Annotated in this window: 54 protein-coding genes and 1 riboswitch (1 of these 55 running past the window's edge); of the genes, 21 read left to right on the top strand and 33 right to left on the bottom strand. The window is 72.0% G+C overall.

The features are described 5' to 3' along the window. Positions 1 to 1,622 carry the 5' portion of a beta-glucosidase gene (locus ACZ499_RS18615; RefSeq protein ID WP_468676210.1) on the bottom strand. It extends 877 nt beyond the left edge of the window, so only the first 1,622 of its 2,499 coding nucleotides appear in the window; it begins with the start codon at positions 1,620 to 1,622; its stop codon lies beyond the left edge, outside the window. 233 nt (positions 1,623 to 1,855) lie between these two features. After that, a complete protein-coding gene (locus ACZ499_RS18610) occupies positions 1,856 to 2,293 on the bottom strand; it encodes a DUF4442 domain-containing protein (protein ID WP_468676468.1) in 438 nt (145 codons plus the stop codon). 110 nt (positions 2,294 to 2,403) lie between these two features. Between ACZ499_RS18610 and ACZ499_RS18605 the strand changes: the two genes are divergently transcribed. Both ACZ499_RS18605 and ACZ499_RS18600 read left to right on the top strand, forming a co-directional pair. Continuing rightward, complete coding sequence (locus ACZ499_RS18605; RefSeq protein WP_468676209.1) at positions 2,404 to 3,489, top strand: DUF8017 domain-containing protein; 1,086 nt, start codon at positions 2,404 to 2,406, stop codon at positions 3,487 to 3,489. A gap of 90 nt (positions 3,490 to 3,579) precedes the next feature. Then, a complete protein-coding gene (locus ACZ499_RS18600) occupies positions 3,580 to 4,899 on the top strand; it encodes an MFS transporter (protein ID WP_468676207.1) in 1,320 nt (439 codons plus the stop codon). Here ACZ499_RS18600 and ACZ499_RS18595 read toward each other — a convergent pair. From ACZ499_RS18595 to tuf, 3 genes are all read right to left on the bottom strand, one after another. Next, positions 4,861 to 5,706: a spermidine synthase gene (locus tag ACZ499_RS18595; protein WP_468676205.1), complete on the bottom strand. Its 846-nt coding sequence runs from the start codon at positions 5,704 to 5,706 to the stop codon at positions 4,861 to 4,863. The two genes, ACZ499_RS18600 and ACZ499_RS18595, sit on opposite strands and share 39 nt — an antisense overlap. Positions 5,707 to 5,851: 145 nt before the next feature. Continuing rightward, positions 5,852 to 6,691: a patatin-like phospholipase family protein gene (locus ACZ499_RS18590; RefSeq protein WP_468676204.1), complete on the bottom strand. Its 840-nt coding sequence runs from the start codon at positions 6,689 to 6,691 to the stop codon at positions 5,852 to 5,854. A 96-nt stretch (positions 6,692 to 6,787) separates the two neighbouring features. Then, positions 6,788 to 7,957, bottom strand: a complete 1,170-nt coding sequence (gene tuf / locus ACZ499_RS18585; protein ID WP_468409587.1) for an elongation factor Tu — start codon at positions 7,955 to 7,957, stop codon at positions 6,788 to 6,790. A 697-nt stretch (positions 7,958 to 8,654) separates the two neighbouring features. Here tuf and ACZ499_RS18580 point away from each other — a divergent pair. Together ACZ499_RS18580 and ACZ499_RS18575 are read left to right on the top strand one after the other, a co-directional pair. Then, a complete protein-coding gene (locus ACZ499_RS18580; protein ID WP_468676202.1) occupies positions 8,655 to 9,473 on the top strand; it encodes a TVP38/TMEM64 family protein in 819 nt (272 codons plus the stop codon). 120 nt (positions 9,474 to 9,593) lie between these two features. Beyond that, positions 9,594 to 10,472, top strand: coding sequence for an undecaprenyl-diphosphate phosphatase (locus ACZ499_RS18575; RefSeq protein ID WP_468676200.1), 879 nt, complete (start codon positions 9,594 to 9,596; stop codon positions 10,470 to 10,472). Positions 10,473 to 10,493: 21 nt separating this feature from the next. Here the strand turns inward: ACZ499_RS18575 and ACZ499_RS18570 are convergent, their stop codons facing one another. After that, the gene (locus ACZ499_RS18570; protein WP_468676198.1) at positions 10,494 to 11,291 is read right to left on the bottom strand and encodes a crotonase/enoyl-CoA hydratase family protein; all 798 of its coding nucleotides are present in this window, start codon (positions 11,289 to 11,291) and stop codon (positions 10,494 to 10,496) included. A gap of 109 nt (positions 11,292 to 11,400) precedes the next feature. Between ACZ499_RS18570 and ACZ499_RS18565 the strand changes: the two genes are divergently transcribed. After that, positions 11,401 to 11,886 carry a nuclear transport factor 2 family protein gene (locus tag ACZ499_RS18565; RefSeq protein WP_468409595.1) on the top strand — a complete coding sequence of 162 codons (486 nt, stop codon included), beginning with the start codon at positions 11,401 to 11,403 and terminating at the stop codon, positions 11,884 to 11,886. Positions 11,887 to 12,036: 150 nt separating this feature from the next. Further along, positions 12,037 to 13,641, top strand: a complete 1,605-nt coding sequence (lnt, locus tag ACZ499_RS18560) for an apolipoprotein N-acyltransferase (RefSeq protein WP_468676196.1) — start codon at positions 12,037 to 12,039, stop codon at positions 13,639 to 13,641. Here lnt and ACZ499_RS18555 read toward each other — a convergent pair. Continuing rightward, positions 13,565 to 14,470, bottom strand: a complete 906-nt coding sequence (locus tag ACZ499_RS18555; RefSeq protein WP_468676194.1) for a Gfo/Idh/MocA family protein — start codon at positions 14,468 to 14,470, stop codon at positions 13,565 to 13,567. The two genes, lnt and ACZ499_RS18555, sit on opposite strands and share 77 nt — an antisense overlap. A 149-nt stretch (positions 14,471 to 14,619) precedes the next feature. Between ACZ499_RS18555 and ACZ499_RS18550 the strand changes: the two genes are divergently transcribed. From ACZ499_RS18550 to ACZ499_RS18540, 3 genes are all read left to right on the top strand, one after another. Continuing rightward, positions 14,620 to 15,141: a DinB family protein gene (locus tag ACZ499_RS18550; RefSeq protein WP_468409601.1), complete on the top strand. Its 522-nt coding sequence runs from the start codon at positions 14,620 to 14,622 to the stop codon at positions 15,139 to 15,141. A 109-nt stretch (positions 15,142 to 15,250) separates the two neighbouring features. Beyond that, on the top strand, positions 15,251 to 15,694 hold the full coding sequence (locus tag ACZ499_RS18545) for a hypothetical protein (protein ID WP_468676191.1): 444 nt from the start codon (positions 15,251 to 15,253) through the stop codon (positions 15,692 to 15,694). A gap of 142 nt (positions 15,695 to 15,836) precedes the next feature. After that, positions 15,837 to 16,310, top strand: coding sequence for a hypothetical protein (locus ACZ499_RS18540; RefSeq protein WP_468676189.1), 474 nt, complete (start codon positions 15,837 to 15,839; stop codon positions 16,308 to 16,310). Between the two features lie 56 nt (positions 16,311 to 16,366). Here ACZ499_RS18540 and ACZ499_RS18535 read toward each other — a convergent pair whose 3' ends face one another. From ACZ499_RS18535 to ACZ499_RS18510, 6 genes are all read right to left on the bottom strand, one after another. Continuing rightward, the gene (locus tag ACZ499_RS18535) at positions 16,367 to 17,050 is read right to left on the bottom strand and encodes a uracil-DNA glycosylase (protein ID WP_468409607.1); all 684 of its coding nucleotides are present in this window, start codon (positions 17,048 to 17,050) and stop codon (positions 16,367 to 16,369) included. Between the two features lie 110 nt (positions 17,051 to 17,160). Then, positions 17,161 to 18,696, bottom strand: a complete 1,536-nt coding sequence (locus ACZ499_RS18530) for an ABC transporter substrate-binding protein (protein WP_468676466.1) — start codon at positions 18,694 to 18,696, stop codon at positions 17,161 to 17,163. A gap of 235 nt (positions 18,697 to 18,931) precedes the next feature. Next, entirely contained in the window at positions 18,932 to 19,699 is a 768-nt protein-coding gene (locus tag ACZ499_RS18525; RefSeq protein ID WP_371650989.1) for an SDR family oxidoreductase, read from the bottom strand. Between the two features lie 17 nt (positions 19,700 to 19,716). Then, on the bottom strand, positions 19,717 to 20,478 hold the full coding sequence (gene fabG, locus ACZ499_RS18520) for a 3-oxoacyl-ACP reductase FabG (protein WP_385534796.1): 762 nt from the start codon (positions 20,476 to 20,478) through the stop codon (positions 19,717 to 19,719). Positions 20,479 to 20,731: 253 nt separating this feature from the next. Then, entirely contained in the window at positions 20,732 to 21,115 is a 384-nt protein-coding gene (locus tag ACZ499_RS18515) for a DUF3037 domain-containing protein (protein ID WP_468676187.1), read from the bottom strand. Next, the gene (locus ACZ499_RS18510) at positions 21,112 to 21,990 is read right to left on the bottom strand and encodes a HipA family kinase (RefSeq protein ID WP_468676186.1); all 879 of its coding nucleotides are present in this window, start codon (positions 21,988 to 21,990) and stop codon (positions 21,112 to 21,114) included. The genes ACZ499_RS18515 and ACZ499_RS18510 overlap by 4 nt, the downstream gene beginning before the upstream one ends. Before the next feature lie 63 nt (positions 21,991 to 22,053). Between ACZ499_RS18510 and ACZ499_RS18505 the strand changes: the two genes are divergently transcribed. Then, positions 22,054 to 24,147 carry a S9 family peptidase gene (locus ACZ499_RS18505; RefSeq protein ID WP_468676185.1) on the top strand — a complete coding sequence of 698 codons (2,094 nt, stop codon included), beginning with the start codon at positions 22,054 to 22,056 and terminating at the stop codon, positions 24,145 to 24,147. A 67-nt stretch (positions 24,148 to 24,214) separates the two neighbouring features. Beyond that, positions 24,215 to 24,703 carry a Rieske (2Fe-2S) protein gene (locus tag ACZ499_RS18500; RefSeq protein WP_468409614.1) on the top strand — a complete coding sequence of 163 codons (489 nt, stop codon included), beginning with the start codon at positions 24,215 to 24,217 and terminating at the stop codon, positions 24,701 to 24,703. A 19-nt stretch (positions 24,704 to 24,722) separates the two neighbouring features. On the opposite strand, the gene ACZ499_RS18495 is transcribed toward ACZ499_RS18500, so the two are convergent. Further along, a complete protein-coding gene (locus ACZ499_RS18495) occupies positions 24,723 to 25,373 on the bottom strand; it encodes a cysteine hydrolase family protein (protein WP_468676183.1) in 651 nt (216 codons plus the stop codon). A 128-nt stretch (positions 25,374 to 25,501) separates the two neighbouring features. Here ACZ499_RS18495 and ACZ499_RS18490 point away from each other — a divergent pair, with 128 nt between their 5' ends. Next, positions 25,502 to 25,963 carry a pyridoxamine 5'-phosphate oxidase family protein gene (locus ACZ499_RS18490; protein ID WP_468676181.1) on the top strand — a complete coding sequence of 154 codons (462 nt, stop codon included), beginning with the start codon at positions 25,502 to 25,504 and terminating at the stop codon, positions 25,961 to 25,963. Positions 25,964 to 26,202: 239 nt separating this feature from the next. On the opposite strand, the gene ACZ499_RS18485 is transcribed toward ACZ499_RS18490, so the two are convergent. Next, positions 26,203 to 27,108 carry a LysR family transcriptional regulator gene (locus tag ACZ499_RS18485; protein WP_468676179.1) on the bottom strand — a complete coding sequence of 302 codons (906 nt, stop codon included), beginning with the start codon at positions 27,106 to 27,108 and terminating at the stop codon, positions 26,203 to 26,205. Between the two features lie 74 nt (positions 27,109 to 27,182). On the opposite strand from ACZ499_RS18485, the gene ACZ499_RS18480 reads away from it, so the two are divergent. Beyond that, entirely contained in the window at positions 27,183 to 28,157 is a 975-nt protein-coding gene (locus ACZ499_RS18480; RefSeq protein ID WP_468676177.1) for a DMT family transporter, read from the top strand. 29 nt (positions 28,158 to 28,186) lie between these two features. Here ACZ499_RS18480 and ACZ499_RS18475 read toward each other — a convergent pair whose 3' ends face one another. Continuing rightward, positions 28,187 to 29,518: an aminotransferase class I/II-fold pyridoxal phosphate-dependent enzyme gene (locus ACZ499_RS18475; RefSeq protein WP_468676175.1), complete on the bottom strand. Its 1,332-nt coding sequence runs from the start codon at positions 29,516 to 29,518 to the stop codon at positions 28,187 to 28,189. Positions 29,519 to 29,554: 36 nt separating this feature from the next. Between ACZ499_RS18475 and ACZ499_RS18470 the strand changes: the two genes are divergently transcribed. Beyond that, positions 29,555 to 30,217, top strand: coding sequence for a pyridoxamine 5'-phosphate oxidase family protein (locus tag ACZ499_RS18470; RefSeq protein WP_468676173.1), 663 nt, complete (start codon positions 29,555 to 29,557; stop codon positions 30,215 to 30,217). A gap of 91 nt (positions 30,218 to 30,308) precedes the next feature. On the opposite strand, the gene ACZ499_RS18465 is transcribed toward ACZ499_RS18470, so the two are convergent. The 3 genes from ACZ499_RS18465 to ACZ499_RS18455 form a co-directional block, all read right to left on the bottom strand. Next, complete coding sequence (locus ACZ499_RS18465) at positions 30,309 to 31,268, bottom strand: DMT family transporter (protein ID WP_468676171.1); 960 nt, start codon at positions 31,266 to 31,268, stop codon at positions 30,309 to 30,311. Between the two features lie 161 nt (positions 31,269 to 31,429). Next, entirely contained in the window at positions 31,430 to 32,512 is a 1,083-nt protein-coding gene (locus ACZ499_RS18460) for an EamA family transporter (protein ID WP_468676169.1), read from the bottom strand. Between the two features lie 31 nt (positions 32,513 to 32,543). Continuing rightward, a complete protein-coding gene (locus ACZ499_RS18455; RefSeq protein WP_468676465.1) occupies positions 32,544 to 33,002 on the bottom strand; it encodes a peptidase in 459 nt (152 codons plus the stop codon). A 315-nt stretch (positions 33,003 to 33,317) separates the two neighbouring features. Here ACZ499_RS18455 and ACZ499_RS18450 point away from each other — a divergent pair, with 315 nt between their 5' ends. Then, the gene (locus ACZ499_RS18450) at positions 33,318 to 33,515 is read left to right on the top strand and encodes a hypothetical protein (protein WP_468676167.1); all 198 of its coding nucleotides are present in this window, start codon (positions 33,318 to 33,320) and stop codon (positions 33,513 to 33,515) included. A 152-nt stretch (positions 33,516 to 33,667) separates the two neighbouring features. Further along, the gene (locus ACZ499_RS18445) at positions 33,668 to 34,096 is read left to right on the top strand and encodes a type II toxin-antitoxin system Rv0910 family toxin (protein WP_468676165.1); all 429 of its coding nucleotides are present in this window, start codon (positions 33,668 to 33,670) and stop codon (positions 34,094 to 34,096) included. 82 nt (positions 34,097 to 34,178) lie between these two features. Here ACZ499_RS18445 and ACZ499_RS18440 read toward each other — a convergent pair whose 3' ends face one another. Then, on the bottom strand, positions 34,179 to 34,775 hold the full coding sequence (locus ACZ499_RS18440; RefSeq protein WP_468676163.1) for a PadR family transcriptional regulator: 597 nt from the start codon (positions 34,773 to 34,775) through the stop codon (positions 34,179 to 34,181). 194 nt (positions 34,776 to 34,969) lie between these two features. On the opposite strand from ACZ499_RS18440, the gene ACZ499_RS18435 reads away from it, so the two are divergent. Beyond that, entirely contained in the window at positions 34,970 to 35,785 is an 816-nt protein-coding gene (locus ACZ499_RS18435) for a PhzF family phenazine biosynthesis protein (protein ID WP_468676162.1), read from the top strand. A gap of 98 nt (positions 35,786 to 35,883) precedes the next feature. Here ACZ499_RS18435 and ACZ499_RS18430 read toward each other — a convergent pair whose 3' ends face one another. After that, positions 35,884 to 36,687, bottom strand: coding sequence for a CPBP family intramembrane glutamic endopeptidase (locus ACZ499_RS18430; protein WP_468409637.1), 804 nt, complete (start codon positions 36,685 to 36,687; stop codon positions 35,884 to 35,886). A gap of 163 nt (positions 36,688 to 36,850) precedes the next feature. Between ACZ499_RS18430 and ACZ499_RS18425 the strand changes: the two genes are divergently transcribed. Continuing rightward, positions 36,851 to 38,635, top strand: a complete 1,785-nt coding sequence (locus ACZ499_RS18425; RefSeq protein ID WP_468676160.1) for a substrate-binding domain-containing protein — start codon at positions 36,851 to 36,853, stop codon at positions 38,633 to 38,635. Positions 38,636 to 38,655: 20 nt separating this feature from the next. Here ACZ499_RS18425 and ACZ499_RS18420 read toward each other — a convergent pair whose 3' ends face one another. After that, a complete protein-coding gene (locus ACZ499_RS18420) occupies positions 38,656 to 40,176 on the bottom strand; it encodes a glutamate-cysteine ligase family protein (protein ID WP_468676158.1) in 1,521 nt (506 codons plus the stop codon). Positions 40,177 to 40,666: 490 nt separating this feature from the next. Between ACZ499_RS18420 and ACZ499_RS18415 the strand changes: the two genes are divergently transcribed. Further along, complete coding sequence (locus tag ACZ499_RS18415) at positions 40,667 to 41,254, top strand: hypothetical protein (RefSeq protein WP_468676156.1); 588 nt, start codon at positions 40,667 to 40,669, stop codon at positions 41,252 to 41,254. A gap of 335 nt (positions 41,255 to 41,589) precedes the next feature. Further along, positions 41,590 to 41,796: a DUF5999 family protein gene (locus tag ACZ499_RS18410; RefSeq protein WP_067155431.1), complete on the top strand. Its 207-nt coding sequence runs from the start codon at positions 41,590 to 41,592 to the stop codon at positions 41,794 to 41,796. 127 nt (positions 41,797 to 41,923) lie between these two features. Here ACZ499_RS18410 and gcvP read toward each other — a convergent pair whose 3' ends face one another. Further along, a complete protein-coding gene (gcvP, locus tag ACZ499_RS18405; protein ID WP_468676154.1) occupies positions 41,924 to 44,809 on the bottom strand; it encodes an aminomethyl-transferring glycine dehydrogenase in 2,886 nt (961 codons plus the stop codon). Between the two features lie 194 nt (positions 44,810 to 45,003). Beyond that, positions 45,004 to 45,101: riboswitch (glycine riboswitch) on the bottom strand. Between the two features lie 112 nt (positions 45,102 to 45,213). Here gcvP and ACZ499_RS18400 point away from each other — a divergent pair. Beyond that, entirely contained in the window at positions 45,214 to 45,594 is a 381-nt protein-coding gene (locus ACZ499_RS18400; RefSeq protein ID WP_385534751.1) for a PRC-barrel domain-containing protein, read from the top strand. On the opposite strand, the gene ACZ499_RS18395 is transcribed toward ACZ499_RS18400, so the two are convergent. The 10 genes from ACZ499_RS18395 to ACZ499_RS18350 all read right to left on the bottom strand — a co-directional run bounded on the left by ACZ499_RS18395 (position 45,507) and on the right by ACZ499_RS18350 (position 55,694). After that, positions 45,507 to 47,009: a DNA polymerase IV gene (locus tag ACZ499_RS18395; protein ID WP_468676152.1), complete on the bottom strand. Its 1,503-nt coding sequence runs from the start codon at positions 47,007 to 47,009 to the stop codon at positions 45,507 to 45,509. The genes ACZ499_RS18400 and ACZ499_RS18395 overlap by 88 nt on opposite strands. Before the next feature lie 56 nt (positions 47,010 to 47,065). Further along, positions 47,066 to 47,698, bottom strand: coding sequence for a MerR family transcriptional regulator (locus ACZ499_RS18390; protein WP_468676150.1), 633 nt, complete (start codon positions 47,696 to 47,698; stop codon positions 47,066 to 47,068). Between the two features lie 184 nt (positions 47,699 to 47,882). Then, complete coding sequence (locus ACZ499_RS18385; RefSeq protein WP_006123076.1) at positions 47,883 to 48,356, bottom strand: bifunctional nuclease family protein; 474 nt, start codon at positions 48,354 to 48,356, stop codon at positions 47,883 to 47,885. Positions 48,357 to 48,409: 53 nt separating this feature from the next. Further along, on the bottom strand, positions 48,410 to 49,153 hold the full coding sequence (gene ftsR / locus ACZ499_RS18380; RefSeq protein ID WP_468676149.1) for a transcriptional regulator FtsR: 744 nt from the start codon (positions 49,151 to 49,153) through the stop codon (positions 48,410 to 48,412). A 57-nt stretch (positions 49,154 to 49,210) separates the two neighbouring features. Then, the gene (locus tag ACZ499_RS18375) at positions 49,211 to 50,152 is read right to left on the bottom strand and encodes an FHA domain-containing protein (protein WP_468409679.1); all 942 of its coding nucleotides are present in this window, start codon (positions 50,150 to 50,152) and stop codon (positions 49,211 to 49,213) included. An 82-nt stretch (positions 50,153 to 50,234) separates the two neighbouring features. Next, positions 50,235 to 51,125: a DUF881 domain-containing protein gene (locus tag ACZ499_RS18370; RefSeq protein ID WP_468676147.1), complete on the bottom strand. Its 891-nt coding sequence runs from the start codon at positions 51,123 to 51,125 to the stop codon at positions 50,235 to 50,237. A gap of 5 nt (positions 51,126 to 51,130) precedes the next feature. After that, positions 51,131 to 51,463 (bottom strand): small basic family protein, encoded by a 333-nt coding sequence (locus ACZ499_RS18365; protein WP_003970459.1) that lies wholly within the window; start codon positions 51,461 to 51,463, stop codon positions 51,131 to 51,133. Continuing rightward, a complete protein-coding gene (locus ACZ499_RS18360) occupies positions 51,460 to 52,383 on the bottom strand; it encodes a DUF881 domain-containing protein (RefSeq protein ID WP_385534741.1) in 924 nt (307 codons plus the stop codon). The genes ACZ499_RS18365 and ACZ499_RS18360 overlap by 4 nt, the downstream gene beginning before the upstream one ends. A 96-nt stretch (positions 52,384 to 52,479) precedes the next feature. Then, positions 52,480 to 54,975, bottom strand: a complete 2,496-nt coding sequence (locus ACZ499_RS18355; protein WP_468676145.1) for a sugar phosphate nucleotidyltransferase — start codon at positions 54,973 to 54,975, stop codon at positions 52,480 to 52,482. A gap of 110 nt (positions 54,976 to 55,085) precedes the next feature. Beyond that, positions 55,086 to 55,694 carry a CDP-alcohol phosphatidyltransferase family protein gene (locus ACZ499_RS18350; protein WP_385534737.1) on the bottom strand — a complete coding sequence of 203 codons (609 nt, stop codon included), beginning with the start codon at positions 55,692 to 55,694 and terminating at the stop codon, positions 55,086 to 55,088. Positions 55,695 to 55,877: the final 183 nt, after the last annotated feature.

Below are 55,877 nucleotides of genomic sequence, written 5' to 3'. Positions count from 1 at the left end.
TCGGCGCCGCCCTTCGCGGTGATCTTCAGCGGGTGCGGACCGGCCGCGAGCCGCACGGTGGCCCGGCGCACGGAGAGCCCGTCGGGGGCGGCGCTGACCAGGCCGCCCGCGAAGTACTCGCCGTTGCCCGGGGCGAACGGGAAGAGCTCGGTGCCGTCGAGGAGGACGACGGGCCGCTCACGTCCGGAGTAGTGGATGACCAGGGTCCACTCGTCGGCCTCGGCGGCGGTGAGGGTGCCGTCGTACGTCCAGGTCGCGCCCGCGGCGACGTGCTGTCCCTCGAGGTCGGCGCCGGGCGAGACGGCTCCGGCGGGCAGGGCCCGGCCGAACAGGTCCTCGCCGAGGGCGTGGCGCACCCACGCGCCCTTGCCCGCCCGCTCCCTGATGGCGTCCAGGGGACTCGCGGCCCGGACCGGCACCACATGGGCGCTGCCGCCGCCGCTGACGAAGGGGAGCGAGCCGGTCGGGCCGATCACGGCGAGGGAGCGGGCGGCGGCGCCCGTGAGCGGCAGGGCGTGGTGCTCGTTGCGCAGCAGTGTGGCCCCGGCCTTGGCCACCTTGAGCGCGGTGCGGGCACCGGCGGCCGGGTCGCGGTCGGGGCGGGCCGGAACGCTGCCGTCGAGCAGCCCGAAGCGCTCCATGACGGTCAGGACGCGGCGCACCGAGCGGTCCACCAGCGCCTGGGGGACGCTTCCGCCCCGGACCGCCTGCTTGAGGGCGGCACCGAAGTGGGTGCCGTCGGGCATCTCCATGTCGAGCCCGGCGCGGATCGAGGCGGCCGTGGAGTGGGCGGCGGACCAGTCCGTCATCACCCACCCGTCGAAGCCCCAGGTGTCCCGCAGCACCCCGGTCAGCAGGTCCGCGTTCTCGCAGGCGAAGGTGGAGTCGACCTTGTTGTACGCGCCCATGACGGCACCGGCGCGGGCGGCCACCGCCGCCTCGAAGCCGCGCAGCTCCGCCTCGTGCATGGTCTGCTCGTCGGCCCGCACGTCGACGGACATGCGGCCCTTCTCCTGGTTGTTCAGGGCGAAGTGCTTGACCGTGGCGATCAGGCCCTGCCCCTGGATGCCGCTCACCTCCTCGGCGACGAGGTCGGCCGAGAGCAGCGGGTCCTCGGAGAAGGTCTCGAAGTTGCGGCCCGCGTACGGGGTGCGGATCAGGTTGACCATGGGTGAGAGCAGCACGTCCTGGCCGAGCGCGCGTCCCTCGCGGCCGATGACCTCCCCGTACTCCCGGGCGAGCGCGGGGTCGAAGGCGGAGGCGAGCAGCACCGGGGCGGGCAGCGCGGTCGCGTGCTTCGTGACGCGGACCCCGGCGGGCCCGTCCGCGAGCCGCAGGGGCGGGATGCCGAGCCGGGGTACGCCGGGGACGTAGCCGGCCTGGCCGAGGCTCTGGGGGTCGTCGGCGCCGTGCAGGAAGGTCAGCTTCTCGTCGAGGGTGAGGCGGCGGATCAGCGACGCGACGCGGGGGCTCGCGGCGGGGGCCGCGGCGGCTGCGGTCCCAGCGGCGCGGGGCCCGGCGGCCCGGGCGGGCAGGGCGCTCCAGCCGGTCGCGGCCGCGGCGACCGTGACGGCGCCGCCGAGCAGCCACAGGGCGGACCTGCGGGAAACGGTGTCGGACATGACCGTCACTCCTTTGTGTGCGGGCACGGCGAGGTGACACGTGCAAACGGCAGGGCGTGCTTCGGCTTCTGAACACACCATGCGCCAGAACCCTGTTGACGCGCCGTCAGGCGCCTCGTGTTGTCCGAGAAAGCCAGGACCGGCCCGGAAAGGAGTCAATAAGTTGAACAAGAAACGGATCCGGCCCCGAGCGCAGGACACTCGGGGCCGGATCCGTTCGGGAACCGCGTGGATCAGCTGTGCGGGCGCAGGGTCCAGACGACGGTCATCTCGCCGGTGACGGCGCCGTCCTCACGGGTGATCGCGATGGCGACCGGGAACTCGGGCCGCTCCCCCGCGTCCAGCTCCGCGACGACGTCCGCGATCGGGCGGCCCAGCGTGGCGGTGGCGGTGACCACGCCCATGGCGAGCTTCTTGTAACCGATCTCCGCCCTGACGGCGAGCGGCACGGCACGGTTCATCTGGTCGCCGAAGGCGGCGATCACGATGGCACCGCTGGCGGACTCGGCGAGCGTGAACATCGCGCCGGCATGCGGTCCGCCCACGTGGTTGTGGTAGTCGGCCTGGTCGGGCAACCGGACCACGGCCCGCTCGGGGGTGGTCTCCAGGAACTCCAGGTTGAGGGTCCTGGCCATGGGAACGGTCGCGGCGAGCATCTCGCCGACGGACATCTGATCAGCGCTCATGGCATCGGATGTTACCCGTGAGTAGTAGACCTTGACCATCCCCTCACAGGGGCGGACGTTGGAGCCGCGACCCGCCCCCTCTATGGTTACTCGCCATGTGGCAAGGACAGCAGCCGCCCGGGGGCGAGCAGAATCCGCAGGACCCGAACCAGAACCCGTACCAGCAGCCGGGGTACCAACAGCCCAACCCGTACCAGCAGCCGACGCAGCCGGGGTACCAGGCACCGCCGCCCCAGGCACCGCCCGGCGGCCACCAGCAGCCGGGATACGGATATCCGCAGCAGCCCAACCCGTACCAGCAGCCGACCGTGCCGCAGTACCCGGTGGGGGCGCCGCCCGGACCGCCGGTGCCGCCGCAGAACGACGGCGGCGGCAAGAAGAAGACGACCCTGATCGCCATCGTCGCGGCGACCGCGGTCGTGGCCGCGGCGGTCGTCACCGGCGTCGTCGTCATGAAGGACGACGGCAAGAAGGACGACAAGGCCGACGGCAAGAAGCCGGCGCAGAGCTCCCCGGCTCCGGCGCAGGCGTCGTCGCCCGCCGCCCAGCCCAATCCGCGCGGCGACTCCATGCAGGAGACGAAGCCGACCATCGAGGGCTGGAAGGTCATCACCAACCCCAAGTGGGGCACGGCCTTCGACGTCCCGTCGGACTGGGAGTTCAAGGGCCCGAGCTGGGCCGGTGGCTTCGAGGACCACGCCAACCCGACCGGGAAGCCGATCATCATGCAGTCGGCGCCCGCGTACTACAAGCCCAAGTGGTGCACCGAGGACTCCAACCACGACGGCAACACCGAGGACACCGAGCTCGCGGGCACCGGCACCAAGGGCGCCGACGGCGCGAAGAACACCGACGAGGTGGCCGAGAACCAGGTGCCGTGGTGGGTGTACGGCGCGTACACCCAGCCGGACAAGGACATCATCAAGATGACCAAACCCGTCCCGTACACCACCAAGTCGGGCATCGTGGGCAGTCTCGCCCGCGCGTCGGCGACCGGGGTCAAGAAGACCAGCAAGTGCGACACCGACGGCAAGGCGGTCACCTTCGGCTTCAAGAACGCCAAGGGCGACTTCGTGGCCTGGAGCCTCTACTCGGTCACCGGGGTCAACGGCGCGGTCACCGACGAGACGATCGACAAGATCCTCAGCACGGTCCGCCTCGCCGGTCAGCCCACCGGCTGACGCCTGTCCGTTCGCGGTGACACCCCCGGCGCCGCGTACGGCACGGCGATCGGTTTGGCACATCGAGACGGCGACGGCGATAGTCCACAGGTGACATCTGCCGCCGCCGTCTCCCGCTTCCGCCGTCCCACCTGGGCGGGCCGCAATTACACGCTGCTGACCGCCGCCGCGATCGTGACCAATCTGGGCAGTCAGGGCGCCCTGATCGCCTCGGCGTTCGCGGTGCTGCAGGCGGGCGGCGACGGCGGTGACGTGGGCCTGGTCGCGGCGGCCCGTACCGTGCCGCTCGTCCTCTTCCTGCTCGTCGGCGGCGCGCTCGCGGACCGAATGCCCCGGCACCGGGTGATGGTCTCCGCCAACAGCCTCAACTTCCTCTCCCAGGGCGCCTTCGCGCTGCTCGTGCTGACCGGCACGCCGCAGCTGTGGCAGATGCTGGCGCTCAGCGCGCTCGGCGGCGTGGGCCAGGCGTTCTTCGGCCCCGCCTCCGAGGGGATGCTGATGTCCAGCGTGGAAGGCGAAGAGGCCGGGCGCGCCTTCGCGCTGTACCGGATGGCGATGCAGGGCGCGGGCATCGGCGGCGCCGCCCTCGGCGGGGCGCTGATCGCCGCCGTCGGACCCGGCTGGGTGCTCGCCGTCGACGCGGCCGCCTTCGCCGTGGCGGGCGGGCTGCGCGCCTTCATCGACGTACGCCACATCCCGCCGCGCGAGCCCGGCGGCGGCATCGTCGCCGATCTGCGCGACGGCTGGCGGGAGTTCATCGGCCGCCCCTGGCTCTGGGCGATCGTGGCGCAGTTCTCGATCGTCAACGCCGTCGTGGTGGCCGCCGACGCGGTGTACGGGCCGCTGGTCGCCCGGGACCAGCTGGGCGGGCCGGGGCCGTGGGGCCTGGCGCTCGCCGCGTTCGGGGCGGGCACGGTCGGCGGCGCCCTGGTGATGATGCGCTGGAAGCCGCGTCGGCTGCTGTTCGTGGGCTCGCTCTGCGTCTTCCCCCTCGCCCTGCCCTCCGCCGCGCTCGCCGTGCCGGTGCCGATCGGGGTGCTGGTCGCGGTGATGTTCCTGACCGGTGTGTCGATCGAGGTGTTCGGCGTCTCCTGGATGACCGCGATGCACCAGGAGATACCCGAGGAGAAGCTGTCGCGGGTCTCCGCGTACGACTGGCTGGGCTCGCTCGCCGTGGTGCCGCTGGCCACCGCGCTCGCGGGTCCGGCCGAGACCGCCTTCGGCCGGGCCTCCGCGCTGTGGGGCTGCGCGGTGGTGATCGTGGTCCTGACGGCGGCGGTGCTCACCGTCCCGGACGTACGGAACCTGACGCGCCGCACCGCGCCGGTCGCCGGGGGACTGCCCGCGCCGGACACGGACGCGGTTCCCGTCTCAGCCGATACCGAACGCCCCCTCGGGGGGCTCGGGTGACGGCTTCGCCTCGCTGTCCGGTACGGGCCTCGCGCCGCCGGTGAACCGCCGCAGCGCGTCGCCGTGCTCGACCCTGGCGGGGAAGGCGTCCCCGGCGGTCAGCCGGGCGAGGGGGGCGATCGGCAGCGGCCCGTGCGAGGCGAGCAGCACCACGTTGCCGAACCGCCGCCCGCGCAGCACCGAGGGCTCGGCGATCAGCGCGACCTGGTCGAACACCGCCCGGAAGGTGGCCAGTTGGGGGCGGAGGAAGTCGAAGGGCGCGCCGTCGGCGAGGTTGGCCGCGTAGAGCCCGCCCGGCCGCAGCACCCGCTCGGCGGTCCGCGCGTACTCGACCGAGGTGAGGTGCGCGGGCACCCGGGAGCCGCCGAACACGTCCGCGAGGAGCAGATCGGCCGAGTCCGCCGGTGCGGCCTCGGCCCAGGCGCGGGCGTCGGCCGCGTGCACCCGGATCCCACAGCCGTCGGGCAGCGGCAGATACCCGGTGACCAGGGCGAGCAGCCCGCGGTCGGCCTCCACGACGTCCTGGCGCGAGCCCGGCCGGGTCGCCGCCAGATAGCGCGGCAGGGTGAGCGCGCCGCCGCCGAGGTGGAGCACGTCGAGCGGTACGCCCGGCTCCCCCGCGCAGTCGACGACATGCGCGAGCCTGCGGACGTACTCGAACTCGATGTACGTCGGGTCGTCGAGGTCGACGTACGACTGGGGCGCACCGTTCACGGTGAGCAGCCAGGCCCGCTCCCGGTCCACGTCGGGCATCAGCTTGGCGGTGCCCCAGTCCACTGTCCGGCTGACCGGTATCGGCTCGTTCACCGTCCCATTGTGCGCCAGGCGCTCCGCTGGAAACGGGGTTCATTGGCCGCGGGTTGTCTGTGGCCGGTCGCGGAGTTCCCCGCGCCCCTGAAGGGGCGCGGTACCGCGGCGGACTTCCACAAGTCCGCTTGGTTGCGCCGCGCCCCTACGCCCAGAGCTCCGCGACGGCGGCCGCGTGGGCGGCTGCCTGGGCGCGGCCGGCGCGGGCGGCCGGGGCGCGGCGGGACGGCTCCAGGGAGTTGCGGCCGAAGGCGCGGCGGGCGGCGGAGTCCGGGGTGATGAGCTCGACGCGCGCGCCCGCGGCGGCCAGCTCGGCCACCTGGGTGCGCGGCGAGTCCAGCGGGCCGCCGCCGAGCGCCAGAGGCGCGAGGACCAGCACCCGGTCGTATCCGGCGGCGAGCTGGGCGTTGGCCGGCGAGTGCACTCCCCCGTCGATCCAGCGGCGGCCCTCGACGGTGACGGCGGGCCACACCCCGGGCACCGCGCAGCTGGCGGCGACCGCGTCCACCAGTTCCACGCCGCTCTCCCGGTCGAAGATCCGCAGTTCGCCGCTGTCCGCCGCGACCGCCGTGATCCGCAGCCGCCGCGCCGGCCACTCGTGCGCGACCAGCCGTCCGGCGATCACCTTGCGCCGGGCCGCCTCCGGGCCCGTGCCACCGGCGAGCGCCACCCGGCCCAGCTTTCTGCCGTATTCCTCGGGGGTACGGGAGGTCAGCGCCGCGCGGGCGAACCGGAACAGCGCGGCCGGCCCCAGATTCGCCGGGATCTCGCCGTCGGGCCGGGCGAGCTGACGCTCATACAGCTGCGGCAGCCCGATCCGCCCCGAGGTGATCTGCGCGGCGACCACCGAGCCCGCCGAGCTGCCGACCACCAGCTCGGCGCCGGTCACGTCGACGCCCGCCTCGGCGAGCCCGTACAGCATGCCGATCTCCCAGCCCACGCCGGTGATTCCGCCCGCGCCGAGCACCAGTGCCGTGTCTCCCATGCCCGAAGCATGGCGGAAGACGTGGGTCCCGCCTCCGCCGGGGGTGCCGGAGGAGGCGGGACCCGCGTCTTCCGCCGGTCGGAGTTCGGCCGCCGGTCAGAGGAGGCCGGTGACCGTCCCGGCGCCGACCGTGCGTCCGCCCTCGCGGATCGCGAAGCCGAGCCCGGGCTCCAGCGGAGTGTCCCGGCCCAGCTCGACGGTCATGGTGACCGTGTCGCCGGGGCGCGCCACCGCCGCCTCGCCGAGGTCCACGTCCCCGACCACGTCCGCGGTACGGATGTAGAACTGCGGCCGGTAGCCGGTGGCGACCGGGGTGGTCCGCCCGCCCTCGCGCGCCGACAGGACGTACACCTGCGCGGTGAAGCGGCGGCTGGGCGTGACGCTGCCGGGCGCCGCGACCACATGGCCACGCCGCACCGCGTCGCGGGGCACCCCCCGCAGCAGCAGCGCCACGTTGTCCCCGGCCTCGGCGGACTCCATCGGCTTGCCGAAGGTCTCCAGACCGGTGACGACCGTGTCCACGTCCGCGCCCGGCACCTCGACGCGATCGCCGACGCGGACCGTGCCGCGCTCGACGGCTCCGGTGACGACCGTTCCGCGGCCGGTGATGGTCAGCACGTTCTCCACCGGCAGCAGGAACGGCGCGTCGGTGTAGCGGACCGGCATCGGCACATAGGTGTCGACCGCGTCGAGCAGCGCCTCGACCGCCGCCGTCCAGCGCGGGTCGCCCTCCAGCGCCTTCAGCCCGGAGACCCGGACGACGGGCACCGAGTCGCCCCCGTACCCGTGCGCCGAGAGCAGGTCGCGGACCTCCAGCTCGACCAGGTCGGTCAGCTCCTCGTCACCCGCGTCTGCCTTGTTGAGCGCGACCACGATGTGGTCGACGCCGACCTGGCGGGCGAGCAGGACGTGCTCGGCGGTCTGCGGCATGATCCCGTCGAGTGCGGAGACGACGAGGATCGCCCCGTCCAGCTGGGCGGCGCCGGTGACCATGTTCTTGACGTAGTCGGCGTGCCCGGGCATGTCGACGTGGGCGTAGTGGCGGGTGTCGGTCTCGTACTCGACGTGCGCGATGTTGATGGTGATGCCCCGCGCGGCCTCCTCCGGCGCCCGGTCGATCCGGTCGAACGGGACGAACGTGCCGGTGCCGCGCGCGGCGAGGACCTTGGTGATGGCGGCGGTCAACGTGGTCTTGCCGTGGTCGACATGACCCATCGTGCCGATGTTGAGATGGGGCTTGGTGCGTACGTATGCCGTCTTGGGCATGGCTGTGTCCCTCGGATGCCGAATGACTCGAAGCTGCGACGGGACCCCTGGATCCGGCCGACCCTCCCCCTGCGGGGTCCGCGGGTCTCTCCGGGAAGGGTCAGCTTCGGGCGCCGCCGAGGGGCGCTGCGTCAGCGGCGATTGCCGCGATGGCGACGATTGCCGCTGCGGCGAGGGCAGCCTTCGGCGCGTCCGCGACTGCGGACGGCGCTGCGGGGAAGGCGTGCCGGAACATGCTGCCGATCATGCCCCGGCGCGGGGCGGGCGTCGAATGGTTTTCGGCGGCGGGGAGTTGGGGGCCGGGGGCTTGGCGGGGCGGCGCCGCTGTCGGCACCCGCGTCTGCCGACGGAGGCACGGCCGGGCCGCCCGCGGCGCGGCGCCAAGGCGTGCCCGGCGAGAGGGCGGAGCTCGGCGCGGGCGTCCACAGCGCGGCGCCAAGGCGTGCCCGGCCAGACGGCGGAGCTCGGCACGGGCGTCCACAGCGCGGCGCCAAGGCGTGCCCGGCCAGACGGCGGAGCTCGGCACGGGCGTCCACGGCGCGGCGCCAAGGCGTGCCCGGCCAGACGGCGGAGCTCGGCACGGGTGTCCACGGCGGGGGCTCGTCCGTCTCGGATGTGGGCGCTGTTCGCCCCGCGTACGGCCACAAGGCGACGCCCGTTACGGCGATCACATGCCCCGGTCGGTTACTCTCCCCGGATGCTCGACGACCTAGTCGCCCGACCGTCCGCCGGGCTCGCCGTGCGCTGCACCAGGGCCCTGCTCTCGCCCTGGTCGCGGCTGGCCCTCCTGGTGCTGGTGCTCGCGGCGGCCGCCACGACCGTGCTGCTCCTCGAACCGCAGCGGCTGCTCGCCGACGGCTGGCCGCACCGGCTGAGCGGCGGCGCGGCGGTGGTCCTGTTCGGTGTGGCGTACGGCCTGTGCACCGCGGCGTTCGTCCCGCGCCCCCTGCTCAACCTGGCCGCGGGCGCGATCTTCGGGTCGCAGGCGGGCCTGCCGTCCGCGCTCGCCGGGACGGTGCTCGGCGCCGGGATCTCGTTCGGCCTCGGCCGGGCGCTCGGCCAGGACGCGCTCCGGCCGCTGCTGCGGGGCCGCTGGCTCAAGGCTGCGGACGGCCAGCTCAGCCGGCACGGATTCCGGTCGATGATGGCTATCCGGCTCTTCCCCGGCGTGCCGTTCGCGGCGGCCAACTACTGCGCGGCGGTCTCCCGGATGGGCTGGCTGCCGTTCCTGCTCGCGACGGGCCTCGGATCGGTGCCGAACACGGCGGCGTACGTGGTCGCGGGCAGCCGCGCCGCGTCCCCGACCTCGCCGGTGTTCCTGATCGCGATGGGGTTCATCGCGGTGTCGGGCCTGGGCGCGGCCGCGGTGGCGTGGCGGAAGCGGCACCGGTTGAGCGGACGGGCGGAGACGCCGGAGGCACCCGCCGCGTCCGGGGCGCCCGCCGGGCCGGAGGCGCCCACCCCTGCCACCACGCAGGTGCCCGTCGCCCCGCCCGCGCCCGACAGGACCGCATAACTCCCGCTTCATCTCGGGCCTGTACGCTGCCCTCCGACCGGCCGTCGATCACACCATCACACCGGCCGTCGGATCGTCGTGCCCGCAACCGTCTTCAGCACCCGGGATGGCCCACGCCCCATGTCTTGGTTCGAATCGTTCATACTCGGGCTTGTCCAGGGGCTCACGGAGTTCCTGCCGATCTCCTCCAGCGCGCACCTCCGCCTCACCGCGGCCTTCGCCGACTGGCAGGACCCGGGACCGGCGTTCACCGCGATCACGCAGATCGGCACCGAGACCGCCGTCCTCATCTACTTCCGCAAGGACATCGTCCGGATCATCTCGGCGTGGTTCCGCTCGCTCACCGACCGGCAGATGCGCGGCGACCAGGACGCCCGGATGGGCTGGCTGGTCATCGTCGGCTCGATCCCGATCGGCGTGCTCGGCATCGTCCTCAAGGACCAGATCGACACCACCTTCCGCGATCTGCGGGTCATCGCCACCACGCTGGTCGTGATGGGCGTCGTCCTCGGCATCGCCGACCGCCGCGCCGCCCGGGACGAGGCGGGCGGCCGCCACCGCGCGGCCACGCAGCGCAAGTCGCTCCAGGACCTGAGCGTCAAGGACGGCCTGGTCTACGGCCTGTGCCAGGCCATGGCCCTGATCCCGGGCGTCTCCCGCTCGGGCGCCACCATCAGCGGCGGCCTGCTGATGGGCTACACCCGTGAGTCCGCGGCCCGCTACTCCTTCCTGCTCGCCATCCCGGCGGTACTGGCCTCCGGCGTCTTCGAACTGAAGGACGCGGGCGGCGAAGGCCAGGCCCCGATGGCCGAGACGCTCTTCGCCACGGTGATCGCCTTCGGCGTCGGGTACGTGGTCATCGCGTGGTTCATGAAGTTCATCTCCAGCAAGAGCTTCATGCCCTTCGTGATCTACCGCATCCTGCTCGGGGTCGTCCTCTTCTTCCTGGTCGGCGCCGACGTCCTCAGCCCGCATGCGGGGGAGGTCACGGGCGGCTGACAAGGCCCGGGGAGGCGCGTCTCACTCCCCGAACGCCCCATGCCGCCCCGCACCCCCCGCGAACCGGGCCGCCCCCTCCCCCGCCCGCTCCAGCGACCGTACGCCGTGCGCGAGTTCGTTGCGCAGGGCCTCCGGCTCGGGCAGGGGCTCCTGCTCCAGGAGGGAGAGGCGGTCCTCGCGGAGGCAGAGTTGGGGGAACGCCGCGATCTCCGACGCCAGCTTCTCGGCCGCCGCGCGGGCCGTTCCGTTCGGCACCACCCGGTCGGCCAGGCCGATCGCGAGCGCCTCGGCCGCGTCCACCGGGCGGCCGGTCAGGACCAGGTCCATCGCGCGGCCCGCGCCGATCAGCCGGGGCAGCCGTACCGTACCGCCGTCGATCAGCGGCACGCCCCAGCGGCGGCAGAAGACGCCGAAGACCGCGTCCTGTTCGGCCACCCGCAGGTCGCACCAGAGCGCCAGCTCCAGGCCGCCCGCCACGGCGTGTCCGGAGATCGCCGCGATCACCGGCTTGGTCAGGCGCATCCGGGTCGGGCCCATCGGGCCGTCGCCGTCCTCGGTCACCGCGTTGCCGTGCTCGGTGCCGATCGCCTTGAGGTCGGCGCCCGCGCAGAACGTGCCGCCCTCGCCCCAGAGCACCGCGACCGCCGCCTCGTCGTCGGCCTCGAAGGCGCGGAAGGCATCGGCGAGCGCGCGGGCGGTGGGACCGTCCACGGCGTTGCGCGCGTGGGGGCGGGAGAGCACCACGGTCGTGACGGGGCCGCTGCGCTCGCTGCGGACGGAAGCACGGGCGGAGGCGGCGGAATCGCTCGGTACGGTCATGGCGCCCACCGGTAGCACGCGCCGCCCGACGCGCACAAGAACGGGGCCGTCCAGGTTGTCGACCGCCGAGGCCCTTGGCCCCCCGCTCCCGCTGCCGGAGACTGTGGCGATGACCCAGCGTGTGGAACTCTCGACCGTGATGGACCGGCTCGCCATCGATGAACTCGTCACGGGCTACGCGGCCGCCGTCGACGACGCCGACTGGTCCGCGTACGGGGAGCTGTTCACTCCCGACGGGCGCGCCGACTACCGCACGGCGGGCGGTGTGGAGGGGCCGGCGGCCGAGGTCGCGGCCTGGCTCGCGGAGACCATGCGGCTCTTCCCGGTCCGCCAGCACCTGATCGTCAACCGGCTGCTCACCCTCCAGGACCTCGGCGGCTACCCGGGCGACCGGGCCCAGGTGCGTGCCGACTACCTCAATCCCATGCGGTTCGGCGCGCAGGACAACGGCGACGGCGGACCGGTGGAGCCCAACTTCGTCTCCGGCGGCCGGTACGCGTTCTCGGTGCTGCGTACCGACGCGGGCTGGCGGCTGCGCGAGGTGACCGTGCACGAGAAGTGGCGGCATGCCTCGGGGGCGCTCGGCACGGGCTGAACGGGGCGTACGGGCGCGCGACGGGGCGGACTCGCCGGGCGGGCGGGCCATCTGGGCGGCGGCCGCCCCGCTGCCGCAGACTGAGGGCGCACACTGGGGACACGCCCGGGCGGAAACCACTGCTCATGGGCGGGGGCGAGGAGGCGTGGCATGCGGGTTCCGGTCGGGCTGCGGCACGGTCTCACGGGGCTGCGGCACCGTCTGATGGTGTCGCGGTGGTGGCGGGGCACGGCGGCGCTGCTCGCCGGGGCGCTCCCGGCACTGGCGTTCCCGGCGCCGGGCCTGTGGTGGTTCGCGTACGTCGCGCTGGTGCCGTGGCTGCTGCTGATCCGCTCGGCCCGCGACGGGCGGCGGGCCGCGCTCGACGGCTGGCTGGGCGGCACCGGGTTCATGCTCGCGGTGCACCACTGGCTGATGCCGAGCCTGACCGTCTTCATCGTCGTCCTGGCCGCGCTCCTGGGGCTGCTGTGGGCGCCGTGGGGCGTCCTCGTGCGCTCGACGCTCGGCGGGCCCGGCGCGGGCAGGCCCTCGCCGCAGCGCGCGACGGCCGCGCTCGCCGTGCTGCCCTCGGGCTGGCTGATGGTCGAACTGGTCCGCTCCTGGCAGGGGTTGGGCGGCCCGTGGGGGGTGCTCGGCTCCAGCCAGTGGCAGGTGGTCCCGGCGCTGCGGCTCGCCTCGGTCGGCGGGGTCTGGCTGGTGAGCCTGTTCGTGGTGGCCGCCAACGTCGCGGTGACGGTGCTGCTCGTCTCCCGCCCGGCGCGTACGCCCGTGGTGGCCGCGGTGCTCGCCGGGGCCGTCGCCGCCGGGGCGGTGTGGGCGTGGGCGCCGCGTCCCGAACGGGCGGGCCGGGTGCGGGTCGCCGTCGTCCAGCCGGGCATGTACGAGAGCGCCGACGCCCGCTTCGCCCGCAGCGAGGCCCTGACCCGGGAGCTGGCGGGACGGGACGTGGACCTGGTGGTGTGGGGCGAGAGCAGCGTCGGCTCCGACCTGAGGGCCCGGCCGGACCTCGCGGCCAGGATCGCCGCGCTCTCACGGGCGGTGGGCGCTGACATCCTGGTGAACGTGGACGCCCGCCGCGCCGACCGGCCGGGGATCTTCAAGAGCTCGGTGCTGGTCGGGTCGGACGGGCCGACGGGCGACCGCTACGACAAGATGCGGCTGGTGCCGTTCGGCGAGTACATCCCGGCCCGGTCGCTGCTCGGCTGGGCCACCTCGGTCGGCAAGGCCGCGGGCGAGGACCGGCGCCGGGGCTCGACGCCGGTGGTGATGACACTGCCGGACGGGCTGCGGATCGGCCCGGTGATCTGCTTCGAGTCGGCGTTCCCGGACATGAGCCGCCATCTGGTGCGCGAGGGCGCCCGGTTGATCGTCGCCCAGTCGTCGACGTCGTCGTTCCAGCACAGCTGGGCGCCCGCCCAGCACGCCTCGCTCGCCGCGCTGCGCGCCGCCGAGACGGGCCGCCCGGCCGTGCACGCCACACTCACCGGGATCAGCGCGGTGTACGGCCCGGACGGCGAGCGGATCGGCCAATGGCTCGGCACCGGGAGCAGCACGGCCGCGGTGTACGACGTGCCGCTCGCCGACGGCACCACCCTCTACGTCCGGTTCGGCGACTGGGCGGTGTACGCGGCGCTGCTGGTCCTCGCCGCGTACTGCGCCTTCACGGGGCGGCGCTCCCTCAGGAGGCCTGCTCCAAAGCCTCCCGTACCACCCGCTCGCACAGCTCGTGAGTCGCAAGAGCGTCCCGTGCACTGACCGTCTTCCCGGCCCGTACGGCGTCGAGGAAGGAGTGCACGGCCTGCTCGATGCCGCGCTGGCGGGCCACCGGAACCCAGTCGCCGCGCCGGCGCACGGTCGGCTGGCCCTTGTGGTCGACGACGTCGGCCAGGTTGAGCACCTGCCGCTTGGTGTCCTGTCCGGAGACCTCCAGGACCTCCTCGGTGGAGCCGTTCATCCGGTTCATCGTGCCGATGGCGGTGAAGCCGTCGCCGGAGAGCTGGAGGACGACGTGCTCCATCAGTCCCTCGCGCACCCGGGCCCGTACGACCGTGTGCTCGACGGGCCCCGGTGCCAGGAAGCGCAGGGTGTCCACGACGTGGATGAAGTCGTCCAGGACCAGCGTGCGCGGGTCCTCGGGGAGCCCGACGCGGTTCTTCTGCATCAGGATGAGCTCGCGCGGGTGCTCGGCGCACTGCGCGTAGCCGGGCGCGAGCCGCCGGTTGAAGCCGACGGCCAGGCTCACCCCGCGCTCCTCGGCGAGCTCCACGAGCCGCTGGGAGTCGGCGAGTTCGTACGCGAGCGGCTTGTCGACGTAGGTCGCCACGCCCGCTTCGAGCAGCCGGGTCACGATCCTCGGGTGCACGGCGGTCGGCGCGTGCACGAAGGCCGCGTCGAGGCCCTGCGCGAGGAGCGCGTCGAGCTCGGTGTGGCGCTGCGCGAGCGGGACGTGATGCGTGTCGGCGACCCGCGCGAGGGTGGCGGGGGTGCGGGTCTGCAGATGCAGCTCCACCCCCGGCAGGGTCGTCAGGACCGGCAGATACGCCTTCTGCGCGATGTCCCCGAGTCCGATGCAGCCGACCTTCACGAAGTCTCCTGTCGCCGTCCGGCTTCCTGCTTCCGCTTCCTGCTTCCTTGCCTGGTCAGCATACGTGGGGCGGAACGGCTGCCCGACGGCCCGGAACAGCGCCCGATAACCCGTGGCGGGGGCGGGGGCGATCCGTGAGGATGGCCGCCATGACGACGACCGAGACGCCCGAACGCCAGGAACCCGCCCTCGACGCCGACGAGCTGTCGATGCTCGTGGGCTGGCTGGAGTACCACCGCGAGACCCTCGCCCTGAAGTGTGCGGAGCTCACCGACGAGCAGCTCAGGACCGCTTCGATGCCACCCTCCGGGCTCACCCTCATGGGCCTGATGCGGCATATGTCCGAGGTCGAACAGCACTGGTTCAGTAATGTCTTCGGCGGCGAGCAGGGCGCGCCGCACTACTACACCGACGAGGACCCGGACGGCGACTTCCACCCCGGCCCCGAGGACACCTTCGAGGAGACGCTCGCCACCTGGCGCGGCGAGATCGCCAAGGCCCGCGCCCACGCCGAGGGACACGCCCTCGACGACCTGAGCGTCGGCACCTCGCGCGGCGGACAGCACTTCAACCTGCGCTGGGTCTACACCCACATGATCGAGGAGTACGCGCGCCACAACGGCCACGCCGACCTGCTGCGCGAGGGCGTCGACGGCGCGACCGGCGACTGACCCCGGCGTCGGCGGCGCCGCCCGGCGTCACCCTCCGCCGTCACTCGTGCGGGCCAATCCCGGCCCGCACGCGCCCACAACGGGCCCCGCACCCAGCAGAGTTGAGCGGGTGCACCGAACACGAACCACAGCGAGGCTCCTGGCCGGGGTGGCCGCCCTGGCCGTTTCCGGATGTGTCACCGTCCAGCACGGTCCCGCCCCGGGACCGCCCGCGGTGCCCGAGCGCCCGACGAGCGAGCAGGCCGACCGGAACGTCCGGCCCCAGATCGTCCAGGCCCCCGTCCGCGAGGCACTGGAGGCGGCACTGCCGCCCGCCCCGGCCCCCCGGGCCCCGTCCGCGCCCCCTTCCCCCGCCCCGCATCCGCACCCGCGCGCCCACCCGGCGCCGCCGCGCCCACATCCCGCACCGCGCCCGGCCGTGCCGCGTGTGCCGCACGTGCCGACTCCTGCGCCGACCATCGGGGACGACGTCTGCGACCTGGGCAGGTCGCTGGGCGGCTGGCGTCCGGACAGCCCCGAGGCACGCATCTGCGAGAGGACGTACGGGAAGTAGAGGGCGCGTACGGGAGGTAGCGGCGGCCTCCGGCGCGTCCGCGACAGGCCCGGGGGCCGCGCCGGAGCCTGAGCCGGATTGTCAGTGCGGGCGGCTAGCGTCGGGGCGACCGAATGCGTACGCAAGGCTCGCGGAGGCCGCAGTGACGGAGCAGCAGGAGGCGTCGGAGGACGTCGTCATGACCCGGATCGGGCAGGCGCTGATGCTCCTGCACGGCGGCGACCGGGAGGAGGCGCGCAACCGCTTCGGCGTCATCTGGGAGGAGATCGGCGAGCATGGCGACCCGCTGCACCGCTGCACGCTGGCGCATTACATGGCGGACGCGCAAGACGACGCGGGCGACGAACTCGCCTGGGACCTGCGGGCGTTGGCCGCCGCCGACGGGCTCGGCCAGGACCGCCTCGACGCACACCACCCCTCGCTCGCGGTCCGGGCCTTCTACCCCTCGCTGCATCTGAATCTGGCGGCGGACTATGTGAAGCTGCACCGCCCGGACGCCGCCCGTATCCATCTGGACCGGGCACACGCCGCCCTGGACGCGCTCGCGGACGACGCGTACGGGAACGGGATCCGGGCGGCGCTCGACCGGCTGGAGCTGCGGCTCGACGGCGCCTGAGCGCTCGTGCCGACGGACACCTGCGGGTCCTGTCGGCGCGGGCGCCCCGGGGCGGGTCAGCCCAGGTCGGGGATGCGCCAGTCGATCGGCTCGTGGCCCTGTGCCGCGACCGCCTCGTCGATCTGGGTGAAGGGCCGCGAGCCGAAGAACCGCTTGGCCGACAGCGGCGAGGGGTGGGCGCCCTTCACCACGATGTGCCGCTCCTCGTCGATCAGGGGGAGCTTCTTCTGCGCGTAGTTCCCCCACAGCACGAAGACCGCCGGGTCCGGGCGGGTGGCGACCGCGCGGATCACCGCGTCGGTGAACTTCTCCCAGCCCTTGCCCTTGTGGGAGTTGGCCTCGCCCTCGCGGACGGTCAGCACCGCGTTGAGCAGCAGGACGCCCTGCTCGGCCCACGGCATCAGATAGCCGTTGTCCGGCACCGGGTGGCCGAGCTCCTCCTTCATCTCCTTGTAGATGTTCCGCAGCGACGGCGGCGTCTTTACGCCCGGCCGCACCGAGAAGCACAGCCCGTGGCCCTGGCCCGCGCCGTGGTACGGGTCCTGGCCGAGGACCAGGACCTTCACCTTGTCGTACGGAGTCGCCTCCAGGGCGGCGAAGACCTCCTCGCGCGGCGGATAGACGGGACCCTTCGCCCGCTCCTCCTCGATGAAGTCGGTGAGCTCCTTGAAGTACGGCTTCTGGAGCTCCTCGCCGAGGACGCCGCGCCAGGACTCGGGCAGCATGGCGATGTCGGTCACGTCAACAACCTCCGTGGGACGTTCGGTTCCCGCACCCTGCGGTGCGAGGTACCGAAAAACCTACCGGCCGCCACTGACAACGCCTCCCGCGCCCGTCCCCCCCGGGCCTCCTACCAGCTGGTCTTGCGGTGCAGCTCCCACATGCACATGACCGTCTGGGGGTCGATGGCGCGCTCGCCGCCGGCGATCTCGTCGCTGGCCGCGACATAGAGCTTGCCCTGCCACAGCGGCAGCAGCCGCACGTCGTCGGAGAGCACGTCCTGGGCCCGCTCGAACTTCTTGCTGACCGCGCCCCGGTCGGAGACCTCACGGGTCTGCGGGATCAGCTGGTCCTCGATCTCCCTGGGCTCGTACGGGGTGCCGACCGCGTTCTCCTTGCCGACGAAGGGCGCGATGAAGTTGTCCGGGTCCGGGAAGTCGGGGAACCAGCCGCGCCCGAAGACGGGGTAGTCACCGGACTGCATCCCCTGGGTGTACGCCTTCCAGGGGCGGTTCTGCAGCGTCACCTGGAACAGCCCGGAGGCCTCCAGCTGCCGCTTGATCTCGGCGAACTCCAGCGCCGTGGACGAGCCGTACCGGTCGGTCGTGTACCAGAGGGTGAGCGGCACCGGGTCGGTGATCCCGGCCTTGCGCAGGATGTTCCTGGCCTTGGGGACGCTGGGGGCGCCGAAGGTGTCGAAGAAGCTCACCGTGTGCCCGGCCACGCCCTTGGGCACCATCGAGTACAGCGGCTCGGCCGTACCCTTGTAGACCTTGGCCACCAGCGCGTCCCGGTCGACGAGCTGGGCGACGGCCCTGCGTACGGCCGGATTGGCGGCGAGGGGGTCCTTGGGGTTGAAGACCAGGAAGCGGATCTCCGTGCCGACCGTCTCGACCAGCTGGAGCTGCTTGCCTGCGGCCTTCTCGTTCTGGACGTCCACGACCTCGTCGGCGGTCAGGCCCCGGTAGGTGACGTCGATCTGCTTCTTCTTGAGGGAGTCCACCATGGCGGCGGAGTCCTTGAAGTAGCGGATCGAGACGGCGTCGTTCTTGAGCTGCGCGAACCCGGCGTAGTGGGAGTTCTTCTTCAGCTCGGCACGGTCGCCCGCCTGGTACGACTCCAGGGTGTACGGGCCGGAGCCGGTGAGCCCGCCGTCGTCCCGCAGCGCGTTCGCCGGGTAGGACTTGGGGTCCACGAGGGACATGGCGGGCGCGCCGAGCACGAAGGGGAAGGTCGCGTCCGGCTTGTTCAGATGGAAGGTGACCGTCCGCTCGTCATCGGCGGTGACCCGGTCCAGGCTGGTGAGCAGGCCCTTGGGGCCCGCCTTCACATTGATCTTCACAATGCGGTCGATCGAGTACTTCACGGCCGCGGCGTCGATCTTGTCGCCGTTGGAGAACTCCAGGCCCTTGCGGAGCGTGCACTGGTACGTACGGCTGCCGGCGCCCTTGAACTGGCAGCTCTCCGCCGCGTCCGGCTGGGGCGCGTTGCTGCCGGTCGGGAAGGACAGCAACGTCTGGAAGACGTTACGGAACAGTTCCCAGGAGCCGTCCCAGGAAGCGGCCGGATCGAGGGTGCTCGGCTCGCTCACCGTGCCGACCTTGATCGTCTGCTCGGTCTCGGAACCGCTCCCCGAGAGCAGTCCGCAGCCGCTCAGCAGGGACATCGCCGATATGGACGCAAGGGCCGCGGTGGTGCGCAGGCATATGGTCCGGTTGAACACGTGCACGCTCCTCGTTCCGCCATGAGTCGGCAGACCATACCGCAGCGCCCCGCCCGGTCAACTGAACGACCAGACGGGGCACTTGGGGTATTCAGGGGCAAACCGGGCGACTACTCACCGGTACCAAGATCACCCTACGCGACGCACGCGCGCGTACGCGCGTCGGCGCACCCGCGCGTCAGTGCACGCCCGCGCCGAGGAACAGTCCTCCGTCGACCACCAGCGTCTGCCCGGTCACCCAGGCGGACTGCTCGGAGGTGAGGAACGCGACCGCTCCCCCGATGTCGGAGGGCACCCCGAGGCGCTTGAGGGGGTAGGCCGCGGCGGCCTCCTCCTCGCGGCCCTCGTAGAGCGCCTGGGCGAACTTGGTCTTGACCACCGCCGGGGCGATGGCGTTGACCCGCACGTCCGGCGCGAACTCGTGCGCCAGCTGGAGGGTCAGATTGACCATGGCCGCCTTGCTCATCCCGTACGCGCCGATGAAGGGCGAGGGGGCGAGGCCGGCGACGGACGCGATGTTCACGATCGCGCCGCCGTTCTCCTTCTGCCAGGCCTTCCAGGTCTGCTGGGCGAAGCCGAGCGCGGAGATCACGTTGGTCTCGTACACCTTGCGCGCCACGTTCAGGTCGAGCTCCGCCATCGGGGAGTAGACCGGGTTGGTGCCCGCGTTGTTGACCAGGAAGTCGACCCGGCCGAAGGCCTCCATGGCGCGCTCCACCGCGACGGCCTGATGGGCCTCGTCGTGGGCCTTCCCTGCGACGCCGATGACCCGGTCCGCGCCGAGCCGCTCGACGGCCTCCTTGAGGGCGTCCTCGCCCCGGCCGGTGATGCAGACGCGGTCGCCGCGGGCGACCAGCGCCTCGGCGACGCCGTAGCCGATGCCCCGGCTGGCGCCGGTGACCAGGGCGACCCTGCCGGAGAGCTCCGGGAGCTGAATGTCCGTCATGATGCGTTCTCCCGGCTTCAGTTGAGGGGTCCGCCGGCCACGTACAGCACCTGGCCGGAGACGAAGCCCGCGTCGTCGCCGGTGAAGAAGGCGATGGCGTTGGCGATGTCCTCGGGCCTGCCGACGCGCTGCACGGGGATCTGGGTGGCGGCCGCGGCCTGGAAGTCCTCGAAGCCCATGCCGACCCGGGCGGCGGTCTGCGCGGTCATCTCGGTGACGATGAAGCCGGGGGCGACGGCGTTGGCGGTGACGCCGAACTTGCCGAGCTCCTTGGCGAGGGTCTTGGTGAAGCCCTGAAGACCGGCCTTGACCGCGGAGTAGTTGGCCTGGCCGCGGTTGCCGAGCGCGGAGGACGAGGAGAGCGAGACGATACGGCCCCAGGCGGCGTCCACCATGTGCTTCTGGACGGCCTTGGCCATCAGGAACGCGCCCTTGAGGTGCACGTTCATCACGAGGTCCCAGTCGGACTCGCTCATCTTGAACAACAGGTTGTCCCGCAGGACGCCCGCGTTGTTGACGAGGATGGTGGGCGCCCCGAGCTCGGTGGCGACGCGCGCCACGGCGGCCTCCACCTGGGCGCTGTCGGAGACGTCGCAGCCGACGGCGATCGCCCGTCCGCCCGCCGCCGTGATCTTCTCGACGGTGTCCTTGCAGGCCGCCTCGTCGAGGTCGAGTACGGCGACCGCGCGGCCCTCGGCCGCGAGCCGGACGGCGGTGGCGGCGCCAATGCCCCGGGCCGCCCCGGTCACGATGGCTACCCGCTGCTCGGTGGTGGACATGCTGTTCTCCTCGCCCTGGGGATCCGCGGCTCCTCGTCCCTGAGCAACCGCTTAGTAGCTTCAGCAGACGAGACGCTAGAAGCCCTGGCACCCGGTGTCAACGGCCCACGGATCCCCTGGCGAAGGTCACACCCGCGCGGGCCGCCCCTGAGGGCCTGTCCGGCGGATCCGGTCGGCACGCGGGGGTCTGGCATGCCCATCTGCGGCGAGAGCGCACCCCGGACCGAGGCCGACCGAATCCGCCGGGCAGGCCCTAGCGGACCAGCAGGTCGAGCAACCGCTCGGTCTCGGCCGCCGGATCCGCGGTGAGCCCGGTGTGCACCGGCCCGGGCTGCACCACCGTCGAGCGCGGGGCGATCAGCCAGCGGAACCGGCGGCCGGCGTCGTCGCCCGCCGCCTGCCCGGCCGCCTCGCCGCCGCCGCAGACCCCCTCGACGGCCCGCAGCGCCGCCCGCACCCCGACGACGTCCGCGTGCGGGTCGAGCGCCTTCAGCTTGGTCTCGTCCAGATGCGTACGGGCCGCGACGAACGACTTGGCCCGGCAGTAGACCAGCACTCCGGCGTTGAAGCACTCCCCGCGCTCGACGCGCGGCACCACGCGCAGCAGCGCGTACTCGAAGACATCGCGGTCGCTCACTTGCCGTCCTTCTCGCCGGGCGCTGCGGATCCTGCGGGCTCGCTGTCCTTGGTGGGGTGCGGCCAGGGCTTGAGGTGGTCGGTGAGCCAGCCGGGGGCCTGCGACGGACCGGCCTCGGCCGGCGCGTCCAGCGTGATCCGCTCGTGGATGTCGGCGGCGCGGGCGAGCAGCGGCGCCACGTACGCCCGGCGCAGCGCGTCCGTCGTGTCGAATCCGGGCTCGTCCACCAGCCACTCGTCGGGCACCAGCGCGGTGACCTCGGTCAGCAGTTCCTCGGTCACCAGCGGCGCCAACTCGGCGGCGGCGGAGGCCACATCGGGCACGAACGGGGCGAGGGCGTGGTCCGAGGCGTTGTAGGGCTTGGCGGCCGAGGCCTGCGCGCCCGGCCAGTTGTGGTGCCAGATCATCGTGGCGCCGTGGTCGATGAGCCAGAGATCGCCGTGCCAGACGAGCATGTTAGGGTTCCGCCACGAACGGTCGACGTTGTTGATCAACGCGTCGAACCAGACGACCTTGCCCGCCTCAGCCGAGCTCACTTGGTAGGCGAGCGGGTCGAACCCGATCGACCCGGGCAAGTAGTCCATTCCGAGATTCAGCCCGCCGCTCGCCTTCAGCAGCTCCTGCACCTCCTGGTCCGGCTCCGAGAGCCCGATGACGGGGTCGAGCTGAATGGTGACCAGTTCGGGAACGCGCAGAGCGAGCCGTCTGGCGAGCTCCCCGCAGATCACCTCCGCCACCAGGGTCTTGCGGCCCTGCCCGGCGCCGGTGAACTTCATGACGTACGTACCGAGATCGTCGGCCTCGACGATCCCCGGGAGCGAGCCGCCCTCACGCAAAGGCGTGACATAGCGGGTCGCTGTCACTTCATTGAGCATCTGTCCAGGCTACTGGGACAGATGCGACTGTTCGATCACTCCACCCCGAAGGGACGCTTCGCCATGCCCACCGAAGAGAAGACCACACAGGCCCCGGCCACCGAGGAGTTCCCCCTCCAGTTCGCGCGCACCAGGCGCTTCTCGCTCGGCGCGCCCCGGAGCCTCACCGTCTCCCCCGACGGCGACCGGGTGCTGTTCGTGCGCACCGCCGACGGGCGCTCCCCGCTCAGCTCTCTGTGGCTGTTCGAGAACGGCCAGGAGCGCGTCCTCGTCGACCCGCTCGCGCTCGGCGAGGAGGGCGAGGTGCCGCAGGCGGAGCTGATCCGCCGCGAGCGGGCGCAGGAGACGAGCGGCGGCATCGTCGGGTACGCCACCGATGCGGCCGTCCGCACGGTCGTCTTCGCCCTCTCCGGCGCGCTGTGGCTGGCCTGGACGGACGGGAGCGCGCCGCGCCGGCTCCCGACGGCGGGCCCGGCCGTCGACCCGCGCCTCTCCCCCGACGGCACGCTCGTCTCGTACGTGACGGGGCGCGCCCTGCACGTCGTACGCGCCGACGGCACCGGCGACCGGCAACTGGCCGCGCCGGAGGGCCCGGAGGTGTCCTACGGGCTGTCCGACCACGTGTCGGCCGAGTCCATCGGCCGCACGCGCAGCTCCTGGTGGTCCCCGGACAGCTCAGCGCTCCTGGTCGTCCGCGTGGACAACTCGCCGGTCCAGCGGTGGTACCTCAGCGACCCCTCGGACCCGGCGAAGGCCCCGCGCGCGCTGGCGTACCCGGCGGCGGGCACGCCCAACGCGGAGGTGTCGCTGGCCGTCGTCCACGTCGACGGCGAACGGGTCCCGGTGCGGCTGCCCCGGTCGGCGGACCCGGAGACGCACCCGGCCGGCGTCTGGACCGACCCGGCCTTCGAGTACCTGGTGGAGGGCGGCTGGGACGGGGCGGGCGCGTACGCCACCGTCCAGACCCGGGACCAGCGCACCGCTTACCGCCTCGCCATCGACCCGGCGAGCGGCGCGACACAAGTGACGTATCGTCACCATGACAGCCACTGGCTGGAGTTCACGCCGGGAGCGACGGCGCTCGCCCGTTCCGGGGCCGCCCTCGGAGAGGGGCTTCCCGCCGGTCTTGAAGTGCGCGCGATACTCGGCTCGGCCGGCGACACGGTCTACTTCACGGCGAGCGACGAGCCGACCGAGACCCATGTCTGGGCGTACGCGCCCGAGTCCGGCTTCGCCCGTGTCACCGAGGAGCCCGGGGTGCACACCGCGGCCCTCGGCGGCGACACCCTCGTCCTCGACAGCCGCACCCTGCACGAACACACCGTCACGGTCCTGTGCCACGGCAAGCCGGCGGGCCGGATCGGCGTGCTGACCGAGCGGCCGGTGGTGACGCCGGGGCCGGTGTTCCTGTCGCTGGGCGAGCGCGGGCTGCGCACCTCGCTCTATCTGCCCTCCTGGCACCGCGACGGCGCGGCCAGGCTGCCGGTCGTCGTCCACTCGTACGGCGGCCCCGGCACCCAGACCGTCGTACGGGCCAACGGCTGGCACCACGCGGTGAACCAGTGGTTCGCCGAGCAGGGGTTCGCGGTCCTGTCCGTCGACGGGCGCGGCACTCCGGGGCGCGGCGAGGCATGGCGCACGTCCATCCACGGCGACCAGCTCACCCCGGTCCTGGAGGACCAGGCCGACGCGGTGCGGGCGGCCGCCGAGCGGTACCCCGATCTGGACACGGGCCGGGTGGGCATCCGGGGCTGGTCGTTCGGCGGATATCTGGCGGCGGCAGCCGTGCTGCACCGGCCCGATGTGTTCCACGCGGCCGTGGCGGGCGCGGCCCCGACCGATCTCACCCTCTACGACACCCACTGGAAGGAGCGGTATCTCGGCCACCCGGACGTGCAGCCGGAGAACTACGAGCGCTGTTCGCTGGTCGCGCACGCCCACAAGCTGACCCGGCCGCTGATGCTCGTCCAGGGAATGGCGGACGACAATGTGGTGCCCGCACACATGCTGCGGTTCTCACAGGCGCTGGTCGCGGCGGGGAAGCTGCACAGCGTGGTTCCGCTGGCGGGCGAGAGCCACTTGGTCACCAAGGAAGGTGTGGCCGACACCCTGCTGTGGCTCAATCTCGACTTCCTGAAGAAATCATTGAATGTCTGAACAAGCGGCAGCGCCCGGCCGTATCCCTTCACGCAGCCCCGTGTAGCAAGGTGAAGGGAAAGCCAGTATGAGCACCCAAGCTCTTCCGTCCGAGCCGGGCCCGGCCCGCCGTACCGTCGTCGCGGCGGTCGGCGGCGTCGGGCTCGCGGCCGCGCTCGCCGCCTGCGGCGACTCGGACAAGTCCGGCGACGCCGCCAAGTCCTCCGGTGACGGGGGTACGGGAGGAACGGGCGGCAGCGCCGGAGGGGGCGGCGCCGGGTCGGCCGGCGGCGGGGTGCTGGCGAAGACCGCCGACATCCCGAAGGGCGGCGGCAAGGTTTTCCCCGACCAGGGCGTGGTGGTGACCCAGCCGACGGCGGGCACCTTCAAGGCGTTCTCGGCCACCTGCACCCACCAGGGCTGCACGGTGAAGGACGTCGTCGGCGGCACCATCAACTGCCCCTGCCACGGCAGCAAGTTCGACTCGGCGACCGGCAGCGTCATGGGCGGCCCGGCGCCGCGGCCGCTCCCCGCGAAGGCGATCAAGGTGGAGGGGGACTCGATCAAGCTGGCGTGACAGGCCTCCGTTCAGGCGGTCACGCCCGTACGACCCGACGCGGCCCCTTCCAACAGGCCACGATGTCGTCGGTGGTGGCGACGGTGGCGACCAGGGCCAGCGTGTTGCGGATCATCGCGGGGGTGTACTCGGCGGGCACCCCCGCGATGGCGTCCGCGGGCACCACGGCGGTGTAGCCGAGGTTGACGGCATCGAACACGGCGTTCGGAATGGCCACGTTCGCCGAGACACCGCTGACGATCAGGGTGCGGCAGCCGAGGTTGCGCAGCAGCGGGTCGACATCCGTCCCCGCGATCGGCGAGAGGCCGTGCAGCCTGCGGACCACGAGGTCCTCGTCCGCCACGTCGATGCCCTCGACGATCCGTACCGCCGTGGTTCCGGAGTACTGCTGTACGGGCAGGCGTTCGGCGGCCCGGAAGAGTCGGGCGTTGCCGTTCGCGCCGCGCCCGTCCGGCCGCCGCTCGGCCACCGCGTGCAGGACCTGGACGCCGGTCTCGTGCGCGGCGGCGACGAGCCGGGCGACGTTGTGAAGGGCGCCCGACGACCGCGCCACCTTGGCGAGTTCGGGCAGCGCACTGTCGGGCCCGACGACTCCCTGCTGGCACTCCACGGTCATCAGCACCGTGGAGGCGGGGTCCAGTTGCTCGGCCAGTTGTTCGTTCGTCGCCATGGCGCGGCAGGCTAATGGGCATTGCGCGAGGGGGGAAGGGCGCGCCATGATTTCTGACACCCAGTCAGTTCACGGGTGCCAGTTCACGGGTGCCGGCTCGTGGAATCAGCTCGCGGGAGGAACCGCCGATGACCGCAACCCAGCGCCGGGGCCGCCGGATCATGATGACGGACGCCGAACGGGACGCGTTCCTCGCGGAACAGCGCACCTGCCGGGTCGCCACGGTCGCCCCCGACGGCCACCCGCACGTCGGCGCACTCTGGTACGTCTGGGACGGGAGCGCGCTGTGGCTGTACTCGATCACCCGCAGCCTGCGCTGGTCGCAGCTGCTCAAGGACCCCAGGATCGCGGTGGTGGTGGACGCGGGAGAGTCGTACGGGGAGCTGCGCGGCGTGGAGCTGCGGGGCACCGCGGTCCCGGTCGGCGAGACACCCCGCACGGGCGAGCCGTGCGCCGAACTGGACGCCCCGGAGCGGCAGTTCGCGAGCAAGAACTTCGGCCTGAAGGAAATGATCCACGACGGCCGCCACGGGTGGCTGCGCCTGACACCGGAGACGATCGTGTCGTGGGATTTCAGAAAGCTGGGCTAAGTCCAGCGGCGTGGGCCGAGAATCCCGCCTCCGCGGGCCCACATCCCGCCCCGTCGGCGACAAATCCAACTCCACCGACAACAAATCCAGCCCCCTCCGGCGTCTGAGGAGCGGGCGCCCGGGGGCAGAACCCCCGGCAACGGCGCCCAACCCCCACCAGGCCGCCCGCCCAGGGCTTTCGGGAAGGGGCGGGGTGGGGAACCAAGCCCGCCGCAGGCGCCCCCCATCCGCACCCCCCCTCACCCAGCCAAACCAACCCCCGCCGAAACCAACGCCTCCACCGCCGCCCGGATGGATGGCCGCCGATCCGCATCCGCCCGCCACACCGCGTACACATGCCGCCGCATCGCATCCCGCACCGGCACCACCCGTACCCCCTCGGGCACCGGCCCCCGCCCGAGCCGGGGCGCGACGCTCACGCCCAACCCGGCCTCCACGAGGGCGAGCTGCGTGGCGTGCTCACGCGCCACGTGCCCGATGCGCGGCTCGACCCCCTTGCCCCGCAGCGTGAACATCAGCCACTCGTTGCAGAACTCGCCCTCGGGCCAGGTGACCCACTCGTCCGAGGCGAACTCCTCCAGGTCCACGGCCTCGCGCCCGGCGAGCCGGTGCCCCACCGGCATCGCCACATCCGCCAGGTCGTCGAGGAGCGACCGCTTCGCCAGCCCGTCGGGCAGCGGCAGCGGCTTGTTGTACCAGTCGAGGACGACCGCCAGGTCGAGGTCGCCGAGCAGCACGCCCCGCACCGAGTCCTCCGCCTCCAACTCGTCGGAGCGGACGGCCAGTTGGGGGTGGGCGGTGCGCAGTGCGGCGAGCGCCGCCGGGAACAGGCCGCGCGCGGCGGTGGCGAAGCCCGCGATCCGCAGTTCGCCCACGACCCGGCCGCGCTGGGCCTCCAGATCGGCCTGGGCGACCTGGACCTGGGAGAGGATCCGCGCGGCGTGCTCGGCGAGCAGCCGGCCCGCGTCGGTGAGCCGCACGCCGCGCCCGTTCTTGGCGAGCAGCGGCTGCCCGGCCTCCCGTTCCAGCTTCGCGAGCTGCTGGGACACGGCCGAGGTCGTGACGTGCAGATTGTCGGCGGCACCGCCCACCGAGCCGTGGCGGGCCACCGCGTCGAGGGTCCGCAGGCGCTCCAAGTTCAACATGTAAGCAATGCTAACCGAACTACTCCACCTTTTCTCGCTTGTGCTACGAGGTTGAACAAGCGAGGCTTGCCGCCATGAGCACCGTCACCCCGCCCCGGTCCCTGTCGAGACCCTCCTCGTTCCTCTCCACCCGCCGCCCGGCCCTCGACTGGCGGGTCCGGTTCGCGGCGCTCTCGCTGGTCTGGGGGTTCAGCTTTCTCCTGATCAAGGTGGGCACGGACGGCTACGCCCCGTTCCAGGTCACCTTCGGGCGGCTCTTCTTCGGTACGGCGGTGCTCGCCGTCGCGATGGCCGTCAAGCGGGAGCGGCTGCCGCGCGGCGCCCGCACCTGGCTCCATCTGGCGGTGGCCGCACTGCTCCTGAACGCGCTGCCGTTCTCGCTCTTCGCCTACTCCGAGCTGACGATCCCCTCGACCCTCGCCGGGATCTGCAACGCGACCTCGCCGCTGTGGGGCATGGCGCTGTCGCTGGTGGCGCTCTCCGAGGACCGGCCGACCCGGCGCCGCGTGGCGGGCCTCGGCCTCGGCTTCCTCGGGGTGCTCACGGTCCTGGGCGCCTGGCAGGGCTTCCACGGCCTGGATCTGACGGGCACCGCGATGGCCCTGCTCGCCTCGCTCTGCTACCCGGTCGGCTGGATCTACGTCCGCCGTACGCTCGCGGGCAGCGGCCACTCGAACCTGTCGCTGATCGGCTCCCAGCTGGGCCTGGCGACCGTTCAACTCGCCCTGGTCACCCCTGTGTTCGCAGGCTTCCCGACCTCGTTCCCGGTCGTCCCGCTGCTCGCCGTCGCCGCGCTCGGCGCCCTCGGCACCGGCTTCGCGGTGCTCGTCCAGTACGGCCTGGTCAACGAGGTGGGCCCGACGACCGCGCAGATGGTCACGTACTTCATCCCGGTCATCGCCACCGCCGCCGGGGTGCTGGTCCTCGGCGAGAGCCTGAGCTGGAACACCCCGGTCGGCGCGGCGATCGTCCTTGCGGGCGCGGCCCTGACACAGAGCCGCCCGAGGGCGGCCCGGCAGCCCACCCCGGCGCCCGCCGACCAGCCGTAGCGCCCAGCCAGAGCTCCCGGCCGTACCGCCTAGTCGTATCGCCGTCCCGGCGCCGACCCCGTGGCCGCCGCCACCGCGTCGGCGGCGGGGCCGATGTCGGCCGGGGCGAGCGTGGAGACGGTGAGGCGGATGCCCGGCGGAGCCGCCATCCGGAAGCGCGCGCCCGGCGCCACCGCCCATCCGGCATGCAGCAGCCGCGCGACCGCCGCCGTCTCGTCGGGCACCGGCACCCACACGCTGAACCCGCTCCGGCCGTGCGCCGCGACGCCCCGCGAGCGCAGTGCGCGCACCAGGGTGTCGCGGCGCTCCCCGTAGGAGCGGGCCACGGCCACCGGGTCGAGGACGTCCGAGGCCCACAGGTGCACGACGGTCCGCTGGAGCAGCCGGCTGACCCAGCCGGGGCCGAGCCGCTGGCGCCCGCGCACCCGGTCGAGGGTCACCGCGTCCCCGGTGAGCACGGCGAGCCGCAGGTCGGGGCCGTACGCCTTGGCCACCGACCGTACGAACGCCCAGTGTTCGGTGGTCCGCGAGAGCGGGGAGAGCGGGACGTCCACCATGCCGTGGCCGTGGTCGTCCTCGATCAGCAGGACCGAGGGATGCGCGGACAGCACCTCGCGCAGCGCGTGGGCGCGAGGCGCGCTCACGGCCGCGCCGGTCGGGTTCTGCGCGCGGCAGGTGACGACCAGCGCCTTGGCGCCCGCGGCGAGCGCGTTCTCGACCGCCCCGGGCAGCGGCCCCTCGTCGTCGAGCGCCACCGGCACCGGCCGCAGCCCGAGCGCCGGGACGAGGTCGAGCAGTGCGCCCCAGCCCGGGTCCTCGATGGCTACGGCGTCGCCGGGCCGCAGATGCGCGGCGAGCACCCGCTCGATCGCGTCGAGCGAGCCGGAGAAGACACCGACCGGGCCCGGCGGCACCCCGTCGGCATCCAGGGCCGCGCGGGCCAGCCGCGCCAGCTCCGGGTCCACCGGTTCCTGCCCGTAGAGCGTGGGCCGCCCGGCGTGGTCGCGGGCGGCGGCCGCGAGCGCGTCGCCGAGCGGCGGCAGCAGGGCGGGGTCGGGGTTGCCGTCGGAGATGTTGCGCACGCCGACGGGCACGTCGATGCGCTGGGCGTCGCGGGCGGTGCTGGCGGGGCGCGGGCGCACCCGGCTGCCCCTGCGGCCGCCGGTCTCGATGACGCCCCGGTCCCGCAGGATCCGGTAGGCGGCCGCGACCGTATTGGGATTCACTCCGAGCTCGGTCGCCAACTCCCGCAGCGGCGGCAGAAGTTGCCCCGGCTCCAGCTCCCCGGCGCCCACCGCGCGCTCCACGTCGGCGGCGATCTCCGATGCGCGGCGCCCCACGATCCGATACTCTCCTAGCACAAACATAACTATGCACTAGTGCAATGGAGAACGCAAATGCCCGACACCGCCGCCTACGAGCCCACCGAGCGCACTGTGCCGACCCGCTCGCGCGAGCGGGCGGCGTACGCCCGCGAGCTGGTGCACGGGATACTCGACGAGGGATACGTCTGCCACCTCGGCTTCGTCCGCGACGGCGCCCCTGTCGTGCTGCCGACGCTGTACGGCCGGATCGGCGAGCGGCTGTACGTGCACGGCTCGACGGGTTCGCGGCCGCTGCGCATGACCGGCAAGGCAGACCCGGGGCTCGCGGTCTGCCTCACGGTCACACACGTCGACGGCCTGGTGCTGGCCCGCTCGGCCTTCCACCACTCGATCAACTACCGCTCGGTCGTGGTCCACGGCATCGCGTACGAGGTCACCGACCCCGAGGAGCGGCGCACCGCCCTGGACGCGATGGTCGACCAGGTGGTGCCCGGCCGCTCCTACGACTCGCGGCAGGCCAACGCCAAGGAACTCGCCGCGACCGCGGTGATCCGGCTCGACCTCGACGAGGTGTCGGCAAAGGTGCGCACCGGCGGCCCCAACGACGAGCCCGAGGACAGCGCCCTGCCGCACTGGACCGGCGTGCTCCCGGTCATCCGGGGGTACGGGACGCCGGTCCCGGCCGACGACCTGGACCCGTCGGTGCGGCTGCCGGAGTACCTCGCGGCCCTGTGAGCGGCGGCGCGGCGCACCTGGAACGCCGGACGGGCGCGGGGAAATCCAGCCCGTCCGGCGTTTGAGGACGCGTCAGGCCGAAGGCCGACGATCAGGGGGTGACCACTGCGCCCCGGGCCCGCGCGGCGAGCCGCGCCTCGGCCCCGGCAAGCCCGACCACCGCGACCAGCAGCAACAACGTCCCCGCGACCGTGGCCGCGCTCAGCCGCTCACCCAGTACCGCCACCGCGAGCAGCGCCGCGCTCACCGGCTCCAGGAGCATGATCACGGAGACGGTGGTGGACCGGACGACGGCCGCGCCCGCGAAGTAGAGGGCGTACGCCAGCGCCGTGGGCACCGCAGCCACGTACAGCAGCAGCACGCCTACCCGCACCGGCTCGACGGTGTGCGGCACCATTCCCTCCGCGCCCGCCAGCGGCAGCAGCAGGACCGCGGCCACGGCGAACGCCCAGGCCGTGGTGGTGGAGGGGTCGGCGGCCGCGCCGTCCCGGCCGAGCCGGCGGGTGAGCAGCGTGATCCCCGCGTACCCGGCCGCCGAAAGCAGCGCGAGCAGCACCCCGGCGGGGCGGACGGCGCCGCCGCCGTTGCCGAGGACCAGGACCGCGAGCCCGGCGAGCGCCCCGGTCACGGCGGTCAGCCCGGCCCCGCCGATCCGCTCGCCCATGGTGAGCCGGGCGCCGACGGCGATGAGCACGGGGCCTGCGCCGAGGGTGACCACGGTCGCCACGGCCAGGCCGGTCGAGGCGACGGCGGCGAAGTAGGCGCTCTGGAAGACCGCGAGGCCCACGCCGTTGCCGAGGATCCGCAGCAGGCGCGTGCCCAGCGGTTCCGCGGGCCTGCGCACCGGGCGCCGGCGCAGCGCGCGGGCGCCGAGCAGCAGGACGAGCCCGCCGACGCAGCGCCAGAAGGAGAGGGCGAGCGGGCCGAGGTCGCTGGCGTCGAAGACCAGCGCGGCCGCGCCGCCGGCGGTGCCCCAGGCGACACCGGCGAAGACGAGATAGAGCAGGCCGCGCCCGACGGGCAGGCCGGAGGAAGAGGAAGCGTTCGACACGTACGTACTCCGAAGAGGAAGACGGGAAAGGTCGCGTGCCTGGAGTACGCGGGCAGCGACGAGCCGCTCGGGGACTGCCCGAGCCGGGTCTTCGTCCGGGGTGCGGCCGCCCGCGTTACGCGGCGGGAGGCGGCAGAACGGTCGAATGCATGATCGTCACCCTACGGGGCGGCCCGGCCGGCCGACAACCCGCCCTCGGGCGCGGGGGTCTCCTGCGCGGGCGTCTCCTGAACGGGCGTCTCCTGAACGGGCGTCTCCTGAACGGGCAGCTCCTGGACCGGCATCTCCTGGACCGGCAGCGGATGCCCGTCCCCGCCCGCCACGGGCCCGGAGGGCTCCTTCGGCGCCGAGGACTGCGCGATGAAGGCGCCGACCAGGACCACCGCGCCGCCCACGATCTGCGGCGCGGAGAGGTGCTCGCCGAGCAGCACCCAGGCCAGGACGGTCGCGATGACCGCCTCCAGACAGGCGACCACCCCGGCCACCTGCGGCGACAGCTTGCGCACCGAGATCACCCCGGTGACGTACGCGATCACGGTCGCGATCAGCACGATCCAGCCGAGCAGCAGGGCCGCGGGCACATCCGTGCCGTTCATGTCGGCACTGCCGCCGAGCACCGACCAGTCCATCCCCCAGGGGCGGGCGACGAGCGTGAGCAGGACGGAGCCGATGAGCAGACCGTACGCGATGACGCCGATCGGGTCGGGTGCGTCGTCGGCGCCGCCGCCCTGGTCGGACAGGACGAAGTAGCCGACCTGGCAGCAAGCGGCGCCGAGGGCGAGCACCAGACCGACGAGGTCGAAGCCCAGCCCGGACCAGATCTCGACGACGGAGGCGAGGCCGCCGACGGCGAGCACCACGCCGATGGCCGCCGCCCGGGTCACGGGCCTGCGCTGGACGAACCGGACCCAGCCGAGGACGAGCGCGGGCGCCAGATATTCGACGAGCAGGGCGACGCCGACGGGGATGCGGGATATCGCCGCGAAGTAGCAGGCCTGGACACCGGCGACGGCGAGCAGGCCGAACCCGGCGAGCAGCGCGGGCCGGCGCACCAGCAGGCTCCGGTGGCGCCAGGCCACGGGCAGCATGACGAGCGCGGCGCCCGTCACCCGCAGCCACACCACGTGCAGCGGGTCAAGGCCCGCCTCGATCAGCGGCTTGGCCGCGACACCCGATCCACCGAATGAGAACGCCGAGGCCAGGGCCAGTCCCAGACCGACGTTTCTCCCCTGAGACGCCTGCATCGGCACATCATGACAGGAGAAGTCAGGACCGTCACCCCTGTGACACCTGTCGAGATGGCGGGGCCTCGACGAGCCGTGCCGCGAGCCCCCCGGCGTCGACGCCGGCGTGGTCGAGGACCTCCACGGCCCGGCACTCCGGATCGGCCACGAGCGCTGCCAGGAGGTCGGTGCCACCCACCCGTATGTCGCCGCGGGCACCGGACCGGGCCAGGGCGCCCTCCATCGCGGTGACGGCGGCGGGCGACCAGCCGGGCTGGGCGAGCAGCGGCAGCGCCCCCGAGTCCTCCACCGACCCCTGCCATCGCAGCCCGTACCCGATGGACCGCTGGACGAGATAGCCGAGGACCCGCGCCACCTGCGGCGCGCCGTCGAAGGCGGCCCGCACCTCCGGGTCCGTCTCCATCAGCGAGTGCAGCAGATGGGCGGTGTCGATCTGCCGGTCGCCGTCGCGCAGCGCCCTCCTGCGGGCGCCCGCGACCACCGAAGCCATCTCGTCGGTGAGCCGGGCTTCGAAGTCGGGGGCGGCGGGGGCCGGAGCCGGGACGGCCGGGACCTGCGGAATCGGGAGGTGCACTCTCCTACCCCATCAGGCACGCGGCCCGGAGACATCCCCGCCGGGAAGCATTCCGCATCCGACGTTGGGTGGGCACGGATGACCGAGTTCTCCTCCTTGTGGATGAGATTTGCGGTTTACGCCTCAGGGGCGCTCACCGCACGGCCGTACGCCCCCGCCCAACCACACCGCCGCCGGACACGTCCCCTCCCGTACGACACAGCCGCCCCGGCAACCGCGGGAGGGGGCCCGATGTGCTGGATGGTCGCTCTGCTCGCCGAGGACGGGCTGCAGTACGTGTACCGCGTGTGCGCCCCGGGGGACGCCCTGCGCGGCGATCTGTTCTGGGCCGCCTTCCACTGCCACGACGAGTCCTCGCGCCCGCGCGCGTCCGACCTCTTCGACTCGGCGCAGATATGGGCGCTGCCGGTGAGCGACGCCAGGATCTGACGGTTCATCAGTATTGAATGTTCACGACACCCGGGCTACGTTCCGCGACACGTTCCCGACGCGCGTTCCCGACGCGCGTTCCGACGCGCGTTCCGACGCGCGTTCCCGAGTCGCGTTCCCAAGTCGCGTTCCTTAGGTGAAGGGGTGGTCGCATGGCCGAGGTCAGCGCGGAGGCGCGCCTGGAGGCTCCGGCGGAGAAGGTCTGGGCCCAGCTGACGGACTTCACCGCCTACGGCCAGTGGAACGCCACCCACACCGGCTTTCCGCACGGCGGCCCCGAGAAGCTGGAGCTCGGCGCCACCTACGCCGAGAACATGAAGCTCATGGGCTTCCCCGCCGAAGTCACCTGGACCGTGGACGAGTTCGAGGCGGGCCGGCTCCTCGGCATCAAGGGCAACGGCCCGATGGGGGTGAGCGTCGGCAACCGCTACACGCTCACGCCCGACGGGGAGGCGACGGTGGTCCGCATCGAGGGCGAGTTCACCGGCGCCGCCGTCTCCCTGATGGCGGGCAAGCTCAAGGACTCGGCGACGGCCGCGCTGAACGAGTCGCTGCGCAAGCTCGGCGGGCTGGTGGCCTGACCGGCCGGGGCTTCCCCCACCACCCGCGCGCACGGGAGAGCCCCGCGACCGGTGGTCGCGGGGCTCTCGGTGGCCGACGGGGTCAGCCCTCGTCGGCCAGGATCAGATACAGCTTCTTACGGGAGTCGTTGATGACCCCGAGCGCCTTCTGGCGCTGTTCGGCGGTGCCGGTCTTCCAGACCTGGCCGAACGCCTCCATCAGACCGAACCCGGCCTGGCGGATCTCGTTCATGCTCTCCCAGTCGACCCCGCGCCCGGCCTCTTCCCACGGGGCCTCGGCCCCGGATTCGGCTTCGGTGCGGCCGGCGTCGGTGAGCGTGAACAGCTTCTTGCCGCCCTCGCTCTCACTGGTGATCAGGCCCTCGTCCTCCATCATCTGGAGGGTCGGGTAGACCGAGCCGGGGCTGGGCTTCCACGCCCCGCCGCTGCGCTCGACGATCTCCTGGATCATCTCGTAGCCGTGCATCGGCCTGTCCTTCAGCAGAGCCAGGATCGACGCGCGGACATCCCCGCGCCGCGCCCTGCCCCGCGGACCGCCCCGGCCGCCGCGACCGGGCCCGAACGGTCCGCCGCCGAAGCCGGGACCGAAGGGCCCGAAGGCGGCACGCCGCCCCTCGAAGTCACCCCGACCGCGATGGCCGGGTCCGTGCTGTCCGTGCCCATGTCCATGTGAACGCATCGCTACGCTCCTTCCATCGTTGATCCGTCGCGATGCCTCAACGATATATCGGGACTGTTCGGTTAGCAACCCTCACCCCTCTCACGAATGCCGGATGGACGGGGCTGAGGGCCGGCCGGCCGGTCCACCGAAGAGGCCAATGAACCCGGATTGGCCTTGGCCCGCGGCCTGCTGTGGCCCGTACCGTCATGCCCATGCAGATGCGAATCGTCGACGCCTTCACCGACCGCCCGTTCGCCGGAAACCCGGCCGGAGTCCTGCTCCTCGACGCGTTCCCGGAGGATGCCTGGTTGCAGGACGTCGCCCGGGAGATCAACCTCTCCGAGACCGCCTTCGCGCACCCGCTGCCGCCCGGCGGCGAGGCCGACTGGGCGCTGCGGTGGTTCACCCCGGCGACCGAGGTGAGCATGTGCGGGCATGCCACTCTGGCCACCGCCCATGTGCTGCACACGACGGGCGCCGCGACCGGCACGGTCAGGTTCGCGGCCCAGTGCGGCATCCTCTCGGCGACCGCGCACGAGGGCGGGTCGATCACGCTCGACTTCCCCACCTCGCCGCTGACCCCGGTGGAGATCCCGGACGGCATCACCGAGGCGCTCGGGGCGCGGCCCCTGTCCGTCCACGACACCTCCGAGTTCATCGGAGACCTGGTCGTCGAGCTGGCGGACGAGCGGACCGTGCGGACCCTGACGCCCGACTTCAAGGCGCTGGCCGCGCACTCCAGGCGCGGCGTCATCGCCACGGCCGCGGCCGAGGGCCCCTCCCTGGGCTACGACTTCGTCTCGCGGGGCTTCTTCCCGGGCGTCGGCATCGACGAGGACCCGGTGACGGGCAGCGCCCACACCGCGCTCGCGCCGTTCTGGTCGGCGCGCCTGGGCCGCACCGAGCTGACCGGCCTCCAGGCCTCCGCCCGGACCGGCCTTGTCCGCACGTCGCTGCGGGGCGAGCGCACCCAGCTGACCGGTTCGGCGGTCACCGTCATCGAGGGCGAGTTGCTGACTGCGCCGTAGACATAGCCGTCACGAACTGCGGGGACGCGTAAGGGGCGTACGCAATAGCCGTACGCCCCTTACACCTTCATCTACGCGCGCGTGCACAGCAGCGGAAGTCACACCGTCGGGAGCCAGCTCACCTTCCCCGCGAGCAGCGCGTACCCGACGAACGCCCCGATGTCGAGCAGGGAATGGGCCACGACCAGCGGCCCGACTCGCTGCCAGCGGCGGTAGAGCAGGACGAACACGACGCCCATCGCCATGTTGCCGAGGAAGCCGCCGATGCCCTGGTAGAGGTGGTACGAGCCGCGCAGGACCGAGCTCGCCGCCAGTGCCGCGAGCGGGGCCCACCCCAACTGGCCGAGCCGGCGCAGCAGATACCCGACGACGATCACCTCCTCCAGCACGGCGTTCTGCACCGCCGACAGGACGAGCACCGGGTACTTCCACCAGACCTCCGGCAGCGACTCGGGGACGACCGTCAGATTGCCCCCGACCGCCCGCGCCACCAGATAGAACCCGAGCCCCGCGCTGCCGATCCCGGCCGCGATCAGCGCCCCTCTGCCGAGGTCCGGCCCGGGCCGCCTGCGGTCGAAGCCGAGCACCCGCAGACCGCCCGCCCCCTCCCGCAGCAGCAGGTGCGCGACGAGCGCCACGGGTACCAGCGCACTCGCGATGCCGAAGAGCTGCCAGGCGAGATCCAGCCAGGGCCGCCCGGGGGCGTACGAGGTGTTGAGTTTCGCCGCCTGATCCTTGAGGCCGCCCGGCTTGGTCAGCGATCCTACAAAGCTGATCAGCGCAGAAACACCGCTCGCACCGAGCGACAGGGCCAGCACGAGCACCGTCTCGGACCGCAAGATCCGCGGCGACACCCCCTGTTCGGGAAGAGAATCAGCCACACGTCCCGCCTCCACCTGCACACCTGCCTCCAGTTGACCGAACCCGTCCCATGCCCCCCACTGCCCCGCTAGGGTCTCGAATGAAAGTACGAAGATCGCGCGCGACAGGCCGGGGGGGCGAGCGCCACTTCGATGGTGCGGTCCCTCTTTTCCTTGTTCAGGATTCAAGGAGGGCACCACCGCCATGGGACGTCACAGCTTGCCCGACGAGTACGCGAACGAGGGAACCCGGGGCCGTCCGGCCACCGGCCGCCGCCGTACGGTCGTCGTCGCCACCCTGCTCGTGCTCGTCGTGGCGGGCGGCGCGGCGGTCGCCGCCAGCAGCGGACTGCTCTCCTTCGGCGACTCGTGCCGGGACTCCGCGGTGCGGCTGGATCTCGTCGCCTCCCCCGACGTCGCCCCGGCCGTCCGGTCCGTCGCCGAGCGGGCGCGCGCCGACAAGGTCACCTCCGACGGCTCCTGCATCGACGTCCGGGTCACCGCCCGCGAGTCGTACAAGGTGGCCGACACGCTCGGCGCGGGCCGCGACCCCGACTTCGCGGTGTGGATACCGGACTCGGCGCTGTGGGTGGACCGCGCCAAGGAGGGCGGCGAGAGCGTCCCGGTCGCCACGGCGGGCCACGTCGCCGCATCCCCGGTCGCGCTCGCCCTGGTGGCGCCCGCCGCCAAGTCCCTGGGCTGGCCGTCCCGCACGTACACCTGGGCCGAACTCGCCGCGGCCGCCACCCGCTCGGACACCCTGCGCCTGGGCGCGGCCGACCCGGCCCGCTCGGCCGTCGGCCTCCTCGCGCTGAGCAGCATCGGGCGCTCCACGGCCCGCCAGGGCGCGGACGGCGACACCAAGGCGGCGGCCGTGGCCAAGCTGCTCTCGCAGCGCACCTCCGACACCGACGCCCAGGCCGTCGACACGCTCGCCCGGGACGGCTCGGGCACCGAGAGCGGCAACCCGCGCCGCAACCAGGCCGTCGTCCTCTCCGAGCAGGCGGCGTACGCGTACAACACCGGCCGGGGCGCGGGGCAGGGGCTCGACCTCTTCTACCCGAAGGACGGGGCGCCGCTGCTCGACTACCCGTACACGATCGTCCGCGAGAGCCGGCTGAGCACCGACCGCAGCCGGGCCGCGATGCGGTTCCTGACGCTGCTCGGCGAGCCGGAGTCCCGGCGGACCCTCACGAAGAGCGGCTTCCGCACACCGGGCGAGGCCGTGGACGGGGCGGCCGTGAAGAAGGCGGGCGGGGCCGCGCCGCAGCCCTACGCCGCATCCACCGCGGAGGCCCCGTCCGCCAAGGAGCTCCAGGAAGCCCTCGGGATGTGGACGATCACCGTGCAGAGCGCCCGGCTCACCACCGTCGTGGACGCCTCGGGGTCGATGGCCGCGCCCGTGCCCGGCGCGGGCGGGCGGTCGCGGATGGACGTCACCAAGGCCTCACTGCTCCAGGCGCTGGCGCAGTTCACGCCCGAGGACGAGATCGGCCTGTGGGACTTCGCCACCCGCCTCGACGGCTCGCGCGACTACCGCGAGCTGGTGCCGACCGCCCGCCTCGGCGACCCGGTCAAGGGCGGGCGCACCCAGCGCGACCGGCTGGCCGCCGCCTTCGGCGCGCTCCAGCCGGTGCCGGACGGGGCGACCGGTCTGTACGACACGACGCTCGCCGCGTACATGCAAGCCACCGCGGGCTACCGGCCGGGGAAGTTCAACGCGCTGGTGATCCTCACGGACGGCGCCAACGAGGACCCCGGCAGCATCTCGCGCGGCGAGCTCGTCACCCGGCTCCAGAAACTCTCCGACCCGGCGAAGCCCGTGCCGATGATCGCCATCGCGGTCGGCCCGGACGCGGACGGGGAGGCGGTCAAGGAGATCGCCCGGGCCACCGGCGGCGCGGGGTACCAGGTCACCGACCCGGCCGAGATCCAGGCGGTGATCCTGAAGGCCATCATGACGGTGGGTCAGGGTGGCCGGGCGGGCTGAGGAGCCCGCCCGCGCCCCCCTCACCCGCCCCTCACCCCCGGCGCCGGGAAACCCACCGGCCAGGTGTGGACCGGCTCGCCGCCGTGCATCAGGTCGCGGTAGCGCCGGGTGGTGGCCGCCAGCGCCGCCTCGCGGGTCAGACCCGCGTCGAGGGCGCGGTGGTACGTGTCGACCTGCCAGGACGCCCCGTTGACGCGGCGCCGGCAGCGCTCCTCGATGACGCCGAGGTAGTGGTCCCGGTCGGCCGGCTCCACCCCCCACGCGTCGAGCCCGGCGTGGGCCAGCGGCAGCAGCTCGTCCCGGACCAGCTTGACGGCCGGTACGCGCGCGACGCCGCCCGCCCTGCGCGGCACCGGCCACAGCAGTTCGGCGTCGATGCCCTGGCGGCACGCCGTCTCGAAGTTGGCGGCCGCCACCGCGAACGGCATCCGGGTCCACACGGGCCTGCTGTCCTCGGCGAGGGAGCGCACCAGCCCGTAGTAGAAGGCCGCGTTGGCGATGACGTCGGTGACGGTGGGCCCGGCCGGGAGCACCCGGTTCTCCACCCGCAGATGCGGCACGCCGTGCGCGATCCCGTACACCGGGCGGTTCCAGCGGTAGATCGTCCCGTTGTGCAGGACGAGTTCCTGGAGCGTGGGCACCCCGCCGGCGGACAGCACCCGCAGCGGCTCCTCCTCGTCGCAGATGGGCAGCAGCGGCGGGAAGTAGCGCAGGTTCTCCTCGAACAGCTCGTACGCGGAGGTCACCCAGCGCTCGCCGAACCAGGTGCGCGGGCGTACGCCCTGGGCGCGCAGTTCCGGCGGCCGGGTGTCGGTGGCCTGCTCGAACAGCGGCGGCCGCGACTCGCGCCACAGCTCCCGGCCGAACAGGAAGGGCGCGTTGGCCCCCACCGCGATCTGCACGGCGGCGATGGCCTGCGCCGCGTTCCACACCGCCGCGAACCGCGCCGGGGTGACCTGGAGGTGCAGCTGTACGGAGGTGCAGGCGGCTTCCGGGGTGATGGAGCCGGAGGTGCAGACGAGGCGTTCGACGCCCTCGATGTCGAGGGTGAAATCCTCGCCGCGGGCCGCCACGATCTGATCGTTGAGCAGCACATAGCGATCGGAATTCGAAAGGTTCGCGGATACGAGGTCCTGCTGGCTGATCGTCGGGAGAATTCCGATCATCAGGATCCCGGCACCGACCTCGCCCGCTTTGCGCTCGGCGTACCCGAGGCCGGTCCGCAGCTCCTCGGCGAGCTGATCGAAAACCCGGCCGCCGAGCGGGTGCGGAGCAATATTCACTTCGAGATTGAACATCCCGAGTTCGGTCTGGAAATCCTTGCTCGCAATCCTCTCGAGAACCTCCGCGTTCATCATGCGCGGCATACCGTCGGGCCCCACGAGATTCAGCTCGATCTCCACGCCCATCAGATTCCTCGGACGATCGAACCTCCGTTCGGTCAGGAGCCGCCCCAGCCCCTCCAGGCACTGCTGGAGCTTCTGCCGGTACGCGTGCCGATCGGACAGGTCGAACTCGCCCGCCACGACCTTCTCACCCATCGGGGCGTCCCTCCTCGAATGGGCAGCCGGCCCGGCCGGCCGCGTGCGTCACGGTCGATAATGCCCAGGCTGGCTGATCCATAACGCCCCATGGAAGGGGGCCTGCCGGTAAGCTGGTACGAACCGTCCCCGGGCACATGCATTCGGCATACAGCAACCTGCGCATACCACCGCTTCGGGAATCGTGATAAACACCGACGGGTTTCGGCCTACCGCCGTCGCAGGAACTTTCCAGGCCAGTCCGGTGCCCCGTTCCTCGAATCGGGATGAATGCCGCATCACAAGGACCGGAATGCGACTTGCCCGCAATACAGGCGACAGCTAGATGAAACACGCCCTGAACACGTGTCGTATAAACTTCGCGAGCGAGGCAGAGAGTTGGCGCCCCGGCCAATGTCCCCCGGCCCCCCTCTGACCCCGTATCACCGCAGACAGCGCCGTCCGCACCGCCCACGCACCAACGTGTCTCCGAAGTGAGAGGCGACCCACCATGCCGCTGCATGTTCCCCCGGCTCCCGCGCCCGCCCTGCGCAGCGTCCTCGCGGCACTCGGTTCCCCCACCGCCGTCCGCGCGGCGCGCACCCCCGCCCTGCGATCCGCCCAAGGTCCGCTGACTCCCGAACTCCCGCTCCCCGTCCATGTGCTGGACCGGATCACCCCGAGCGCCCGCGCCCCGCGCAGCCGCCTGGCCGGCTGGCGCTTCCTGATCAGCGACGGAGAGCGCGCGGTCGCGGCCGCGGACACCATGCTCACCCCGGACGGCTGGGCCTTCTCGCACTTCTTCGAGGGTCCCTACATCGCCTCGACCCAGCACGCCCTGCGCCAGGCGGAGGCGCTGACCATGGACTTCGAGCCCCGGCTGCTCTCGGTGCCGGAGCTGTACATGCTCACCCTGTGGCTGCGGCGCGACATCACGTCCGACCCCGCCTCCGGCGATCTGGACCCGGCCGACCTGCTGGTGCCGCTGGCGCCCGCCCCGCCCGGCATCTGCGCCCACCGCCCGCACCAGGTCTCCGAGCTGCTGCCGGTGATCACCCTGCGGCTCACCCCCGCGCCTCTGCTGAGCCAGCCGGTCTGACGCGCCGCCCACCTGTCGGCAGGTACGCGCCCACAGCGCTCCGGAGCCCTCTTCGGCCCGGGGCGCTGCGCCGTGCGCCCGTACGCGTCCTCCGTACGGGCTAGCCCGTAACGGTCAGCACGAACCACCCGAAGAGGCTGGGCAGTTGAGTTGAACCGGCCGCACGAGTGATGCGTCAATATGCAGTAGGAAGTGGTGCCGCGAAATCCCTGCGGATTGACGCCCGTAGGGCAACACTGGGAGCGGACCGACCGACTTAGCAACGGGGGGCGGCCATGAACACCGCATCGAGCCGCAGGACACTCACTACTACGACGCAGCGAAAGAACGCATCCATGTGCCAGCACCAGCCAGCCTGCCCGACAGCCGACTCCGCCGACCGGGAGGCCGCGCAGCTCGTGGCGCACCACCCGGAACAGGGCTGGAGCCTGCTGTGCAACGGCGTCCTGATCTTCGAGGACACCGGGGAGCTGCTGCCGGACGGGCGGATCATCGCCCCGCACCGGGCGCTGACAGCTGGACAGGTGGCGAAGGCCGCCTAGCACGGCACCGCCGGCACGGACACGCACACCGCACAACCGAACAGCACGACACGAAAAGAAGGGGCCGGCCCGGGGAGAAACACCCCCGCACCGGCCCCGACGTATGTCAGCCGTAGACGGCTCTACATCAGTTGTCGTACTCGTCCAGCGGCGGGCAGGAGCAGACCAGATTGCGGTCGCCGAAGGCACCGTCGATGCGGCGCACCGGCGGCCAGTACTTGTCGGCGGCCGAGACCCCGGCCGGGAAGACGGCCTCCTCGCGGCTGTACGCGTGGTTCCACTCGCCGCCGAGCGCCGCCGCGGTGTGCGGGGCGTTGGCGAGCGGGTTGTCGTCGGCGGGCCACTCGCCCGAGGCGACCTTCTCGATCTCGGCGCGGATCGCGATCATCGTCTCGCAGAACCGGTCGATCTCGTTCAGGTCCTCGCTCTCGGTCGGCTCGATCATCAGCGTGCCGGCCACCGGGAACGACATCGTCGGCGCGTGGAAGCCGTAGTCGATCAGACGCTTGGCGATGTCGTCGACGCTGACGCCGGTCGACTTCGACAGCGGCCGAAGGTCCACGATGCACTCGTGCGCCACCAGGCCGTTGGGGCCGGTGTAGAGCACCGGGTAGTGCGGCTCCAGGCGCTTGGCGATGTAGTTGGCCGCGAGCACCGCGACCTGCGTCGCGCGCTTGAGGCCCTCGCCACCCATCAGACGCACGTACGCCCACGAGATCGGCAGGATGCCCGCCGAGCCCCACGGGGCGGCCGAGATCGGGCCGACGCCCGTCTCGGGACCGGCCGTCGGCTGGAGCGGGTGGTTCGGCAGGTACGGCGCGAGGTGCGCGCGCACACCGACCGGGCCGACGCCGGGGCCGCCGCCGCCGTGCGGGATGCAGAACGTCTTGTGCAGGTTCAGGTGCGAGACGTCGCCGCCGAACTTGCCCGGCTTGGCGAGGCCCACCAGGGCGTTGAGGTTGGCGCCGTCGACGTAGACCTGGCCGCCCGCGTCGTGCACCTCGCCGCAGATGTCCGCGACGTGCTCCTCGAACACACCGTGCGTGGACGGGTAGGTGATCATCAGTACCGAGAGCTCGTCGCGGTACTGCTCGATCTTGGCGCGCAGGTCGGCGATGTCGACCTCGCCGTCGTCGGCGGTCTTCACCACGACGACCCTCATGCCGGCCATCACGGCGCTGGCGGCATTGGTGCCGTGCGCGGAGGACGGGATGAGGCAGACCGTGCGCTGCTCGTCGCCGTTGGCCCGGTGGTAGGCGCGGACCGCGAGCAGCCCCGCGAGCTCGCCCTGCGAACCGGCGTTGGGCTGGATCGACACCGCGTCGTACCCGGTGACCTCGGCGAGGCGCTCCTCCAGCTCGTGGATGAGCGTGAGGTAGCCCCCGGCCTGCTCGGCCGGCGCGAAGGGGTGCATCTGGCCGAACTCGGGCCAGGTGACCGGCTCCATCTCGGTGGTCGCGTTCAGCTTCATGGTGCAGGAGCCGAGCGGGATCATGCCGCGGTCCAGCGCGTAGTCGCGGTCGGCGAGCTTGCGCAGGTAGCGCAGCATCGCGGTCTCGGAGCGGTGCTGGTGGAAGACCGGGTGGGTCAGGACGTCGTCGGTGCGCAGCAGCGCGCCCGGCAGCGTGTCCGCGGCCGCGGCATCCAGCGCCTCGATGTCACCCTCGGCGCCGAAGGCGGCCCAGACGGCGGCGACGCGGTCGCGGTCGGTGGTCTCGTCGCAGGCGATCGAGACGGTGTCGGCGTCGACCAGGTACAGGTTGACCCCGCCGTCACGGGCGGCGGCGACGGCGTCGGCGGCCTTGCCGGGGACCCGGACGGTCAGCGTGTCGAAGTACGAGCCGTGCACGACCTCCACACCGGCGGCGCGCAGCCCCTCGGCGAGGATCACCGCGTACCGGTGGGTGCGGCGGGCGATCTGCCGCAGGCCGTCCGGGCCGTGGTAGACCGCGTACATGCCCGCCATGACGGCGAGCAGGACCTGCGCCGTACAGATGTTGCTGGTGGCCTTCTCGCGGCGGATGTGCTGCTCGCGGGTCTGCAGCGCCAGGCGGTACGCCCGGTTGCCGTCCGCGTCGACGGAGACGCCGACCAGGCGGCCGGGCAGGCTGCGGGCGAACTTCTCCTGGACCGCCATGTAGCCGGCGTGCGGGCCGCCGAAGCCCATCGGGACGCCGAAGCGCTGGGTGGTGCCCACCGCGATGTCCGCGCCGAGCTCGCCGGGCGAGGCCAGCAGGGTCAGGGCGAGCAGGTCGGCGGCGACGGTGACGATCGCGCCCAGCTCGTGGGCCTCGTCGATGACCGGCTTGAGGTCGCGGACCTGGCCGGAGGCGCCCGGGTACTGGAGCAGCACACCGAAGACACCGCGCTCGGCCACCTCGGCCGGGATGCCGTGGCTCAGGTCGGCGACGACGACCTCGACACCGGTCGGCTCGGCGCGCGTCTCTATGACGGCGACGGTCTGCGGCAGCGTGTCCGCGTCGACGAGGAAGACCCCGCCCTTGACCTTGCCGACCCGGCGCGAGAGCGCGAGCGCCTCGGCGGCCGCGGTGCCCTCGTCGAGCAGCGAGGCGCCGGAGGTGGGCAGCCCCGTGAGGTCGGCGACGACGGTCTGGAAGTTGAGCAGCGCCTCCAGACGGCCCTGCGAGATCTCCGGCTGGTACGGCGTGTACGCGGTGTACCAGGCCGGGTTCTCCATGACGTTGCGCAGGATCACCGGCGGGGTGAACGTGCCGTAGTAGCCCAGGCCGATCATCGGGGCGAGGACCTTGTTGCGGTCGGCGAGGGTGCGCAGCTCGGCCAGGACCTCGGCCTCGGTGCGGGCGCCGGGCAGACCCAGCGCCTCGGCACTCTTGATCACGTCCGGCACGGCCGCGGCGGTCAGCTCGTCGAGCGAGCCGTAGCCGACCTGCGCGAGCATCTTCGCCTGGGCCTCGGCGTCCGGCCCGATGTGACGCTGCTCGAAGGGAATGCCACGCTCTAGCTCGGTGAGCGGCATGCGGTTGGCGGTCATTACGGAGGCCTCCTGGTCTGCACGACCTGCGAGGGGCACCACGGCGCGGGTACCCGGACGGCCTCCCCCTCTGTCATCTCAACCTGAGAGTTTCACCGGGGCGCGTGGGGGCGTCCCGGCTTTCACCGTCGGTGAGGAAGGGGCGCGCGCACGGGCGTATGCCCGCGCGTCCCCGTCCTGCTTTCCAGAGTGACCTCGTCCGCGCGGTACGTGGGCCTGAGAGATTCCGGGGAGGATTTGCTCCTTCGGCGCCTCCGGACTTCTTTCCGGAGGACTCTCCCGCGCGGGGTCAGCAGCCATCGCCAGGGTACCAGCGCGTTCAGGCCCTGATCCTTCGAGTGGCCGATGCCCGCGATGTGCACTTTCGTAGTGCTTACGAGCAGTTGCGACCAGTTGGAGGGACCGTGCAGACCGATATCGATCCGCGCAGCCTGATCGGCCGCAAGGCGTTCGACCGCAACGGCAACAAGATCGGCACGGTGGACGAGGTCTACCTCGATGACGCCACCGGAGTGCCCGAGTGGGCCGCCGTACGCACCGGCCTGTTCAGCCGGGACGCCTTCGTCCCGCTGGAGCCCAGCACCCTCGTCGACGAGGCGCTGCACATCCCCTACGACCGGGCGCTGATCAAGGACGCTCCCGACTTCGGCGTCGGCCGCCACCTCTCCCCCGAACAGGAGCTGCAGCTCTACCACCACTACGGTCTGGACATCGCCGCCCCCGATCCGCTCCCCGGCCCCGACCGGGACTTCGGACGGCTCGCGGGCGAGGAGGACGACACCTGACCCTCCACGTCACCCGCCTCCCCGGCCCCGGCCCCGGCCTCCGTCTCTGTCTCCGTCTCCCCGGGCCCGGCCACCAGCGGCAGCGGCTCGGACGGCTCCAGGTCGGGGTCGTCCACCCGGAACGTCCGCACCCGTCCGGGTGCGGTCGCCGTGGGCGTCTCGAACCGGACGGTCACCCGCCCCACCCCGCTGCCCTGCACCCAGCCGGGGCCGAACTCGCGGTGGCACACATCGTGCCCGGCCACCCAGCGCCGCTCGGCCGGATCCGCCGCCTCCGCCTGCTCGGGGGCGGTGGCCGGAGCCGACTCCTCCTCGGCGGCCTCCTCCCCTGCCTCCCGCTCACCGGCCGCCTGGGCGAAGAGGTCCTCCTGCGTGAAGTCCGCGAGGCCGCTGACCCCGACCCCGAGGAGGCGCACGCCACCCGTCGTGTCCACGGAGTCGAGCAGACGGCCGGCCGCCTCGCGCACCACCGCGGGGTCGTCCGTGGGCCCCCTGAGCGTCTCCGACCGGGTCAGCGTCGAGAAGTCGTACCTGCGGACCTTCAGGACGATCGTGCGGCCCGAGTGCCCGGACGCCCGCAGGCGCTGCACACACCGGTCGGCGAGCCGCCCCACCTCGTTCATCACCCGCACCCGGTCGTGCAGATCCACGTCGAAGGTGTCCTCGACCGACACCGATTTGGTGTCCCGCTCGGCCACCACCGGCCGGTCGTCGAGCCCGAGCGCCATCCGGTGCAGCGACGCCCCGTGCGCCTTGCCGAGCAGCCGTACGAGCTCGTCCTCGCCCGCCTCGGCCAGATCCGCGACCGTGGTCATCCCGGCCCTGCGCAGATGCTCCCCGGTCGCGGGCCCCACACCCGGCAGCGTCCTGACCGTCATCGGGGCGAGCAGCGCCCGCTCGGTGCCGGGCTCTATGAGCACCAGCCCGTCGGGCTTGGCCTCCTCCGAGGCGATCTTCGCCAGCATCTTGGACCCGGCGAGCCCCACCGACCCCGTCAGACCCGTCACCGCCCGGATGTCCTCCCGCAGCCGCTGACCGGCCTCACGGGCCGACTGCGCGTCCCACGCGACTCCCCCGGCCTCCAGGTCCACGAAGGCCTCGTCGAGGCTCAGGGGCTCCACCAGAGGCGACAGCCGCCCCAGCAACTCCATCACCTGTTCGCTGATCGAGCGGTAGAAGCCGAAGCGCGGCACCAGATACGCGCCATTGGGACAGAGCCGTCTCGCCTGGGCCATCGGCATCGCGGAACGCGCACCGAAGCGCCGTGCCTCGTACGACGCGGTGGCCACCACACCGCGCGGTCCGAGGCCGCCCACGATCACGGGTTTTCCGCGCAGGCTGGGCTTCGACGCCTGCTCTGCGGCGGCGAAGAAGGCATCCATGTCCAGATGCAGAATGGTCGGCGCGGCTCTCACATCACCGATGCTGCCTCACGCCACTGACAATCGGCCCCCGGCAGCCCCGCGGCCCCTCAGACCGCGCGGTTGCGGCGCCGGGCGAGCTCGTCGGCGGGGTTCTGCCCGACCAGCGTCTCGCCGGTGTCGACCCGCTCTCCGTGCAGCTGGGACAGGGCCGCCTCGACGTCGCGCCACACCACGCCGACCGCGATGCCGAAGACACCCTGGCCGCCCTGGAGCAGGTCCACGACCTCGTCGGGCGAGGAGCACTCGTAGACGGTGGCCCCGTCGCTCATCAGCGTCATCCGCTCCAGATCGCGGAAACCGCGCTCGCGCAGGTGCTGGACGGCGGTGCGGATGTTCTGGAGGGCGACCCCGGTGTCCAGGAACCGCTTGACGATCTTGAGGACGACGACGTCCTTGAAGCTGTAGAGCCGTTGGGTGCCCGATCCGTACGCCGGACGCACACTGGGCTCGACCAGGCCGGTACGCGCCCAGTAGTCGAGCTGCCGGTAGGTGATCCCCGCCGCCGCGCACGCCGTCGGCCCCCGGTATCCGACGGTGTCGGTGCCGGTGTCCTCCGCCGCACTGTCGTGAGGGGGGTACCCACTGCTAGAGCTCGGCCGAGAGCCTGGGGGCGGGTACGGCCCGCTCTCCCCCGGACGTCCGGGGGCCTCCCCTGCCGTACTGTCGCCGCTGCTTCTCACGCCGACCCTCCGTCCTAGAACTGCCCTCACGACGGTAGGCAGTCACTCGGGGTGCGTCAACGATCGCCACACTCGGCACGCCGAGTGATAATCACCCTGAGAGTGGTTTCGCGTACCCCTCTTCGGGGAAAGGCTACTCGAATGCGCCGGAGCCGCCCGGTGTTCAGGGCCCCGGCGCAGCGGCTCACTGACTGTTGGTGCCGAAGTCCTCGGGCGAGATCTGGTCGAGGAACTCGCGGAACTTCTCCACCTCGTCCTCCTGCTCGTCCGGGATCGCGATCCCCGCGTCGTCGAGCACCCCGTCACTGCCGTAGATCGGCGTTCCGGTGCGCAGGGCGAGCGCTATGGCGTCGGACGGACGCGCGCTCACCTCGACACCACTGGCGAAGACCAGCTCCGCGTAGAAGACACCTTCCCGCAGGTCCGTGATGCGGACCTCGGTCAGCTCCTGGCCCACGGCCTCCAGCACGTCCTTGAAAAGGTCGTGCGTCAGCGGCCGCGCCGGAGCCATCCCCTGCTGGGCGAAGGCGATCGCGGTCGCCTCCCCTGGACCGATCCAGATGGGGAGGTACCGATCGCCTCCCACTTCACGCAGGAGCACGATCGGTTGGTTGGAGGGCATTTCCACCCGGACACCCACGACGTCGAGCTCGTTCACACAGCAACCCTAGGACGTGCCCGGCAGGTTTGGGTAGTCGGGGACCCCCTGGCTCAGTGCAGCCGGACCCCGAGAGCGGTCTGGACCAGGGCGGCGTGGAGCCGCACGGACAGCGCCGCCAGCTCCCTGACGGTCGCCTCCGCATGCGCCCTGGTCTGCGGGTTGCGGTGCAGCCGCAGGGGTGCGACCACCTGTTCGACCAGACCGGCCTCGCGGTCGGCCGCCGCCTTCATGGCGCGAAGATGCCGCGGTTCCAGACCGAATCGGCCCAGGTCCGCCACGAGACGCGCCACGTTCACCGACTCGGCGTCGTAGCCGCCCTCGGGACCGGCCTTGAGCAGCCCGTAGGACTCCCACTCGGTCAACTCCGCCTCGGTGACCTCGGCGGCCACCAAAAGCTCCGTACGCCCCACACGGGAGGCCGTGCGGCGCTCCGGGTCCCCTTCGGCCCCGCCGTCCGGGAGATCGCCCGCGCCGCCCGGAGCGGGCATCACGGGCTGCTCTCCCCGGCTCAGTGCGTCGAGGTGCTCACGGATGACCTTCAGCGGCAGATAGTGGTCCCGCTGCATCCGCAGCACCTGGGCGAGCCGCTCCACGTCCTCGGGGCTGAACTTGCGGTACCCCGACGGCGTGCGCCGGGGCTCCACCAGGCCTTCGGACTCCAGGAAGCGGATCTTGGAGATGGTGACTTCGGGGAACTCCTCGCGCAGCTGGTTCAGCACGGTGCCGATGCTCATCAGCCGGTCGCCAGCGGTGGCGGTGCCGTTTCCGGCACCGCCCCTCGGTGTGTGCAGCATGGGCCTTCCCTGGATGGTTCTTCCCCTGAGGGGCCCCCGAACGGAATCTGCAGAGGGTCAGACGCCGCGCTGGCTCGCGTAGAACACCAGCCGGTACTTCCCGATCTGCACCTCGTCGCCGTTGGACAGGTCGATCGAGTCGATCCGCTCCCGGTTCACATACGTACCGTTGAGACTGCCGACGTCCGAGACGGTGAAACGGCCGTCCGCGCCCCGACGGAACTCCACATGACGGCGCGACACGGTCACGTCGTCGAGGAAGATGTCGCTCTGCGGATGCCGGCCCGCCGTGGTCAGCTCGCCGTCCAGCAGGAAGCGGCTGCCCGAGTTCGGCCCGCGGCGCACCACCAGGAGGGCGGAGCCCAGCGGCAGCGCGTCGACGGCGGCCTGCGCCTCCGGCGACAGCGACGGCAGCGCCGTCTGGCCCGTCACCTCGGAGTCGTACGCCTCCAGGCCGGAGATCGAGATCGTCGACGTGGTCTCCGCAGCACGCTCGGGAACCGCGCCCGGGCGCAGCGGCGCGCCACAGTTCGAGCAGAAACGGCTCGCCGCCGCATTGCTGTGCCCGCACCTCGTACACACCGGCATGGACGGATCCTCCTGCCCGGGCTGGACCGCGTGGGCGCTGGTCGCATACGGATCGCGCGCAAACCCTCCACCCGTACTTGATGGTTCCCCGAAACCTATGCGGCCGGGACCGGCAGGGTCAACAGAAGACACGCCCGGACCGCCCGGAATGTCACCACCGGGGCGGCCCACCTCATCGCGGAACAGCGGGCGCTCGCCGCCCTGCTCCTCCGTCTGTCCACGGCCTCGGGCACGGTGCCGGGCGGAGCCGCTGGCACCGTCCTCACGTGCGCTCTTGCCGAACAACTTCGCAAACAACTTCACGGGCGATTCCCCTTGACCGAAACAGACCCGCCCGTGGGGCAGGACGAACCCAGAATCAACACACCGGCCGACCCGGACATCCTCACAACGTCCGTATCCGCCAAACAGTTTCCACCACGCACCACGAGTTGGGTGCGCCGACCCCCCGCAAGCTCATGCCCTTGTGCGGTCGCTCGCATGCGGCCCCGCGTCACCGCGAGGACGACCGAGCGTAGTCAGGCCGCTTCGCAGGTCGCAAGGCATCCACGACGATCTTCTCGGAACGGACCACTGTGGCCGTGGCCTGCTCCTTCTCCAGAGTCTGCACCACACCGCCGGGGATGTTGAGCGCGGGTTCGAGATCCTGTGGCTTTCCGATCACCTTGAAGACATACGGAGCGGTGACTTTCCGGCCGTCGACCTCGATGCCCCCGTCGGCGTCCGAGAAGTACGTGTTGGCGACCACCCGGACGTCGTTGACCTGGATCGCCTCCGCGCCCGCGGCACGCAGCTCCTGGATGGTGTCGAGCAGTTTGTCCGCCTCGACCGCCTTCTTGGAGTCGGTGATGGTCAGCGTGATGCCGGGGCCCTGCGCCGCGACCGTACCGGCCAGGATCCCCAGCTGACGCTCCTTCTCCAGGGTCTGCTTACGCGCCTCCGCCGCCTGGTTCGAGCTGGTCTCCAGCTCGGTGCGCTGCCCTTCCAGCCGCTGCTTCTCGTCCTCAAGACGCTTGGTACGGGAGTCCAGCTCGTCCAGGATGCGTACCAGGTCCTCCTGGCGGGCCCCCCTCAGCGCGCTGTTGTCGCTGGTGGAGCGGACCTGGATGGCCAGTCCCAGGCCGAGCACGAACAGCAGCAGGGCGACGATCAGTTGGGCCCGGGTCACCCGCGGCGGCCACAGCCCGGCGGCCAGCCGCTGGCGGCCCGTCTGCTGCGGCCCCGACGGCTCCTGGGGCGCGGGGGCGGGCATCTCGGGCGCCGGGGGCGTCGCGGGCGCCTTCGGCGTGTCGGCCCGAGGGGGCTCCGGCACGGAAGGAGTGCCTCCGGCGACGGGTCCCGGGGTGCGCTCCGGGCCCTGCTCTGGGGTGTCTTCGCTGCTCATCGGCCTCACGCCCGGAAGACGTGCCGGCGGATGGCCGCGGCGTTGGAGAAGATCCGGATGCCGAGAACGACGACCACACCGGTCGACAGCTGCGCGCCCACGCCCAACTTGTCACCGAGGAACACGATCAGCGCCGCCACGACGACGTTCGACAGGAAGGACACCACGAAGACCTTGTCGACGAAGATGCCGTCGAGCATGGCCCGCAGACCGCCGAAGACGGCGTCCAGCGCGGCGACGACGGCGATGGGCAGATACGGCTCGACCACCGCAGGCACCTCGGGCCGGACCAAAAGTCCGACCACGACTCCCACGACGAGGCCAAGTACGGCGATCACGATGTGCCTTTCCCTGTGGCGGCCGCGCCCCTGCCGGCGCCCGTGGCCTGCGGCTGTGCTGTACGTACGATCAGGCTCGGCGCGGCCGGCAGGCGCACCTCGCCCTGGTCCGAAATGCTGGTACGGATGCCGTAGTTCTCCTGGAGCACATGGAGGTACTGACCGTCGGCGCTGTCCTGGAAGGCGGTGCTGAGCTTCTTCCCGTCCCCCACCGCGAGCACCGTGTACGGCGGCACCAGCGGCCTGTTGTCGACCAGTATGGCGTCGCCGGCCGCCCTGATCGCCGAAAGAGCGGTCAGCCGCTGCCCATTGATGGCCACGGCCTCGGCGCCGGACTGCCAGAGCCCGTTGACGATGCGCTGCATGTCCCGGTCGCGGACCCGGCCGGTGTCCGAGAAGCTGCTGTTCTCGCGCGGACCGCCGCCCCCGCCCGACTCGGTGCTCTTGGCGTCGTCGACGACCAGCTTCACACCGGGGCCGTACACCTCAGTCGCTCCTGACAGCAGCGCGACCAGTTCGCCCTGGTCACCGCCGTGCTTCTCCAGCGCCTTGCGCTGGCGGTCACCGACCTCGTCGCGCAGCGAGTCGACCTCTTTCTGGAGGTCGTCCGCCGCCTTGGTCTCCGCCTCCACACGCCCGATCAGCTCCTGGCGCTCCTTGGCGACCACCGGTGCCGTTATCCGCGCCTGCGCGGCGCCGATCGTCACCACCACGGCGGCGAGCACCAGACCGGCAGCCAGCCCGAGTTTCGCGCGCAGGGTGCGGGGCATGCCCTCCTGGCCCTCGGCCTTGCGGCGGGCCGTCGCCTCCGCGTACCCGTCGTCGAGCGCGTGGTCCATCACATTGGTCAGCAGCGACATGGACGCGTCGGGGCGGGACGGCGGAGAAGGCGTGCTCCGAACGGGGGGCTGCTGCGACATGCCGCACATCGTCGCACGTCGGCGCCCCTGCCGCCGAATGGCCCCACCGGGGCGCCGGGCGGCGTCCCACGACCCCGCCCGGTGCCCCCGAAGACCTCAGCGACCTGCGCTGTCCACGATCGCGGACCACTCGTCGAGCAGCGCCTGCGCGGAGGCGTCGTCGGGCCCCTCGGCCCACAGATGGGTGACCGCCTCGGCCGGGTCGGGCAGCACCATCACCCAGCGGCCGTCGGCCTCGACGACCCGTACGCCGTCGGTCGTGTCCACCGACCGGTCCCCGGCCGCCTCGACCACCCGCCGCATGACCATGCCCTTGACTGCCCACGGCGTCGCCAGGTCCCGGCGCAGTACATGCGCACGCGGTATCCGCGAATCGATCTGGCTGAGCGTCAGCTGCGTCCGCGCCACGAGGCCGATCAGCCGTACGAAGGCGGCGGCACCGTCGAAGACGCTGCTGAACTCGGGAATGATGAACCCGCCGCGTCCGTCGCCGCCGAAGATGGTCGACTCCTCACGGCCCACCCGCGTGAGGTCGTCGGGCGACGTGGTCGTCCACTCCACCTGCGTACCGTGGTACGCGGCGACCTGCTCGGCGATACGGGTCGTGGTCACCGGCAGCGCCACCCGCCCGCTGCGCCGCTCGGCAGCCACGAGATCGAGCATCACCAGGAGCGCCCGGTCGTCCTCGACGATCCGCCCGCGCTCGTCGACCAGCGAGAGCTTCTCCCCGACCGGGTCGAACCGCACACCGAACGCGGCCCGGGCCGAGGCCACGATCTCCCCGAGCCGCACCAGACCGGCCCGCCGCCCGTCCGCCGTCTCGGTCGGCCGCGACTCGTCGAGCCCCGGGTTGATGACGAGCGAGTCCACCTGGAGCCGCCCGAGCAGACTGGGCAGGACCAGCCCCGCACTGCCGTTGGACGCGTCGACCACAACCTTGAGTCCGGCCTCCGCGACACCCGTCGTATCGACCTTGCGCAGCAGGGACCCGGTGTACGAGTCGAAGACGCTGTTCGGGAACTGCAGGTCCCCGATCTCGCCGGGGAACGCCCGCCGGTACTCCTGACGTGCGTACACCCGGTCCAGCTTGCGCTGCCCGGCCTGCGAGAGGTCCGCGCCCCGCTCGTCGAAGAACATGATGTCCACGGAGTCCGGCACACCGAGCGAGGTCCGGATCATGATCCCGCCGGCACTGCCCCGCGCGGTCTGCTGTCTGGCCACCGGCAGCGGTACGTTCTCCAGGTCCCGGACGTCGATGGCACTGGCCTGGAGGGCCGAGATCACCGCCCGCTTCAGGGCGCGGGCGCCACGCGAGTGGTCACGGGCCGTCGTGACGGTGGCACCCTTCTTCAGGGTCGTGGCGTACGCACCGGCCAGCCGCACCGCCAGCTCCGGAGTGATCTCCACGTTGAGGATGCCGGAGACACCGCGCGCCCCGAAGAGATGGGCCTGGCCGCGCGACTCCCAGATCACCGAGGTGTTGACGAACGCACCCGCCTCAATGGTCTTGAACGGATAGACCCGGACATTCCCCTGAATGATCGATTCCTCACCGACCAGGCACTCGTCCCCGATGACGGCGCCGTCCTCGATCCGGCACGACCGCATGATGTCGGTGTTCCTGCCGATCACACAGCCGCGCAGATTGCTGTGCTGCCCGATGTAGACGTTGTCGTGGACGACGGCCTTGTGGAGGAAGGCCCCGGTCTTGACGACGACATTGGACCCGATGACCGTGTGCTCGCGGATCTCCACATCGGCTTCGACCTTGGCGTAGTCGCCGATGTACAGCGGGCCGCGCAGCACCGCGTCCGGATGGACCTCCGCGCCCTCGGCGACCCAGACGCCGGGCGAGATCTCGAAGCCGTCGATGTCGACGTCGACCTTGCCTTCGAGCACGTCGGCCTGCGCCTTCACATAGCTCTCGTGCGTGCCGACGTCCTCCCAGTAGCCCTCCGCGACATAGCCGTAGATGGGCTTGCCCTCCTTCATCAGCTGAGGGAAGACATCACCGGACCAGTCGACGGACACATCGGCGTCGACGTAGTCAAAAACCTCCGGCTCCATCACATAGATTCCGGTGTTCACCGTGTCCGAGAAGACCTGGCCCCAGGTCGGCTTCTCCAGGAAGCGCTCGACCTTTCCCTCTTCGTCGACGATGGTGATGCCAAATTCCAGCGGGTTGGGCACCCGGGTCAGGCACACCGTGACCAGTGCGCCCTTCTCCTTGTGGAAGTTGATGAGATCCGTCAGATCGAAGTCGGTGAGGGCATCACCCGAGATGACGAGAAAGGCATCGTCCTTCAGGGCCTCCTCGGCGTTCTTGACGCTGCCCGCGGTACCGAGGGGCTTCTCCTCATTGGCATAGGTGAGCTCCATTCCGAGCTCCTCGCCGTCGCCGAAATAGTTCCTGACCAGCGAGGCCAGGAACTGCACGGTTACGACGGTCTCATTGAGCCCATGCCGCTTGAGCAGCCGCAGCACATGCTCCATGATCGGCCGGTTTACCACCGGCAGGAGCGGCTTGGGCATGCTCGAGGTCATGGGGCGAAGGCGTGTTCCTTCGCCACCAGCCATCACAACGGCCTTCATGTCGGAAGCGTCCTCCTTGACGAGATGACGGTCTAGCCGACTGCACCCGTCCGGGTGGGCCCCCTGGCATCATGCGCGGACCCCTCTGCTCCGAAGGACCGCCGACGAGCTCAATCGGCCGCTGAGTCCGCCTTGACCAGCCGGCGGACCTGAACCACATACAGGATCCCTGCCCACCAATACAGACTTGTACCCCATCCGGCGAACGCCCATCCGAAAATCGCCGCCAGATCGGCGAGCCATCCGCTTCCGTCGCTCAGCAGAAGCAACGGGAAGGCGTACATGAGGTTGAACGTGGCCGCCTTACCCAGGAAGTTCACCTGCGGCGGCGGATAGCCGTGCCTGCGGAGGATTCCCACCATCACCAGAAGCATCAGCTCCCGGGCCAAAAGGGCAGCGGTCAGCCAAACCGGCAGGATCTCCCGCCAGGTGAGACCGACCAGCGTGGAAAGGATGTACAGCCGGTCGGCCGCCGGGTCAAGGAGCCGGCCGAGACTGCTGATCTGGTTCCAGCGCCGGGCGAGCTTCCCGTCCAGGTAGTCACTGACACCGCTCAGCAGCAGTACGAGCAATGCCCAGCCATCACTCTTGGGCCCGCCGAACTCGGGTCGGAGGATCAGCCACAGGAACACGGGTACGCCGACGAGGCGCGCCATGCTGAGGATGTTGGGGATGGTGAGCACCCGGTCCGTCTGAACGCGAGTCTCCTGGACCTCCACCCGGGGGCCTCCTGTGAAAGTGCCAACGATGCCCCCTGACCTTACCGGCAGCGGACGGGCACGAGTGCACAGGGGTACGGGTCCGAAAGGCCCTGAACGCAAAAATGCCTCAACCCCCGGCCCAAAAGGGCACGGGGGTTGAGGCTAAAGATTGTTCGGCGGTGTCCTACTCTCCCACAGGGT

It is taken from the genome of Streptomyces sp. NPDC031265, assembly GCF_055570295.1.
Note: the sequence above shows the minus strand (reverse complement) of the source record. Positions and strands in the feature narration are given on the sequence as shown.

Excerpts from the sequence above, each read along its gene's own strand:
- ACZ499_RS18610 (WP_468676468.1), bottom strand. The coding sequence starts at position 2,293 with ATGTCCGTCGGCGAGATGCTCGCCGCGACCGTTCCCATGGCCAGGACC.
- ACZ499_RS18605 (WP_468676209.1), top strand. The coding sequence starts at position 2,404 with ATGTGGCAAGGACAGCAGCCGCCCGGGGGCGAGCAGAATCCGCAGGAC.
- ACZ499_RS18590 (WP_468676204.1), bottom strand. The coding sequence starts at position 6,691 with ATGGGAGACACGGCACTGGTGCTCGGCGCGGGCGGAATCACCGGCGTG.
- tuf (WP_468409587.1), bottom strand. The coding sequence starts at position 7,957 with ATGCCCAAGACGGCATACGTACGCACCAAGCCCCATCTCAACATCGGC.
- ACZ499_RS18580 (WP_468676202.1), top strand. The coding sequence starts at position 8,655 with ATGCTCGACGACCTAGTCGCCCGACCGTCCGCCGGGCTCGCCGTGCGC.
- ACZ499_RS18575 (WP_468676200.1), top strand. The coding sequence starts at position 9,594 with ATGTCTTGGTTCGAATCGTTCATACTCGGGCTTGTCCAGGGGCTCACG.
- ACZ499_RS18570 (WP_468676198.1), bottom strand. The coding sequence starts at position 11,291 with ATGACCGTACCGAGCGATTCCGCCGCCTCCGCCCGTGCTTCCGTCCGC.
- ACZ499_RS18565 (WP_468409595.1), top strand. The coding sequence starts at position 11,401 with ATGACCCAGCGTGTGGAACTCTCGACCGTGATGGACCGGCTCGCCATC.
- lnt (WP_468676196.1), top strand. The coding sequence starts at position 12,037 with ATGCGGGTTCCGGTCGGGCTGCGGCACGGTCTCACGGGGCTGCGGCAC.
- ACZ499_RS18550 (WP_468409601.1), top strand. The coding sequence starts at position 14,620 with ATGACGACGACCGAGACGCCCGAACGCCAGGAACCCGCCCTCGACGCC.
- ACZ499_RS18530 (WP_468676466.1), bottom strand. The coding sequence starts at position 18,696 with ATGTCCCTGCTGAGCGGCTGCGGACTGCTCTCGGGGAGCGGTTCCGAG.
- ACZ499_RS18525 (WP_371650989.1), bottom strand. The coding sequence starts at position 19,699 with ATGACGGACATTCAGCTCCCGGAGCTCTCCGGCAGGGTCGCCCTGGTC.
- fabG (WP_385534796.1), bottom strand. The coding sequence starts at position 20,478 with ATGTCCACCACCGAGCAGCGGGTAGCCATCGTGACCGGGGCGGCCCGG.
- ACZ499_RS18510 (WP_468676186.1), bottom strand. The coding sequence starts at position 21,990 with ATGCTCAATGAAGTGACAGCGACCCGCTATGTCACGCCTTTGCGTGAG.
- ACZ499_RS18505 (WP_468676185.1), top strand. The coding sequence starts at position 22,054 with ATGCCCACCGAAGAGAAGACCACACAGGCCCCGGCCACCGAGGAGTTC.
- ACZ499_RS18500 (WP_468409614.1), top strand. The coding sequence starts at position 24,215 with ATGAGCACCCAAGCTCTTCCGTCCGAGCCGGGCCCGGCCCGCCGTACC.
- ACZ499_RS18495 (WP_468676183.1), bottom strand. The coding sequence starts at position 25,373 with ATGGCGACGAACGAACAACTGGCCGAGCAACTGGACCCCGCCTCCACG.
- ACZ499_RS18490 (WP_468676181.1), top strand. The coding sequence starts at position 25,502 with ATGACCGCAACCCAGCGCCGGGGCCGCCGGATCATGATGACGGACGCC.
- ACZ499_RS18485 (WP_468676179.1), bottom strand. The coding sequence starts at position 27,108 with ATGTTGAACTTGGAGCGCCTGCGGACCCTCGACGCGGTGGCCCGCCAC.
- ACZ499_RS18480 (WP_468676177.1), top strand. The coding sequence starts at position 27,183 with ATGAGCACCGTCACCCCGCCCCGGTCCCTGTCGAGACCCTCCTCGTTC.
- ACZ499_RS18470 (WP_468676173.1), top strand. The coding sequence starts at position 29,555 with ATGCCCGACACCGCCGCCTACGAGCCCACCGAGCGCACTGTGCCGACC.
- ACZ499_RS18460 (WP_468676169.1), bottom strand. The coding sequence starts at position 32,512 with ATGCAGGCGTCTCAGGGGAGAAACGTCGGTCTGGGACTGGCCCTGGCC.
- ACZ499_RS18455 (WP_468676465.1), bottom strand. The coding sequence starts at position 33,002 with ATGGCTTCGGTGGTCGCGGGCGCCCGCAGGAGGGCGCTGCGCGACGGC.
- ACZ499_RS18450 (WP_468676167.1), top strand. The coding sequence starts at position 33,318 with ATGTGCTGGATGGTCGCTCTGCTCGCCGAGGACGGGCTGCAGTACGTG.
- ACZ499_RS18445 (WP_468676165.1), top strand. The coding sequence starts at position 33,668 with ATGGCCGAGGTCAGCGCGGAGGCGCGCCTGGAGGCTCCGGCGGAGAAG.
- ACZ499_RS18440 (WP_468676163.1), bottom strand. The coding sequence starts at position 34,775 with ATGCGTTCACATGGACATGGGCACGGACAGCACGGACCCGGCCATCGC.
- ACZ499_RS18435 (WP_468676162.1), top strand. The coding sequence starts at position 34,970 with ATGCAGATGCGAATCGTCGACGCCTTCACCGACCGCCCGTTCGCCGGA.
- ACZ499_RS18425 (WP_468676160.1), top strand. The coding sequence starts at position 36,851 with ATGGGACGTCACAGCTTGCCCGACGAGTACGCGAACGAGGGAACCCGG.
- ACZ499_RS18420 (WP_468676158.1), bottom strand. The coding sequence starts at position 40,176 with ATGGGTGAGAAGGTCGTGGCGGGCGAGTTCGACCTGTCCGATCGGCAC.
- ACZ499_RS18415 (WP_468676156.1), top strand. The coding sequence starts at position 40,667 with ATGCCGCTGCATGTTCCCCCGGCTCCCGCGCCCGCCCTGCGCAGCGTC.
- ACZ499_RS18410 (WP_067155431.1), top strand. The coding sequence starts at position 41,590 with ATGTGCCAGCACCAGCCAGCCTGCCCGACAGCCGACTCCGCCGACCGG.
- gcvP (WP_468676154.1), bottom strand. The coding sequence starts at position 44,809 with ATGACCGCCAACCGCATGCCGCTCACCGAGCTAGAGCGTGGCATTCCC.
- ftsR (WP_468676149.1), bottom strand. The coding sequence starts at position 49,153 with ATGCTGCACACACCGAGGGGCGGTGCCGGAAACGGCACCGCCACCGCT.
- ACZ499_RS18370 (WP_468676147.1), bottom strand. The coding sequence starts at position 51,125 with ATGAGCAGCGAAGACACCCCAGAGCAGGGCCCGGAGCGCACCCCGGGA.
- ACZ499_RS18360 (WP_385534741.1), bottom strand. The coding sequence starts at position 52,383 with ATGTCGCAGCAGCCCCCCGTTCGGAGCACGCCTTCTCCGCCGTCCCGC.
- ACZ499_RS18355 (WP_468676145.1), bottom strand. The coding sequence starts at position 54,975 with ATGAAGGCCGTTGTGATGGCTGGTGGCGAAGGAACACGCCTTCGCCCC.